Raw genomic sequence first — 50,065 nt, 5'->3', positions numbered from 1 at the left:
GCCCAAGATATCCATATTATTCAGTTAGATAATGGAGCTTTTCATTTTAGCCAGCATCTTCAAATACCAGAAAATATCATTTTATTATTTCAACCTCCACACACACCCCAAGTTAATCCAATTGAGCGATTATGGGAGGAAATTAAAAGGCATTTAGCTTGGGAAAGCTTTGGAACTTTAGATGAGTTAAGACAATTTATCTGGAGGCGTTTGGAAAAATTAAACACATCAATCGTTGCTTCTATTACAGGTTGGGATTTTATTCTTGATGCTTTATTTGAATCAAATTTTTCGTGAATTGGTATAAGAAAGAGATAAAAAAGTTATTCTTTCCAATGACGGCAGTTGCTACACTTGGGAAGCCAGAGCCGCGCTGCCTCCCCCATGCCCAATAACCTTTACTTTTGTAATTAGTAATTAATATCAAAAAGCTTACAGGAAAGCTCTTGAATGAGGATGAGTGTTTTGAATGCTAGACGGAATTTTTTGAACGCTAGACGGAATTTTTGAATTTCTAACTTGTGAAATCAGGTTATTATTACATTGTCATTTTTAAATTTTTATATAAGATCTCGATACAACAAATTAAGCTGTTTAGTTTTTCTATCCTTATCCTATCAATTCATTAATTTCCATCGATAAACGCGAATTAGCTATCAAAAACTCTTTGGGGTTGATGCCAAATTTTTTTCTAAAAGCGGTGGCAAAATAACTGCGACTAGAAAAACCAACTCTACGAGATGCTTGAGAAATACTTATTTCTCCTGTTACCAATAATTTTCGTGCTTGTTCTAATCTATGATGATGTAAATAGCCGAATACTGTTGTATCAAATACCAGACGAAAGCCACGTTTAAGAGTACAGTCATTTAAGCCGACTTGTCTGGATAACTCTATCAAAGAAGGAGGATTTTCTAAATCGCGTAGCAAAATTTCTTTGGCGTGGTGAATACGTTCCACATCATCAGGCTTTAGTGAAAAGGTGTCATTTTGGCCTTTAAGTATAGACACATCTTCTTCAACCAACAACACCATTAGTTCCAAAACCTTACTTTCTAAGTACATCCGTTTCATCATTCCCTGGTAAGGGCAATTTAACATTTGTTGTAATGCCACTTGCATTGCTGGAGTCGTAGTACCAAAACGAGAATAGTACTCTTGATGAGGTTTTCTGACTAAATGAGTTAATTCTTGCGGAAGCTGCTTTTCTTCTTTACCCATAAAAAAGCAAAATAGCTCCGGTTCAATGTGAACATTAATCTCAATGATTTTTTCTGATTTAAATGATTTATATCTTTCCTTTGGTGCTAGTCCACTACCCCATAATCTATTTTGTCCGCGACTAGTAGAAAAATGGTTATCTTGGTGATATCCTGCAAGATAAAAGCTGTATTCTAAAGGATGTTGTCGCTCAGGCAGCTTTACAATCAAATCGTCATGTAATTGATGTTCTGAAATGGCTAAATATAAACCATCTCGTAATTCTATTTCACCATAAAATCCCTGACCTAATTCTTTCGGAAAATAGCAAATGGTGTCAAATATATCCCAGTGAGCGCCTACTATGGGCAGAATGCGATCGCAGGTTTTTTCTAATTTTGGTATCTCTACAAATAAATCCCAAAAAGTTTGTTGTGAAATTGTAACTGTCATGACTAGTAGCAATAAGTTCTTATGTTTGTTGCTAATTATTAGCAATATATTTTGATGAATGTTCAATACAAAGGCAGTTTGGTCGACATTTGTAATTGAATACAGCAAGTAGCCACTTATTGAGATAAATTGGCACTAACATGATTAGAATAATCTATTTTTATACAATTAATTTGTTATTAAGCATACAAAATATTTGCAATATTTTCTCAATTAATGGAAACTACTTGGCAACCTGAAGAATATTACTGGCTGATAGCTAAAGCTTTATGAAAATCGGACTAAAGCAATACTGGAATTTACTTGTAGATTATCTCAAGCCACAAAAAGGAAGGGTTGTCAAGTTTGCGATCGCCCTCCTTGTCAGCATCGGCTTACAAATCCTCAACCCCCAAATTCTGCGTTATTTCATCGATACGGCTGTTGCTGGGGGCGATCGTCAAAAATTATTCTTAACAGCATTTTTGTTTATTGTTGTAGCCTTAATCACCCAAGCAATGTCAATTACCGCGGCATTCTACGGTGAAAATGTGGCTTGGACGGCTACTAATGCTTTGCGTGCAGATTTAGTAAAGCATTGCTTGAGACTAGATTTATCTTTTCACAAATACCGTACACCCGGCGAATTAGTTGAACGCATAGACGGTGATGTGCAAAATTTGTCAGAATTTTTCTCTAAATTTACTATTCACATCTTGGGCAATTTGCTCATGATGTTGGGTGTGATTGTGGTGCTTTTTTACGAAGATTGGCGAGCTGGTTTAGCTATTTTATTGTTTGCGCTGACAGCTTTATCTACCCTCATTAAGTTGCGTACCATTGCAGTTTTCCATTGGGGAGGCTATCGCCAAGTTAGTGCAGAGTTTTTTGGCTTCTTGGGTGAACAGTTAACAGGGATAGAAGATATACGCGCCAATGGAGCTAAAAACTATGTTATGCATCGCTTCTACAAATTTATCCACAGTTGGCTGCCCATTTTTCACAAAGCACGCTTTGCCGATACAATTCTCTGGGTTACAACCAACGGTATATTTACTGTGGGAAGCGTAATTTCTTTAACAGTCGGTGCTTATCTATGGAGTCAACAGGCAATTACTATTGGCACAGTTTACCTTTTATATTATTACACCACTATTCTGAGCGAACCGATTGAGCAAATTCGTAATCAATTTGAAGATCTCCAGCAAGCAGATGCAAGTATTTACCGCATTACAGACTTATTGCAAGTTCAATCTCAATTGAGTGCAGGCGGTGATAAATTAATTCCCCCAGGCGCACTTTCTATAGCTTTTGAAAATGTCTCATTTGGCTACAATGACCGAGAAATTGGTACTGGGGATTTAGTATTGCAAGATATATCTTTTCATTTACCAGCAGGTCAGGTATTGGGGTTACTGGGACGTACTGGAAGCGGTAAGTCTTCATTAGCGCGATTACTGTTGAGATTATATGACCCACAATCAGGTGTAATTCGTTTGGGAGATGTGCCTATTGATCAAACTCAGTTGACAGAATTACCTGGAAAAATCGGGTTAGTAACTCAAGATGTTCAACTTTTTCAAACTACAGTTCGTAATAACTTAACTTTTTTCAACCAACATATTAACGACGATCGCATCTATGAAACATTAGAAATGCTGGGATTGTCAGAATGGTTGCGCTCTTTACCTTATGGTTTAGATACAAATCTGGGGCCAGATAGTAGCGGCTTGTCGGCGGGACAGGCGCAATTATTAGCCTTTACTCGTGTATTTCTCAAAGACCCTGGTTTAGTAATTTTAGACGAAGCATCTTCACGCCTTGACCCGATTACAGAAAAATTCATTGAAATGGCTATAAATAAATTATTGATGGGGCGTACTGGCATTATTATTGCCCATCGTTTAGCGACCGTAGAGAGAGCAAATAAAATTTTGATTTTAGAAAAAGGTAGGGTAAATGAGTACGGTGAACGAGAAGAGTTAGTAAAAAACCCTCAATCACGTTTTGCCCAATTATTACAGGCTGGCTTAACAGATTTATTAGTTTAATTTTGATTAAACAAATTGATTTAATTTTCTTACTTTAATTACATACAAATTATTATGTTTTCATCAACAAAAAAGCTTAAAAGTTGGCAATTATTATGGCGATTAATTTGCTATAGTCCAAAACTTTATTTAATTGACACTTGCTTTTGGATTTTTATTATGGGCTTGCCTGCCCTACCAGGGCTAATTATTCGAGAATTTTTTAATAGTCTCACAGGTAAGGCTCAATTTGGTTTGTCGCCTTGGGCATTTATTGCTGGCTTACTGGCTTTAAATTTAGGACATATTGCGGTAATATTTGCGGGGCGAATTACCAAAACTCAGCACCGTTTTACTATGAGGTCGTTACTCAGAAGGAATTTATTAGAAAGACTTCTCAATAATCCTCATGCTCAAATCATGATTGCTAACGGGAATACTGATGAAACTGTATCGCAGGGTGAAGTAATCAGCTTTTTTCGAGATGATACTGAACACATTGAAGATAATGTGGCCTGGGTATCAGAAATCTTTGGAGAAGGAATATTTGCTGTCCTTTCTTTAGTCATTTTATTAAGTGTCAATGTACCCATGACACTATTTGTTTTCCTCCCTTTAATAGGGATGGTAGTAATTATCCAAAAAACAGAAACCCGCATCAAACAGTATCGCAAAGCTAGCCGTCAAGCGACTCAACAAGTAACGGGTATTTTAGGAGAAATATTTAGTTCCGTGCAAGCGATTAAAGTAGCTGGTGCGGAAGAAGATGTACTCAGTTATTTTCGCACTTTGAATGACAAGCGTCGTCAGATGATGGTTAAAGACAGCCTATTAAACGCTATTCTCAATTCACTGTTTCAAAATATGGTGAGTTTTGGAACAGGTTTGATTTTGGTGATGGCTTCTTTTTTGATGCAAAGTAGTGTTAGTCAGCTAACAGTGGGTGACTTTGCTTTGTTTGTCTATAACCTTTCATTTGTTACAGGCTTTTTTAGCTCTGTCGGTGGATTCATGGCATTGTATAAACAAACAGAAGTTGCTTTTGAACGCATGACTGCTTTAATTTCTGGTGCATCGACAGAGACTTTAGTAGCCCCGAATCAACTTTATCTGCAAGACTTGGGTAAAAGTAAAAAAGCCTTACCTCGATTAGAACAATCTTTAGAGAATGAAAGCGATCGCTTACAATCATTAAAAATATCAAATTTAACTTATATTTATCCTGGTACTAATCAAGGAATCGCAGATATCAATTTACAAATACAGCGCGGTAGTTTGACTGTCATCACTGGACGCATCGGTTCTGGAAAAACTACATTACTACGGGTGTTGCTAGGATTATTACCCAAGCAAGCAGGGGAAATTTATTGGAATGGATGTATAGTTGCAGACCCCGCTAATTTTTTTGTTCCGCCTCGCAGTGCTTATACTCCTCAAATTCCCCAACTTTTTAGCTATTCCTTGCGGGAAAATATATTGCTGGGATTGTCCAAAGATAATTCAGACATCGAAACAGCATTAAAAATGGCTGTGTTTGAGCAAGATTTAGCAACCATGAATGAGAAGCTAGAAACTTTAGTGGGAACAAAAGGTGTGCGCCTTTCTGGTGGACAGATGCAACGGGTAGCGGCGGCGCGGATGTTTGTACGTCAACCAGAATTACTGATATTTGATGACCTTTCTAGTGCGTTGGATGTGGAAACAGAATTAACTTTATGGTCGCGGATATTTGCTAATACAACTGAACAGGGTGAAAATTCTTGGACACTAGCCTGTCTTGTAGTGTCTCATCGCCGTTCTGTTTTACGTCGCGCTGACCAGATTATTGTGATGAAAGCAGGTAGAGTTGTAGCGCAAGGTAATTTTGATGAAATTTTAGCTGATGAGCAAGCTGATTGGATTTTTTAGATTGAGATATACAGAAAATACTTTCAACTGGCTGTATACGCCCATATCTCAAACTTTGCTTCTGATGATAGCTCTGTTTCCAACGAACCGTAATGTTCAACACAAAATTTTTCAAACTCGCCCATTGCATGATGAAATATCTCATCCGACTCCTGCCAACATAAACCGTATGCTCGCATTTGGGTAGAAATAATTGCGATCGCATTTGTGCAGTTGGGGCATCGACTGCTGGGTTATACCAATTCGCAATTAAAGAACTTAGATGCAGCAAAGTTTTCAGGGTTTACATCTGTATCAGATTTTTCGTGAAATGGTATTAGGTGATTAATGTCAGACTGGCTATGCTAGCAATCGCTGTTTGAGCCTAGAATCCCCCGAATTTAGGGTTCGCGCAGCGTTTCGTAGAGAATCGGATTCGGGGGAGTATGTCAATATATACAACCTTGAGAAATAAATTCCTCGCCATTGCTTGACATTTGAGGCGGCAAATGCAATCTAGCTGACAATCTCCTCTGGTTTTTGCAACCCAACCCGCCAGCGCAAAAGTGCCGCAGCAGTAGCCATAAAACTACCCCAAGCTAAAGGCAACCAGATAATCGCCCAATTACCTAATGGCCACTCCACATTCAGTCCTTCGCCTAGCCAGTAGATGCCAAATCCCATTAGTAGCATTGCTGCGACAAATTTCATGGGCTTGACAGGCACGCGATTAAGTGGAGTTCTAAACAAGAATGCAATCACGGCCAAAGCTACTGCTGCAAATGAAGCACCACTAATAGCATCTATCCATTGGCCGCCAGCAGCACCTAAAGTAACAACTGCGATCGCAACTTCTACACTATCTAACAGCGCACCTTTAAATGTAGTGACTACAGCAAACCAATTCCAGCCAGATTGGTTGTCTTCTTTTGCTAGTTCTGCTTCTAGCCTGTCTTCTTTGTCACCTTTTTGCTTGGGAATGCCGCCGTAGTACTTAATAATTGAGCGTGTCCACTTCTGTCCAAACAACAGTAGTAAACTGCCTGCAACAATCCTCAGAATGTCTACGGGGATGAGCGTCAAACTTTTCCCTAAGAAGAGCGAGACAATTATTGTTAAAGCAATACCACTACCTGAACCAACTAGGGCATTACGCCAACCAGCTAGCCTACCGACAACAAGCACTATGCCCAAAATTTCGACTAATTCAATTAAAGAACCTGCAAAACTGGCAAGAAAAATTTCCCAATTCATAAAATGAATACCTTATAGTCGTGGTTGATAAGTGAGGCAGTATAAAACTTTTTAGTTGTGTACAATCCCGCGATCGCCTAGCGTCATTACGAATTACGTAGCTTGCTTAACCGTGGGGAAAAAATCTCAACGGCCCGATTACAGAAAGCTTTACTCGTGTGCCAACAGAAAGAGATATGGTAGATGGTGTCCTTGCATAAAGCTTTTTTCCTGAAGAAGTTCGTAAGCAGTACCGATATTCACTACCTAAAAAGCGCCGTGTCTTAATCATTGCTGCACCATCCTTTGCTGGTTGCAAAATTATGTCCTCTTCTGGGATCATCACATCCCCATTGTCTGCGTCAACATGAAGGCTGTAAACGCTGAGTGTAGACTTGTAGCCATTGTTGGAAAATAGGCTATGAATACCGTTTTTTGAATTTTGTTCTTTGATTGCAAAACATCCGATTTCTGTTTCCCACAGGTTTCCTTTGCGTTTAGCTGGCAGAAAGTTAGCTTGGGTGACAAACTCGGCAACGAACCGAGAGGCTGGCTGATGATAAATTGCTTCTGGTGTTCCTAGTTGCTCTAATTTACCTTGTTGCATGACAGCAACAAGGTCTGCGATCGCTAGGGCTTCTTGTTGATCATGGGTAACAAAAATTGCCGAAATCTGCTTGGTTTTGAGAATTTCTAAGACTTCTTCTCGCAAACTCAGCCGCACTTGTGCATCTAAATTGCTCAGCGGTTCATCTAAAAGTAAGAGTTGAGGTTGGGGAGCTAAGGCACGAGCTAAGGCTACGCGCTGTTGCTGACCCCCAGATAATTCATGGGGATAGCGTTTTTCCAATCCTGATAGTCTGACCAAATCTAATAACTCTGCCACTCGTTGCTGGCGATCGCTAGCTTTGGTAGATTGCAAACCAAAAGCAATATTCTCCGTCACTGATAAATGAGGAAATAAAGCATAATCTTGAAACAACATCCCAATATTTCGCTGTTCTGGTGGTATCCAATGATTGATACTAGCAACTACCCTTCCAGCGATTTCCACAGTTCCCGTTTGCGGTGATTCAAATCCGGCAATAATTCGCAGGAGTGTAGTTTTACCACATCCAGAAGGGCCTAGTAACCCCAGCACTTCTCCCGATGCTAGTGTCAAAGTTACCCCGTTAACGACTGGGGTAGCCGTTGAGGAAAACTTGAGGGTGATATTCTCCAAGCGTAAAATTGCCGATGTTGTCATTGCTATAACTCCTGTGTTTCCCTCGAAGTCTGCTTTAAGGGAACTCCAAAAAATAAATTATCGAATTTATTCAGATTTTATTTTTCTTACTCCCCCTGCTCCCTGCTCCCTGCCCCCTGCTTCTATAACGATGGGATATTTTTTAGTTGGAGTCCCTAATCAACCTCTCTTTGCAGGCTACGTTGTGCCTCTATAGTCAGCCTTGGATAGCGACTTTGAGACAACACAAATAACGTGGCGCTAATCGAAACCACCAGCAGAACTAGGGCTGCCGCCGCCGCATCACTATAAGAAACACTCTCAGTTGCTTTCCAAATATGGGTAGCTAGGGTATTGAAACCAATGGGAGCTAATAGTAATGTCACTGGCAACTCCTTGATTGCTGTTAAAAACACTAATGCGCCTCCGCCTAATATCCCTGGACTGACCAACGGTAAGGTAATTTTGATTAAAGTTTGCCAAGGAGTTTTGCCTAAACTCTGGGCAGATTCTTCTAAGTTGGGATTCACCTGAAGCAGTGAGCTTCTGACAGTGCCTACAGACTGAGAAACAAATAACACCAAATAAGCAAATATCAGCATGGGTAAAGTCTGATATAGCCAAGGTAGGTAATTTGCTCCCCAAAATACGAGAGAAAAGGCAACTACAATTCCCGGTAAACCAAAGCCAATGTAACTACAGCGTTCAATAGCAGTAGTAATGCGACTAGGAAATCTTACTGCCAAGATGGCGATCGGCAAGGCAAAGAAAGTGGCTGCGATCGCCGCTAATCCGGCTGCTACCATTGAGTTCCAGGCTAATTGCATCAATTGCGATAAAGAGATAGTTTCGTTTGTGCCTGTGACAATTAATCCTTGTAGTAGCCAGAAAGAAGTTACACCGATGGGTAACAATAAACCCAAACTAACCACGCTCAGGCAAAACAAAATTGCAGGCACTTGCCAAATACCGAGATCAATCAATGCTGGTGGACGGTAAGACTTTGTGGCACGAGTGTAGTAAGCAGCCCGTGAACGCGCTTTATATTCTAACCACAATAGCAGCAATACTAAACTCACTAACATTAAAGCTAGTGCCGCCGCTTGATGACGATCAAATGTATATCTGTATTGCAAAAAAATCGCCCGCGTAAAGGTATCAAACCGCATAACTGAAGTTGTGCCAAAATCTTGCAAGGCGTTCAGCGCTACGAGTAACCCTCCGGCAATGATTGAGGGACGTAAAGCAGGTAAAGTGACGCGAAAAAAAGTTTGGCGCTGGGTATAACCTAAACTTCTGGCAACTTCCTCAATTGCTGGATCAATACCTTGCCATCCAGCTTGGATACTCAGCAGTAAATAAGGATAGGAAAACAAAGTCAATCCCAAAATTGCACCAGTCCAGCCGTAGATTTCTGGTAATTCCTGCACTCCCAGAGGTTCTAGCCAAAGTTGTAACAAGCTGCCTTTAGGGCCAAAAGCAGCAATCAAGGCAAAACCACCTACATAGTCAGGTACTGCTAAAGGTAAGGTGGTAGCGATTAACCAAAATCGCCGCCAGGGTAAATTTGTTCGCATGGTCAGAAATGCTATCGGTAAAGCGATCGCAGTTGCTAGTAAAGTACTAACTAAGGCTATGCCTACGCTATTGAGTAATACTGTAAGGTTACGGGGACGCAGTACCAGAGCTAATAACCGTTCTCCACCCACACCAGCTACCCGTATAACTAAGTAAGTCAAAGGCAGTGCGATCGCTATAGCTGTCAATCCAGCTGTAACAATAAGAAATAAAGGTGGATGATGAGCTTTTGTGCCTGTAACTTGCATCGCTAACTACGAACTTAGTCAAATTAGCTTGACGGATTTTCTGTAGAGACGGCGATTTATCGCGTCTCCTTAACTAGGAGTTAAACCAAACCAGCTTCTTGGAGTAATGAAAGTGTGCCTTTAAGATCTGATAATTGGCTTAAATCAAGCTGAGGAGACTTTAGCTGATTAAGCGGAACTTGCTTTTGAGATACTGGGATGCCTTTCACCAAAGGATATTCGTAAAACTGCTGGGTGAGGTACTTTTGCACATCTGGACTGAGCATATAGTCCACTAACTTTTCGGCATCACTTTTTTGGTCAGTGGTATTCAGAACTGCTAAACCAGCTACGTTAATCAAAGATCCGGCATCACCGCGTGTATGATGGATAGCTACGGGAAAATTAGGATCTTTGGTAAGAAACCGATACAGGTAATAGTTATTTACTAACCCCAAAGCAACTTCTCCCCGACCCAAAGCCTCAACGATCGCACTATTGCCGCTGTAAGCCTTCGCTTGATTGGCTTTCATTCCCTTCAACCACTCTAGGGTTTTTTGTTCGCCCTCTATGAGTCGCATTGCGGTCACAAATGAGAGAAAAGAACCGTTCGTGGGGGCCCAACCGACTTTACCTCGCCACTTGGGATCACTCAGTTGCATAACACTTGTGGGAAGTTCGCTAGCTTTAACAAGTTTGGTGTTGTAGTCAATTACCCGTGCGCGTCCAGAAACACCAACCCATTGTCCTGTAGGAGATCTAAATTGCCGATCAACTTTGTTCAGTAGTTGGTCAGGGATAGTCAAGGTTCGCTTTTCTTGAGCTACAGCTCCTAAAGAACCAGCATCCTGAGCATAAAACATATCAGCACGGCTATTTTTACCTTCTTCAATTAAGGCGATCGCTAATTCTGTAGAGTCACCATAGCGCACTTCAATATTTATCCCCAAATCTTTCTGAGCTTTTTCAATCAGGGGTTTCATGATTTTCTCTTCTCGCCCTGAATAAATTGTCAGGGTTTTCGGGCTAGCTGCGACAGAAATTCCTATTCCTGTACTTAACAACATACCAGCCATTACAAATGAGATTTGCCGCACTCCAATTGACACCATTAATTAACCTCCGATCCCAGATCAGCGCTTATAGTAAATATTCTGAAAGCTTTGGAAAGATTAACGGATATTTTAAATAAGGAGAGGTTACATCAAGGCATGGATTAGTTTAAGTTTAGGCAATCAACAGGTTAAGAGTTACCTCATTTCTGAAAATAAAACTTGCGGTTTCTGCCTAGATCTTTATCAGCTATCTTTACGAAGATTTTATAAATACCCCGTATTTTCTCTTAATCTGCAAAGTTTTCGTCAATATCTCTGATGACCTATCCGCAATTCTACGAATTTAGTTTAGTAGTTGGATATATGACTATAAAATTTAGCAGTATCCAACTCGATGAAGCGATCGCATCTTGTCAAAGCCGCCATGATAGTCCTATTGTCTTGCGGTAGTCTCGGTATTATCAGCGGCAGTTTTTTTCTAAAAAAAGCTTTTAGCAGCACTAATGAGCCAGAATTAATCACTGATACGGCAAGATATAGTGAAATTCGGCATCAACTGTGGTCTAATAACAACCAAATTAAATATTTTCCTGATCAAATTCCTAGTGATGCCAAAAATGTTCGTATTGCTTACTCTCCAGGATTTTTACAAGGAGGTAGTTATTTTCAAATTAGACTGAAACAGTCACCAGAAAAGATCCAAAAATTACTCTCGCAATACAGAAATATTGCTCAACGCAAATATATTGGTGGTAGTACAAACGACCACGCTAATCTCCCTAATGGTGTGCCCACAACTTTCTTTTACACTAGCGACTCCCCTGCGGAATCATTTCCCGTTAGTTATGAAATCTTAGTATTAGATGCACAGGATCGAGGAACTCCTGGTTTCAAATGGAATCATGGCAATAGCCACGGCGTAGCTATTAATAATTCAACTTCAGAAATTGTTTATTGGACTGAACAATGGTAGGTAAAATTCAACATTAAGCAAATCTTCAAACCTAGCTTAGCAGAGTGTTAATTGCAAATCTTTAAGTGACATCTTGCAAAGTTACTGCCAATTCGTGTTGCAACAAATTCTTTCCTTTCTTTTTGGCAAAATACATGAGATGATCTGCCTTTTCTATCATTTCAGTCACAGACTCTGGAGGATCGCTAAAAGTAATAGCACCAATACTAAAAGTTACTGAAAAACCTTGTTGTTTCATCGAAGCTACTAGAACTTTTTGAACTCTATAAAGCACTACTTCTGCCGATTCATAGCTAGTCCGTGGTAGTAAAATAGCGAATTCATCGCCACCAATTCTAGCCACTATGTCGATTTTGCGGAGAGTATTCTGAGCAACATCAGCAACTAAACATAAAAGGCGATCGCCTACACCATGTCCAAACTGATCGTTTACTTTTTTAAAGTCATCAATATCTATATATGCGAGTGTTAAACTTTCTTGATGTCTTAAAGCTTGGTTAATTTCACGTTTGGCTAGCTCTAGGAAAAACATTCTGTTTATTAGTCCCGTTAAAGCATCAGTTCTAGCTAATTTTTCTAGATTTTTTAATGTATATTTAAGTTCTGATAATAAATAGTTAGTGAATAAGAAAAAGGCTAAATTAACGACTGTATTCCAGTAAGGTACAAAAAAGGCTGAAGAACAACTTAATGGTTTGGGATTGACTATTAACCATATAATCGAACTTATAATAGATATTAATAAGCCCGTATAATTACCACCAATCCATGTAGCAATACCAACAGGAAATAAATATAAAATTGATACAGACATGTCTGATGGTATGTAGTGGTCAATTAAGCCCATGATGCCCGTCAGACAAATACTTAGTAATATTGAGAATGATTTAGGTTTTGCGTCTAATTTTTTTATTAAATACATATATATTCCCTCAGTTTAACTGCACCATTACGCGCAATCCCTTATGGGTAATCACTACAGTCTGTTGGGGCTGTTTTACCTTAAATTATACATTTTATACTTGATCAAAGTTAAACTAAACAGAAAACATTTTTTGAGTATGGTTTATGTACTTGTGAAATTACTGAATCGATATATGAATTTTCCACAAGTATAAATATCGCCTCAAAGTTACCAAGAGGGGATAAAGGGTAAGGGGTAATGCCAATTCGCAATTCGCAATTCACAATTAAAGAACTTAGATGCAGCAAAGTTTTCAATGGTTAAATCTGTATCAGATTTTTCGTGAAATGGGGTAAGGGGTAAAGGAATTAAAGTTAAAACTTTTCCCCAGATGGTATAAAGCTCCTATTTTTAAATATGGAGAATATTAAAAGAAGATTTAGGAGGAAACGTAGTGCGACTCTAAATCAGCGTCTATGCTTGACTGTTTTTAAATATGAGGTTCCCTTTCCCCTTTCCCCCTTCCCCTTTTCCCTTCTTCATAGATGCGTAATACCTGTATGGGACAGAAGTCTTCATAAGTATTCTTAAACAGTTGCTTTTAAAATATGGAAAATATTCTTGAAGTTTATAAGAATCAATCAAGTGACATTTACATGAAATATATATAATTTTATTTCCCACCTTGCCAGTTGTTATGGAACAAGCAAGTTGATGCATATATTCCATATTTTGCAGGTGCGATCACTCTCATTAATATTTCTATTTTGTAACACCTAGATGCTAGTAATTTAAGTTGCAGATATCAAGTTCTGCATCAAAAGCAACTATTAATTTATCACGGGCGATCGCGGAGCCTTAAATTAAGAGGAGATGCCAACCTCTGCGCGGCACTTCCTCCCCCTAAACTTTTATCTACTAGAGCGCTACTCTTTTATGTTAGTAAGGGCTGGCGGTAGGTCTGACGATCATTTCACTGACATCAACATCGTCGGGTTGACTGATCGCAAACAGAATGGCGCGGGCGATCGCCTCAGCCGGAATGGATAATCTGCGAAATTCTTGCATTCCAATTCTGGCAGTTTCATCACTAATGCTGTCAGCTAACTCAGACTCTGTGACTCCCGGCGAAATCACCGTCACCCGAATGTCGCCGCCAACTTCTTGTCTCAATCCTTCTGAGATCGCGCCAACCGCGAACTTCGTAGCGCAGTAAACAGCCGCAGTGGAAAACACCGTGTGTCCGCCAATCGAGGAAAGATTAATAATCTGACCAGCCTTTTGGGCTTTCATGACGGGAAGTGCTGCTGCAATGCCATACAATACCCCTTTGATGTTGACATCAATCATGCGATCCCATTCTTCAACTTTGAGTTGATCAAGTGTCGATAGCGGCATGATACCCGCATTGTTAATCAAGACATCGACGCGATCAAACTTACTCTGAGCAAATTGGACGATCGCCTCCAATTGACTATGTTGCGTCACGTCTAGCGCCTGATATTCGGCTATGCCACCCTCCGCGTGAATGTCCTTGGCAATAGCTTCTAGGCGATCAATGCGACGTGCGCCCAGAATCACTCTTGCCCCATTTTTTGCCAGCAATTTAGCAGTGGCTGCACCGATGCCGCTACTCGATCCGGTGATGATCACAACTTTGTTTTCTACGTTAAGCATAGTTATTTTCCTGGCTATTGCCTAATCCTTTGATTGTTTCCTTCGACTGTATTCATCGTATTAGCAAGAGCAAGAACTCTAAATACACAGACCTCGTGTTTTATTGCCTAATCCTCCAAATTACGATTTCCTGAATCGATCAGGATGGTCTACAATGCTCAACAGAACGGGATTCAATGAGCCAAAAAACAGTATGGCGATCGCAAATCAATGCAAAAAATTGGCAGCTTTAATTACTCGGCACACCGACGGCAAAGGTGACGGTTTTCATCAAACAACGATCGAGGAACTGGAATTTCAGCGAGAATCCTCTGTATTGACTACACTACAAGGTGTCTATGAACCGATCCTCGCCATTCTCATTCAGGGCAAAAAGAAAGCATTGCTGGGTGAGGAAACCTATTGTTATGGCGCATCTCAATATCTGGTCGTCTCTGTTGATTTGCCGTTGAGCGCATTTATTGTCGAAGCAACCCCAGAACAGCCGTATTTAGGATTCAAGCTAAATCTAGATCCCCGTGAACTCTGCGATATCATTACGGCCCAAACCAGTGCGTTGGCAAAGCCTCTGAGAATGAGAATCGAAAGCCAGAAAAAGAACTCTATCAGAGGCTTATTCGTCAGCACTGCTGATGCTCCCTTGCTCGATTGTGCGATCAGACTGGCACGGCTTTTGGATACGCCCCAAGACATCCCCATTCTGGCACCGCTTATTATCCGCGAAATCTACTATCGCCTTTTGATAGGGGAACAAGGCGAAGCGGTTCGCCAGATTGCAACATCTGGTAGCAATATGCAACGGATTGCTGAAGTGATCCAGCTAATCAAGGCTGATTTTGTCCAGCCAATGCGAGTTGAGGAACTGGCAGAGCAAGCTAGGATGTCACCTTCATCGTTTCATCACCATTTCAAAGCAGTGACATCCATGAGTCCACTGCAATATCAAAAGCAATTAAGGCTCTTGGAAGCACGTCGCCTGATGCTTGCAGAAAACTCCGATGCGGCTAATGCTGCCTATCGGGTGGGCTATGAGAGCCAATCACAGTTCAGCCGCGAATATTCTCGCCTATTTGGTGCGCCCCCGATTCGGGATATTGCGCGTTTGCGTACTGCTTGAGTGCAACTTGTTGAGAATGTCAAGTTTAGGCGATCGCTCCTAACGATCTCAATGTCGCTTTTTGAGCGTTTGTCAATCCCCTCGCCCCTTGAATATTCATACCTTCATACAGGCGATCGCTCTCAAAATCTCAACTTTCAACCTCTGAACTCGGAAGTTCCACCTTTTTACTCGAACATTGAACCTCTGAACTCGGAAGTTCCACCTTTTTACTCAAACGTTGAACCTCTGAACTCGGAACTCCGACCTTTTTGCTCGAACGTTGAGCCTCTGAACTCAAACAATAAAGCTCAGAACTCGGAATGTCGTGCTTTTAACTCCTACATTCAAATTCTGAGCTTCAACGTTGCACCTCAAAAGTGCAAGTACCGAGCTATTTTCTACAACGCTGCTTTTTGAGTACATGATTGAAATTAAGTGTGTCGCCAAAGTGTAGAACCCTTTTTGCATTGTGCAAATGGGCAACGGTTTGAACGCCAAGCAATCTCTCGGTTCAGTCCAATATCCATAGTAATATGAGTATAATCACAACCAAAGATAGCACGCAGATTTACTACAAGGACTGGGGCAGCGGACAGCCCATTGTTTTCAGTCATGGCTGGCCCATAGTTGCTGCCGATGTCAGCGAATCTGAACAGGTGAAAGCGATCGCAGATCGAGTGGTTGCAGTTGACGACTAATCATGCCTTGAAGAATCTGGCATAATCGTTTCCTCAAGATTCACATCAGTGAGGTTAGCTCCCTTAAGATTAGCTCCCCTCAGATTAGCTCCTCTGAGATCAGCTCCTGCCAAGTTCGCTTTGCTGAGATTAGTCCAACTCAAATTAGCCCCTCTCAAGTCGGCTTGACTCAGGTTTGCCCGTAATAGGTATGCACCACTGAGGTGAGCTTTACTGAGATTAGTTTTGTAAAGATCAGTTTTATAAAGGTAAGCCCCCATCAATTCTGCTTCGTGTAGATTTGCGTCGCTGAGGTCAGCTGCAATCAAGTTAGCTTCAATGAGGTTGGCAAAACACAAGTTAGTCCGAATTAGCTTTGCTGTACCTAAATCAGCGCCTCTCAAGTCGGCTTGACTCAAGTCAGCTCCAATCAAATTAGCATCAGCAACAGCAGCACCAATGAGATTCGCCTGACTCAAATCAGCCCCAATCAAATTGCTATGACTTAGATCTGCTTGTGTCAATACTGCACCACTCAAGTTTGCAACACTCAAGTTAGCAGCGCTGAGATTTGCTTCAAGGAGTTTGGCTTTATAAAGGTTTGCGCCACCACAGTCAGCATTACTGAGGTTGGCTCGCATCAGTAATGCATGACTTAAGTCTACTCTGCTCAAGTTTACCTCTTGGAGGCTTGCACCTTTGAGGTTATTTCCTTGCAGGTTGGCCGCGCTGAGGTCTGGTTCAATCTGAGGATTTTTCTTTCTCCACTCAATCCATCTAACTGCACCTGCTTTTAATAAAGCCAGATGCTCTCGATTTGCCATTTTCTCTCCTTTACTCCTGACGACCAATCTGGGGATTCACCCGACCAGCTACACTTTCAATTGCCGCTAACGCTCCCGCCGCACCAGCAAGAATATCTCGTTCTTGTCCACCTAAGTACAGTCGTCCGAAGCTACCTACAGCTTGAACTTCAAGGATGTTAATTAGCGCCGCTTTTTCAGCTTCGTTGGCAGCCAATGCAGCATAAGCAGCAGGCTCAACTTCTAATACATATAGGGTTTGTCCTGCTAGTAGTAGCTGTCCCCGACGCGTGCGATTGATCAATTGTGTTTGATAAGCATCAATGTTGCGGATAATTTGGCTAGAAACGACACGGGGTTTAAGACATTCGTCTTTGCGGACTCCTAGTGACGCTAATATAGCTTGACCCGCAGATCGCGTTTCACCTTGAGAGCTAGAATGCACTTCTAATAGTCCATACAGCCGTTCTACTACCTGTACTCCTGGACGAACAGAAGCAGCTTTGAGCGCTACATCAGTAATTCGATTAATTTCAATACCAGGAGAGATTTCAATCCACAGTGATGTATCTCCTGGTAATGGTAAAAAACCTTGGGCTACTGTTCCCATATATGCTGCGTGTTGAGGTTGCAGATTGTCGAGAAATACAAAACTGCGTAATTCTATGCCCAAGATTTTGCTCTCCAGTCATCAGGGTAAAAGTATCTGTTGCAATAATATGAGTGAGTGTACCCTTAAACTACCATAAGCCTAAACACTGGAATGGGCATAGGTCATGAACTTCTAATGGAGTGAAGAATAGACTTGCTGTAGAGACGGCGATTTATCGCGTCTCTCTAACCGTCAAAATGATTTTGACATCAAATATTGACAGATTATGGCAAAAGCTTACTTATAGGTAAACTTATGTAAAGTTGTAATTTTCATTTATACCATGATTTTCCGCCGCAATTTTTTGAGCATATTATTTATCACCTGTTTTGCTGTCATCGGTTGGTTGAATTTTATCCCTGCTGCTGATGCTCTTGGTAGCAAACTACCTGCAATTAATCAACCTGCACCAGAGTTTACTTTGCCAACTAACACAGGTGATGGTAAAATTTCCTTAACTGATTTGCAAGGTAAATGGGTAGTCCTCTACTTTTATCCCAAAGACTTTACCTCTGGTTGCACCATCGAAGCTCGTCGCTTTCAACAAGATTTACCCAAATATATCGAGAAAAACGCTCAAATAATCGGCGTTAGTGCAGATGACATTGACTCCCACGCTGAATTTTGCGATTCCGAAGGTCTGAAATTTCCTCTGTTGGCTGATACGAATGGCGCTGTGAGTAAAGCTTATGGTTCTTGGATAGGGTATGTCTCCATGCGTCACAGTTTTATCATCGACCCCAAGGGAATCTTGCGCGAGGCTTTTGTTAAGGTCAACCCATCTGTTCACAGCACAGAGGTTTTGGCACAACTCGAAAAATTGCAATCCTCCAACTTTTAAATAAAAAAAGATCAGGTTTCAAGGAGACTACAATTCCTTGAAACCTGATCTTTTTTCCAAGATTGAAAATTTAAACAGCTTTGACTAACGACACCCCAAACTATCTCGCGTAGAAACACCTGTAATCGAATTGATCCCGTCTGCTCTTTCACAAAGTAACGACACTTGATAGCGGTCAATTAAGGCATCACTAAAGTCTGCACCCGTAATCACAGCATCATAAAAACGACTGCGGGTCAAAGTTGCTTCTGTAAAAATGGCATTTTTCAAATTTGCACCATCCAGAGTTACACGATCAACCAAAGCGCCAGTGAGGTTCGCATCTTCCAAGTTTGCTTTTAATAAAACTCCCTTAGTAAGAATTGCATTGGTTAAATTTGCTCTTTGAAAATTTGCACCCCGCATTTCCGCCGCGACAAAAGTCCCACCGGCTAGGTCGGCGCTTTCAAAGTCACGATTTTCTAAATTTGTGTTGTTGTAGTTAATTGTGTTTAGTTGAGCAAAAGCCGGCTTGGGATTGATGATTATCCATAAACAAGCCAAAATCAAAATTACAATCAAACTAAACAATCGAATTAAAATCTTTTTCATAACTTTAAACTTTTGTCAGTAGTCAATTGTCAGTTGTCAGCTATGTGAGAGTTTATAACTACCAACTACTGACCACTGACTAATGACTATTTCCAATCTTTACCAATACGAATTGTCAGGTCAGACTCCAAATCGCCAGTTGCCGATACGTCGATTTGACCTAAGCCGATAATTTTTTGTAAGTCAACCCCTGGTCTACGATTCCCTTTTTGGACAAGAATTTGAGTTTGGCGTTGGGTATCTGGCCAATCCGGCACTGTGTAAACATTTTTAAAGCCTTTCTGTTTTAGATAGGCCATAACTTTTTCAGTTAATTGAGGTTGGTTAGAAGCATTTTGAATAGCAATTTTGAGGTTAGGAACAGGACGCAAATCTGGCTTGAGGCCAGGTACATCTACCCCAACATAATTATTCAGTAAGCTCTGTTGTCCAGTCATATTCAGCCAATAACTATCGGGGTCTTTGCTGAATTTGCTGAACGTACCAGGCAACATGGTCATTTGGAAATTATCCCGTTCCAAGTTGGCGGAAAAATTCACCAAAGCCATCATTTCTTCTATCTTCAAATTTGTATCAAAATATTTCCGCATAATGCGGGTTAATTGGGGCAACCTCGGTAAAACAGTAGGACTATTAAGCCGCTTAAGTAATGCCGCCACGAGTGCTTGTTGTCGCTGTACTCTTGGTAAATCTCCCAAACCGGGTTCACGGAAGCGTACAAATAGTTCTGCTTGTTCACCGTTAATGGTTTGCCAGCCACTAACTAAATTTACCGACGACCGACTGCTGGAGTCTTGATATTCCATTGCTTTAGGAACGAAGACCTCTACCCCGCCGAGTTGATCGACTAACTCCCTTAAGCCACTAGTGGATATACGGATGTAACGATCAATGGGCGCATTATTAAGGGTACGGCTGACTACCCGCGCCGCCAAGACGGGGCCGCCTTGGGCATTAGCATCGGATACCTTCGTCAATCCCTTTTCTTCTGGAATTGCAATCATTGTATCTCTGGGAATCGACAGCACCCGCATTGATTTATCATTAGGGTTGAGTCTTGCGAGCAGCATACTATCACTTTTGCCTGCAAAACTTTCTGGGGAACCATCAACTGTACCTCTGACTGGTTCGATCCCCATAATGAGAATATTCATTGGACGTGATAGCTTGTACTGGGAAATTTTGCTCCATAATTCCCCAGGCAACGGCATTTTCTGCTCATCTTTGCCAGCAAATCCTAATTCTTCATCTGTTCGATCTAAATTGCTCCATAAAGGAGTCCACAGCGCCAAAGTTGATACTAGCAACCCAGATAAAACAATGCCGACAACAACTGTCAAGATCCACAGCAGCCATCGAGGCATGGTCAAACCCAACCTCTCATAGAGTTCGTTGGGGATCGCACCTACAGACTCGACGACACTACGGGCAGTACTTACTGGTTCCTGTGGTGCTTCTAAATCTGAAGCTGTTACTGGTTCAAGTATTCCTTGAGTTTCTGCTAGTTGTATTGTTCCCTGAGTTTCTGCTAATTGTATTTGTTGAGGCCTGACCTCCAGATCTAATTCTGGTATTTGTTGAGGCGTAAACTGATTTTCCGACCATTGAACTTGTTTAATCACAATTATCTCCCCACTCAACCACTCCCTAAAAGTATGTTAATGCAAGCTACAAATCTCGCCAGAATAAAAGCTCACTGTACACTATGTATTGGTCTTCAGTATGTGTGTATGACAACATGAATAGTTCTTTGTTCCCAGTAATCCTTGCCGGAGGCAAAGGTGAGCGTTTTTGGCCCCTAAGTCGCCAAGACAGACCCAAGCAATTTTTAAGTCTCGATGGTAGCTCTAGAAGTCTATTGCAAGCAACCGCCGATCGACTACTAGAAATCGTAGGCAGTTGGAATTCCTTGTGGGTCATCACCTCTAGTCAGATAGCTGAAGGAATACAACAACAGTTACCCGAACTGCCATCTCAAAATTTGCTGATTGAGTCACAGGGTAGGGATACTGCTGCTGCCGTTGCTTGGACAAGTTTGGAAATTAAGAAGCGTTACGGAGAAGACGCTATTATCGGCTTTTTTCCCTCTGACCACTGGATAGCTGACCAAAAGGCGTTTGTACACACCCTCAACGCTGCTGCCCAGCTGGCGGCAAGCACAGAAGCGATTGTCACTCTGGGGATCAAGCCTACTTTCCCATCAACTGGTTACGGCTACATTGAGCAAGGCGAAAAAATTGGTAGCTTTGATGAGTTGCCAGCTTATCACGTCAACCGCTTTACTGAAAAGCCCAACCGTGAAACGGCTGAAACTTTTTTATCTACGGGGCGTTTTAGCTGGAATAGTGGCATGTTCGTGTTTCGAGCTGGGGTTGTTCTCAAGGAACTACATACCCATGCACCAGAAATCATTGAACCTTTAGAACAACACGGCCCTGATATTTATCCTCAGTTGCCTAAGAAAAGTATAGACTATGCGCTCATGGAAAAGACAACCTTAGCACATGTCTTGCCAGTGGAATTTGGTTGGGATGATTTAGGAGATTGGAATGCGATCGAGCGCTTACTAAAACAAGAAGATAATCCTAATGTAGAACTTGCTACCCATGTGGGGCTAGACACGCGGGGGGCTATTGTTTATGCTACTAATCCAGAAGATGTAATTGTTACTATTGGTTTAGAGGATGTAGTGATTGTGCGCGATCGCAACGTCACCCTCATTGTTAATAAAGACCGCACCCAAGAAATCAAGCTGGTTCTCAAGACCCTCCAAAATGATCCCCGATTTACCGACTTGCTATAACTTGCAACTGTAAAAGTTAAAACCCTTGGCAGAGGCTCGAAGAGAGCTTTTTCTATTATAACTTGACTGTCTGTTGTTATTTGTGGCAGTTATGTCAAATCTCAGCTTTGAGCCTCTAGCTAAGACGATGACCATTAACTCTATTAACGTTTATCAAAAATATATTTCTCCTGCTAAAGGATTTTCTTGCCCCCATCGCCTATTACACGGTGGAGATTCCTGCTCTAATTTTGTTAAAAAAATATTAAGTGAGCAGAGCCTTATAGAAACCGTCAAATTATCTAGACAAAGATTTCAAGAATGCGCTCAAGCCAGCAAAACTTTAGCTAGCTCTAACTGCGGTTTTATTGTCATTCCCTGTTGCCTACCTCTTTAATCACCCTGCGTCTTTGCAGTTCGTTACAACAATGTTCCTGACCCAAACTGTTCCCCGTCAACGAGAAATTATCGAAGTAGTCCTCCGCAATGGCTGGGATTACATGCGAAGGTTACTAACTGGCGGTAAAGCTGATGAACCCCAGTTACCCACACCTGCGGTTTTAAAAAACATCCTAGTGGATTTGGGGCCAGTTTATGTCAAACTCGGTCAACTACTTTCCACACGTCCAGATTTACTCAGTGCTGCCTACATTGAAGAACTGTCAACGCTGCAAGATGAAGTCCCGCCTGTTGCTTGGACAGATGTCGAGGTAGTCATTCGCAAACAACTAAAAAAACCTTTAGAAGAGACATTCAGTACAATTAATCCCGTAGCAGTAGCAGCGGGATCGATTGCCCAGACGCATCGAGCTACATTAATAGACGGACGAGAAGTTGCTCTGAAGGTGCAGCGTCCTGGCATTGATGTGACTGTGGCTCAAGATATTGCCTTAATTCAAGGTATTGCTGATTTAGTAGCACGTACCGATTTTGGGCAAACCTATGAAATCAAATCCATTGCGGCAGAATTTACCAAAGCACTGGAAGACGAGTTAGATTTTACACGGGAAGCTGGTTTTACAGATCAGCTGCGACGGAATCTATCCCAAGGTCGCTGGTTTGATCCGACACAAATAGTAGTTGCTGAAATTTACTGGGAATTGACTACAGAAAAATTACTGGTGATGGAGTGGTTGGATGGAGTGCCATTTCTTTCAGCAGATTTGAGCAGCAACACCAACGGTAAAGATCCAGTTGCTGAGCGTCAAGCTATAACTACTTTATTATTTCGGGCATTTTTTCAGCAACTATATATAGATGGATTCTTTCACGCCGATCCCCATCCAGGAAACTTATTTTATCTGAGTGATGGGCGGGTTGCACTCCTAGACTGTGGCATGGTGGGAAGACTTGATCCCCGTACTCAACAGATATTGACAGAAATGCTGTTAGCGATCGTTGATTTAGATGCGGGGAGATGCGCTCAGTTAACTTTGCAGTTAGCTGATTCTCCTCAGCCGGTGATTTTATCACGGTTAGAAAATGATTACGATCGCATGTTGCGAAAGTATCACAATGTCAGTTTGACAGAAGTCAACTTCAGTCAGATAATTTATGAAATTTTACAAGTCGCCCGCAACAATAAAATTAGATTACCTAGCAACATGGGTTTGTATGCCAAAACCCTAGCTAACTTAGAAGGGGTGGCGCGTACCTTTAACCCAGAGGTGAATCTTTTTGATGAAGTCAAGCCATTAATGACAGACTTGTTTCGTAAGCAATTAATAGGCGATAATCCAGTGCGATCGCTGCTACGAACAGCCTTAGATCTTAAAAGTCTTTCGTTACAATCTCCCCGCCAAATTGAACTGTTGTTAGATCGAGTTACCTCAGAAACCTTACAGTGGAATCTGTCGCTCCGTGGTTTAGATGGAATGCGGCGGACTATGGATGATGCTGCTAATCGCTTATCTTTCAGTATTTTAGTCGGTTCATTGATTATGGGAGCAGCAATTATTTCTAATAAAGCGCAGACATCTCAAGTATCTTTTTTAAGCAGTGTGCTATTTGCCGCTGCGAGTTTATTGGGATTGTGGTTAATTGTAAGTATATTGCGATCGGGACGGTTACGATAAATTTATTTACGCTACGCCAGTCAGTTGTCAGTTGTCAGTTGTTTTTGATCTATCTAGTTTAATACCCCAACCCACAAGTGGCATGGACTTAAAATATCTTCTTGAAAAGTTGCTCCTCTTGGGTAAAATACCCAAGACCGCACTTTTTGCATTACTACTGACGACTAACTCTTCGGGTTGGCAGTCGCCTGCGGAGGGAAACCCTCCCCGAAGTTGCCACAACGCGGGGAACCCGCGCAAGGCACTTCTCTCCGCAGCGCTGCCTCACCACTGACTACTGACAAAACTCTATCCCCTTGTGGGTAGAGTTTTTATCTGTATTTATCTTGTGGTAGTCATCTAAAAATTTATGTCAATCATCGTTGTTGAAAATTTAAGTAAATTCTATCCAGTGGCAGTCAAAGAACCGGGGATTAAAGGCACAATCACCCACTTTTTTCGCCGCACCTACCGTTCAATTAAAGCAGTTCAAGATGTTTCTTTTGAAATCGACCCAGGCGAAGTGGTGGGTTTTTTGGGGCCCAATGGTGCTGGTAAAACCACCACTCTTAAAATGCTCACAGGGTTGATTCATCCTTCTAGCGGTACAGTTAGAGTCGCTGGGCATATTCCGTTTCTTCGCCAAGAGGCATTTTTGCAAAAAGTCACCTTAGTGATGGGGCAAAAACAGCAACTCCTGTGGGACTTACCAGCGCTGGATTCTTTGAAAATTAACGCCGCTGTATATGATATCTCTGATAAAGAGTTTCAGCGGCGAGTGGGGGAATTAACCGAAATGCTGTCTTTAGAGGGTAAACTTACCCAACCTGTACGGAAGTTATCTTTGGGTGAGCGAATGAAAGCAGAATTATTGGCAGCACTTTTACATCGTCCTCACGTACTGTTTTTGGATGAACCGACTTTAGGACTCGACGTAAATGCTCAGGTAGCAGTGCGCGATTTTTTGCGCGAGTACAATCAGCGTTATCAGGCGACAGTTTTGTTGACTAGCCACTATATGGCCGACATCACAGCTTTGTGTCAACGGGTACTATTAATTCACCAAGGCAAGCTCATGTACGATGGTAGCTTAGATGGATTACTAGAAAGCTTTGCCCCTTATCGTGAAGTACATGTAGAGTTAGCCCAACCTCTGCCAATAGAAAAATTAAAATCTTATGGAGATGTACAACTTTTAGAAGGGCGAGCAGTGAGTTTTATAGTACAGCAAGAAGCCTTGACTTTGACAGTATCTCGAATTCTGGCAGATTTAGAAGTGATTGATTTAACTGTAACTCAGCCACCTGTAGAAGAAGTAATTGGACGAGTTTTTCAGGCGGGGATGGCGTAGGAAGTATGAAAAAGATTATTAGAAAAGCCCTGACTTTGCTGTTGGTCTACTATGCCTACATGGTTGAGTATCGAGCAGAATTAATTTTATGGGTTTTATCTGGGTCTTTGCCGATTATTCTGATGGGTGTCTGGATAAAGGCGGCTCAAGGTGGGCAATTTGGTTTGACATCAGTAGACTTTGCTCGTTATTTTTTGACAGTTTTCATTGTTAGACAAATAACCGTTGCCTGGGTAATTTACGAATTTGAAAGGGAAGTAGTGGAAGGCAAGTTATCACCTAAATTGTTACAACCCCTAGACCCCGTATGGCATCATGTTGCCTCCCATCTTTCTGAGCGAGTTGCTCGTATACCGTTTGCTTTGTTATTAATTTTGTTGTTCTTTGCACTTTATCCCCAGGCTTTTTGGTTGCCGAGTTTGGGGCAGATTTTACTGTTTACAATGGCGGTAATTTTAGCTTTTATTTTAAGATTTATAATTCAGTACACCTTTGCCATGTTTGCTTTTTGGACAGAAAGGGCTACATCTTTGGAAAATTTATGGTTGTTATTTTATTTATTTTTATCTGGCTTAATTGCACCTTTAGATGTGTTTCCTGAACCTATCCGCACAGTAGTACTATTTACGCCATTTCCCTATTTGATTGATTTTCCTGCCAGCCTTTTAGTGGGGCTTCCTGTAGATATTGGGCGAGGATTTTTATCAATAATCGGTTGGATATTAGTGTTTTTGGGTGTAAACCGCTTACTATGGCGTGCGGGATTGAAACGGTATTCTGGGATGGGAGCGTGAAAACTTTAATGACCACTGTAGTAATTTATGGTATAGCTACTTTTCCTATAAATTACTGATAATTGTTCTAAATTTATCTACTGAACCCAAAGAATAATCCTCTAATTTAAAATCAGCAAAAGGTTTTTTCTCTAACCTATCTCTTAGTGCTTCATCTAGAATTACATTTGCTGATTGTTTTTTAACACCAATCAAGATAACACTTCTTTGATATGCGGTTGTTTCCCGATTTGTTTGACAATTACTGCGCTGAAATCGTCCAAGATTTAATAAGCGATAACCTTTAACACTGGGTGTATTATTAAATAGCTTTTTCGCTAAAATTTGAATTTGTTTGGAGCGCTCCAAGGCTCTGCGTTGTTCAACTTCTACATTTCCTTCACAAGAAGCTGTGCCTACAGAAATAATCTCACTAGGATTTTTCATAATTTTCTGTATCCCTTCTTGTTCTAAATTTAATTTTAAAACTTCAAGGCTAATAACTTGATCGTTATATTTTATTTGAAAATTGCTGCCTAAAAGCCATTTATATTCTACTGATAAAACAGCTATGTTAAATTTAGCAATTCTACCTTGACTATCTCTACCTTCTTCATAAGGGAAATAATCAATTTTGCCTTTTCTTTGAGGAAATTGTCCGTGATTGGGTAATGCCACAAATTTAGGATATCCCGTTACTAATGCGATCGCATTCAGGAATGCCAATGATACCAACATTGCTGCAAACAAGGCTTGTAGAGGTACTTTTTTTGACTGCTTTGCTAGTGGTGGCAAAGATGTATGAAATTTTACCTGGGGTATCTGTTTAGTTTGAGAAACTCTCGCTGCTTTGATTCGGGATTGTTGCTGTTCACTTTTTTGAGCAGTGAAGTGATTATGCTGTTTTTGTAGCCACTGTTCTGAATCAAAGCCATCGACTTTTTCCATTGCAATGCAATGCAATACCAAACCGTTTCTAGTTTGATATTGGAAATAACTATCGATTTTAGGAATACCAGGATGCTGCATCTGTTTTAATACAGATGCTTCTTGTTGAAACAATTCAACTGCTTTTGCATTGTTTGATAAATCCTCATGAAGTACTTTGAGGATTTTTGGTATGTTTTGTTCGTATATCTCATAAACTTTGCCAAATCCAGTTTTTTCACTCAATAAACGTATCACCCGATAGCGACTGAGCAATTCCATTTGAGAACCACAACTTTTACAAAAGCGGTCTTTGTGATTATCAGGATAATAGGGTTGAGGACAAGCTGGATTTATACAAAGGCTCATAACTGACTGATCTGTGGTAAAACTTAGTTTTTTGTCCGAATATTTGATACAATTTAATAGATAGGTGTAATCCAAATTAAATGCTGAAAAACAGCCTATTAAAATAAGAACTAATTGTTTGGCTCAACCAAAGAACCGTGGGGCGCACGGTCTTAAAGCTCAGTCAATGTCTTCAAAGAAGAATCGCTGAGAAGCCCACACTCCCAATGAGAGGGAGTGTGTGGAGTATGTTACCAAAGGCTCATCTCATTCTTGTGTTTGTGTCGAATGAGAATGAGACTGATCTCACCTATACTCTTCTGCTAAGAAAGCTGCCACAGTCCGGTTAAATGCTTCAGGATTGCTCAAAAAAGGCCAATGATTGCCGGGAACTTGACACAAACGTAAGTTTTTTAGATAGGTTTTGTAAGGTTTGAGTTGCCAATCTTGACGATTAACACCTTTTTCGGGCTGAATGAACATAGCAGGAGTATCAAGAGGAATTGTAAAACCCGGTACTTGCATCACTTCCTCAAAAATCTCATCACGAGCTGCCAAAGTAAACTTGCTACCCCAACTACCATCAGCTTTTTGTTCAATTCCTGCTTGAAAGACTTGCTTTTGTAAAGTAGTCCATTCTTGATATTGGCTTAACTGGCGCACTTGTTGTTCCGCTTCTTGGTAACTAGCAAATGGCCCCATACCTTTAAGAAAAGGCAAGACACGATACAAAATTGGAAATGTTAACTTGAGGAAACTGGGCATTTTCCAAATAAAAATCGGATCTACCAGAACCATACTCCGCAAACGTTCTGGATTTTGCCTAGCCCAAATAGCAGCTAATTTACCTGTCCAAGAGTGACTTACAACATGAGCAGAAGCCCATCCCAGATGATCCATGAGTGCTTCTAAATCTGCGATCGCACTATCAAAACTATAATCTTTTTCTGGCTTGCTGCTTTCACCATGACCCCGCATATCTGGTGCAATGATGTGATAATCTGCTGCTAAATAATCTCCCAAGCTAGACCAAACAAGGGCGTTGTCGGCTAAACCATGTAACAGCAGCAAGGGTACTTGACCTTGCTGCCACTCTAAATAAGAAAGTTGGATATCAGGCTTTGACAAGGTTTGACGTAAAGGCATCTGAGTACATCCATCCGTGGATAGATAGCTTTGCGCTTACATGGTACTGTGAAAGTCTTTGTCCACCAAGGGTGAAGATAGAACGATGAAGGTAAAGTCAATTTTCAGTACCTTTAATACCGCTAATTTTCAACACATCACTCATGGTTGCACAGTAATTTGATAAGCCAAAACTAGCAGGATTGATGAAACTTTTATAAGTAAAATGACGATAGTTCATGCAAAATCTATCCCAAGCTGCCATCTGAATGCGGAATACAGCAATGATTAAATTAGCCAATCCTAAAGATAAAGGAATGCGGAAGTAAATCTTTTTGCCGAGATAGGAACAAACTTGATTTACTGCTTGGTTGACAGTTAAAGGTTCTTGACCCAAAACATACTGACGTGGTTGATTGTCATGGGGAGGATGATCGATCAAATACTGCACCGTAGTAGCAATATCTCGCCCGTGAATAAAGTGGAAACTGCCATCTACCTGCAAACAGCGAATTAAATTAATATATTTTGTAACTTCTGAAATACCCGATGTGAGGTGAGAATAGGGTTTTTTGGCATCACCGCCCAAAACTAAAGTCGGAAAAACAGTAGTGATTTTGGGTGCGATCGCTAATTTTGATTTTAGCTGTAAGCATTCATATTTAGAACGAATGTAATCTGTGCCTATTTCCCCTGCGGTTGGGAGTGGTTGATTATCACGACCTAAAACACTAGCGGTAGAAAAATAGATTACCTGTTCACAACGATCTGGATCTAACAGATTGAGTAATTCTAAAGTCTTATTAACATTAATATCAAACGTTTCTTCACCACCCCAAGCTGTTGCTGTCAAAACTGCAATATCAATTGTGGGCAGCAAGTCAGCAAAAAGGTGGATTTTTTGCATGTCGCCTTGCAAAACGTTGATACCTGGACGTGCTTGAGTATCAACTTGTAGTTTATTGGGGTTTCTTACCAACAGAAACAGTTCGTGGTTTGTTTGTTGAATTAAGACTTCTGAAATGTAATGACCAACACAGCCACTTGCACCGGTGACTAAAATACGCTTCTGGTTCATGATGAGTTTTAAATAAATTTAGTAATTACAAATGAGGAGTTAAAAATAAACTTAAATGTTCCAAGTAATTACTAGGTGATTCTTTGTGTCTTTGTGACTTTGTGGTAAGCAATTAACCACTAAGAAACGAAGACACAAAGGGCAAAACCACTAAACCAGTGCATTGAGTTGTTTAGCAGTTTCAAAGAAAAACGCAACGTTTTCTTCTGGTGTTTCTGGTAGCACACCATGACCAAGATTGAGAATATGACCCCAATTTCCAGCTTTGCGAACGGTATCAAGAATGCGATCGCGGATAAACTGTTTGGAACCAAATAACACTCCTGGGTCAAGATTACCTTGCACTTTGACGTGTTTGCCTAATCTCGCCCGTGCTTCTGCCATATCTACAGCCCAATCTACGGTGACAATATCTGCGCCAGATTGTGCCATTCTCTCTAATACACCTGCACTGCCGCTAACCAGCAGAATTAATGGTGTCTCAGGGTGGGTTTGCTTGACTTGCTGGAAAACCCTTTTTTGATAAGGCAAAGCAAAAGTATCATAATCTTGGGGACTGAGCTGTCCTGCCCAAGAATCAAACATTTGCACAACTTGAGCGCCGCAATCAATTTGGTAGCGTGTATACACTGCGATCGCATCTGCTAATTTATTTAACAGCTGATGCAGTGCCGTGGGGTCAGAAAACGCCATGTTTTTGATGATGGAGTAGGTTTTAGAACCTTTACCTTCCACCGCATAAGCAGCTAATGTCCACGGCGCACCCACGAAACCTAACACCGTTGATTGATTGCCGACTTCTTGACGCAACGCCTGCAAAATTGTCTTGATGAATGGTAAATCTGCTTCTGGTTCTAAGGGACGCAGGCGATCAATTTGTTCTTGAGTGCGAAGGGGCGAGTGAATAATTGGGCCTTTACCTTCCGCAATATCCATGTCAATGCCTAAACCAGGCAATGGGGTTACAATGTCGGAAAATAAAATCACTCCATCTGGTTGGAATGCTCTCCAAGGTTGCAGGGAGACTTCGATCGCTACTTCAGGAATTTCGGAGCGATCGCGGAACGAGGGGTATTTCTCCCTTAAGTCTCGATATGCTTTCATATATCGTCCTGCTTGTCGCATCATCCATACAGGGGGACGATCTACTACTTCACCACGAGCAGCTCGTAGGAGATGAGGAGCCGTTGACGAAACACCCATTTAACACTTCTTCCTAAGTCACTTTTTTATGCCATTGTTTAGCTTATCATTCTGGGATTACGCTTTTTGCGAAGGCTGGCCTCAAAAGCACTTAAAGAGGGAGCAGGGAATAGGGAACAGGGAAGAAGGGATATGAGATGTACTGAATTTTTTCAAAAATCAAATACGAGTCCTAATAGTCGATACTTTACTTAACTTAACTTTTTATGCAATCTGACTCTAATAGTCCTAGTCCTTCTTATGTTGCATCTTCTACTAATAGCAATCTCAACTCTAGATTGTTGATTCCGCGATCGCAGCGACGGAGATTTTTCTTTCAGTTTACCTTAATGACCATCTTAGGATGGGTTGTGGGTGGCATTGTGAGCATCGCTTTAGAAAGAATTATTCTGGCTAGCTTGGCATCTGCGGTTGCTAGTCAGCCGCAAATATGGAGCATTTGGATCAGATTGCTCAGTACTATGGTGTTTGCTATAGTTTTCGGCGCAGATCAAGCTTTGATTGTGCGCCGTTATCTTTCCGGTTGGCGATGGATGCTTGCTACCAGTGCAGGCTGGCTGATTGCCAGCAGCGTTGCTACAGCCTGGATTACTTATATTGCATCCATTGCCGCCTCGTTAAATGAAGCTTTGACTCCTGAAGTCAGTGCAATTTTGGGATTTTTGTCAACAATTTCATACATTATTTCTGGAATTTGGTTAGGGCTGTGCCAATGGTTAGTATTGCGGCGTTACACAGCAGGCGCTTGGTGGTGGAATTTTTTGCCATCCATTTCCTTTTTTTGTATCAGTCTGTTGATTTGGTTATTGTCTTTTGGGCAAAATTTGATTCCAGAAGTGAATCGGACTGCGATATTGTATTGGAGCGAACAAGGATTTACGGCCGTTATTCTCGGAGTGATACCAGCAATTGGCTTGTGTACTTTGAAAAGAAACTAAGAGCGCCAATCTAAAATTTCTAGTTGACCTTAAATTCCTAGGTAGCTAGTTGTTAGGTATTTGTTATAGATTAGAAATTATGAATAAAGACAATGTTTTACAAAAAATCGTAGCGCCACCTATTGCTGAACAACAGCCTCAGACTCTAGAATTGCATGGCGATCGCCGAGTAGACAACTACTTTTGGATGCGCGATAGCAGCAACCCGAAAGTCATTAGCCATCTGGAAGCAGAAAACGCCTACACCGAGGCGATCATGGAGCATACCGAAGCACTACAATTCCGGCTTTACAATGAAATGTTGGCTCGGATTAAAGAAACAGACCTGTCAGTGCCATACCGAAAAGATGAATATTATTATTATTCACGCACGGAAGAAGGAAAAGCTTATCAAATTTACTGTCGCAAACAGGGTAGTTTAGATGCTCCTGAAGAAATACTTCTAGATGAAAATGAATTAGCAGCAGGTTGTGACTTCTTTGAATTAGGCGTATTTGCAGTTAGCCCTAATCACCAAATCTTAGCTTATTCAGTAGATACGAGTGGCTCTGAGCAGTATACACTTTATTTTCTGGATCTCACTACACATCAGTTATATCCAGAAACTATTCCTGATACTTATTTTTCCTTTGCTTGGGCAAATGATAACAAAACAGGATTTTACACCAAAATTAATGCTGCTAACCGTCCTTATCAACTATTAAGGCACACTTTAGGAACACCTCCTGCGGAAGATGTGCTGATTTATGAAGAACAGGATGACATTTATCATTTGTATGTTGGCAAAACCCGCAGCCATGCATATATTTTGATGGTTTTACAAAGTAGTATTACTACAGAAGTTCATTATTTAGATGCTAATAATCCCCAAAGTAATTTTCAGTTGATTCATCCCCGAAAAACAGGGATAGAGTACAACGTTAACCATCACAGTGATTATTTTTATATCGTTACCAATGATGAAGCGACTAACTTTAAATTGGTGAAAACACCCGTGGCCTCGCCAGGAAAAGAGAACTGGCAAACTGTAATTGCCCATCAAGAAGATGTGATGCTGTCAGGGGTGAGCTTATTTGTTAATCACTTAGTCATTTACGAAAGAAAGGGTGGATTAGAAACTGCCAGGGTGCAAAATCTACCGACTGGTAAAGAGCATAATATTACTTTTCCTGAACCAACATACTCATTTTTTGAAGGTAATAATCCCGAATTTAACACTAAAACTCTCCGTTTTCATTACACATCCTTGATTACTCCCCAGTCTGTTTTCGATTACGACATGGAAACAAGTCAAATGGAGTTGAAAAAACAGACAGAAGTTCTTGGTGGCTATGACAAAACCCAGTATCAAAGTGAGTGGTTGATGGCTACTGCTCCAGATGGGACACAAATTCCCATATCGATTGTGTACAAACAGGGACTTAAAAAAGATGGCAAAAATCCCTTATTGCTCACAGGATATGGTGCTTATGGTTATTCTTATCCGGCTTCGTTTTCATCAACTCAACTTTCACTGTTAGATAGGGGAGTAATATTTGCCATTGCCCATATTCGTGGTGGCGAAGAAATGGGACGTAAGTGGTATGAACAAGGCAAATTTTTGCAGAAAAAGAACACCTTTACAGATTTTATTGCCTGTGCAGAATATTTAGTTACCGAAAAGTGGACAGCAAGCGATCGCCTCGCAATTATGGGTGGTAGTGCAGGCGGTTTATTGATGGGAGCAGTGATAAATCTGCGTCCTGACTTGTTCAAGGTCGTAGTTGCCCATGTGCCCTTTGTGGATGTAGTGACTACAATCCTCGATACTTCTCTACCTCTTTCAGCTCAAGAATGGGAAGAATGGGGCAACCCCAACGACAAAGTTTATTACGAATACATGAAATCTTACTCGCCCTACGATAACGTTGAGGCGAAAGATTATCCAGATTTGTTGATTACTGCTGGGTTAAATGATTCTCGCGTCAAATATTGGGAACCCGCTAAGTGGACAGCCAAACTTCGCCAGATGAAGACAGATAATAATATTCTGCTGCTGAAAACCAACATGGATGCCGGACATAGTGGTGCATCTGGGCGTTACGAAAGTTTACGAGAACTCGCTTTTGAGTATGCTTTTATTTTGGATCGCCTGGGTTTAGGACAGATGTAATTCGGCATGGGGGAGCCAAGGCGTTGTGGAGCCAGTGCTGTAGTGTTAGCGTAGTGGTGAGTTCGCTCCTCTCCAAAGTGGCGTGAGAAGCTAGCGCTTCGCTGCGTTAACAACCAAAAGTACCAAGACGGCAACTCCCTCACGAATTACATTAGTGTTACCTGAAAGGAATCGCCGTTATGAAAAAAATCAATCGAGTTGCGATTGTTGGCGGAACTCACGGGAATGAATTTACTGGAGCATACCTGATTAAAAAATTTGAAAAATTCCCCAATCTCATTAAACAACCTAGCTTTGAAACTCTGACATTATTGGGCAATCCCAAAGCTTTTGCAGCAAGCAGGCGTTATATTGATAAGGACTTAAATCGCTGTTTTTTAAATAAAAATTTACAAGATATCACACTCTCCAGCTATGAAGATATCCAGGCAAAAGCCATATATAAAATGCTGGTGCAGAAAGGTCAATCACAAGTCGATGTAATTATTGATTTACACAGTACGACTGCAAATATGGGGCTGAGTCTCATGTTAGGCAGTCATCATCCTCTGCTGTTGCAATTGGCAGCTTACCTAAGTTCGATCAATCCTTGGGTTAAAGTTTGCTGGACACAACCCGAAAAAGGTAGTAATTTTCTCCGTTCCCTGTGTGAATTGGGTTTTGTGATTGAAGTGGGGCCTGTAGCTCAAGGTGTTCTAAATGCCGAATGGTTTCAAAAAACAGAGGAACTAATTTATGCCATTTTGGAATATCTAGAAAGAAACAACCAAGGTTTAATTCCAGATTCCCACAGTACACTAACACTCTATCAATATGTAGAGGCGATTGATTATCCCAGAAATGAACAGGGAGAAATTCAGGCAATGGTTCACCCCCAACTTCAGTTTAGAGATTATGAACCGCTTAACCCTGGTGATCCCATGTTTTTAACCTTAGACGGTCAGGCGATCGCCTATCAAGGAAAATCAACTGTCTATCCAATTTTCATCAACGAAGCCGCCTACTATGAAAAAGGCGTTGCTATGTATTTAACCCAAAAGCAACAATTGCCTTTAGTCGGGAATTTGTAGTTAAGCGCTCTAAATTTACTCCATTAACCAGCTAAACAGACCTTCTACCGTTAATTTGAAGTCTTTAGCCAATTGCGGTACTGGCAATTGTGTCCCCGGTTTGTCATAAACACTAGTTGGTTGATCTGCGAGATAAATAAACACAGATTGTTCAGCTGGATCAATCAGCCATCCCATCTGAGTTCCATACTTGAGGCAATGCAAAATATTTTTGGTAACTTTAGTTTGGTTTTGATCAGGTGAAAGAATTTCGATTGTCCAATCTGGAGCAATTGAAAAAACGTTAGCGACTCCGCCATTTTCTTTGCGGGGAATTTTATCCCACAAAAACACAGCGATATCAGGTACAGTTGAGCGTCCACCAAAAGTACAGCGTAATTCCGTGAAAGCCCGTGCGATCTGTTTGGGTTTGACGACCAAATTAATTGCAGGCGCTAATTCAGTCTGAATTACACTATGTTCTCCTTGTGGCATTGGTTTTTGGATGATCAGCCCATCAATGTACTCGCTGGCGGGTTCTGTCTCCGGCAATTGTAGAAATTCTTCTAATGTCAGGGGTTTAGCGGGAGTTTGTACCATTTTGATTTTTTAACAGAGTACGCGATCGTTGCTCTACTTTGTATTGACGGATAAATACCGTCTTCACTTCGCTATAAAGTTGACTGACTTGACTACTACTCTTGCACAAACTCTAACAGCTTTTCCATGCCCCATTTCAAATTAACGAATCGCTTTTTTTAGCAATTCTGCAATTTGCGAAGGGCGTTCAGCGACGGGTACATCTGCTGCTTGGAAAGCAGCTAATTTGCTTTGGGCAGTGCCAAAGTTAGGAGCGCGTCCGATAACTGTTGCTAAAGTCCCTGTTTGTCGCCAGTTTTTTATTGGTGGTGCTTGTCTACCTGCAATGTAAGCAACTACTGGTTTATCAATTGCTTCAGTAATGTAACGCGCTGCCGCCTCTTCACTATCACCGCCTGGTTGACCAACTAAAACGATCACCTCTGTAGTTTCATCTTCATCGAGAATTTGCATCCATTGGAGAAAAGATGAACCAACGATCGCATCACTGCCAATGCTGACACTAATTGATTGTCCCAAGCCAGCTTTTGTTAATTCCCAAGCAACTTCGTATGTCAAGGTACTGCTACGGCTGACAATGCCTACTGGGCCTGGTGTATAAAATTCACTTGGCTGAGTACCTAAAAGAATTTTCCCTGGTACGATAATTCCGGGACTGTTAGGCCCTACTATTAGGGTTTCGCCTGCTTCGGCTTTGCGAAGTAATTGCACCATATCTAGAGGCGGTACACCAGCAGAGATGATAATAATTTGACGAATATGAGAGGCGATCGCTTCTAGAGCTGCATCCAGCACTTGGTAAGGGTGTACACAAATAATTGTGGTGTCAATAGCGCCAAATTGCTCTACTACCTCTTCTACCAAGTCGAACACCGGGAGATCGTATAGTTGCTCTCCCCCAGATCCGGGATTGACACCAGCAACTAAATTTGTACCATAAGCTTTCATTTGAGCAATATGAGTTGCTGAAATAAATTCACTAAAGCCTTGGATTAATACTTTGCTGTCTGGCGTTAAGTTCATAAAATATTCTGGTAGATTTGGGAACCCAGTGGTTTTAAAGGGACTAGAGACTAGGGACTAGGGGTTAAGGAATACACTGTGAGGATTACTCTCTCTGCCTCCTAACTTTTGGCATTAGTTACAATTGACACTACAACCTAACCTTACTAGCAGGTATGGGTGTGACTAATCGTATATTTCTAGTTTCGCAGGTATCTGCTCTCAATAAACGGAGTGAAATTAGGGGTTGCATAAATGCGGGATGAATTGCCTCACGCAGAGGAGCCAGTGCGTTGGGCGGCTTTGCCGACTTGAAGCAACTGGCGTAGTGCAGAGGCGCAGAGAGAATAAGGAGTTTTAGATTTCAATACATAAATTTCATCCCTTGATTCAGCAACGCCTGAAATTATCACCTCTTTTTGGCAGCAAGTGGCTTGGTAAAACGGACTGCTTCTGCCACTGCCTCATCTAAATTTTCCACTATTACCAATGCATTACTCTGAGTTTTTAATGTAGCTAAAAAATTCTTAGCCATATTAAACTCAGAACCAGCAAGACGGATAACTAAATGCGGAAGATGATACTGCTGACGGCTTTTGTTGCCATTACCGTTAGTGCTTACAACCTGTGATGTGAGTTCGCTTTTTTCTTGTTGTACAAATTTAGTAATGACTTCAGCCACTTCCTCTGCTTGAGGAATGCTACCTAGGAGATTAATTAGTATCACTTGAACGCTGTTGTCAGCAGCCAGAATATTTAGCCCTTTTGCCAGGCGATCGCAGAAGGTAGTTGGTGAAGTATCGGTGAGAAAAGCATGACGTAGATTCAGACAAATACCAGGCTTGCCACCAGCATCGACAACTAAATCAAATGTTGCCATCATCGAACCAGTACCATTACCTAAAATACCGATTTTACCGTGCATGTTTAAACCATCCCAGTCACGCAGATGCCTGTTAATTTGGCTGCTGCTATGACGAGTGGTCATCTTTGCTACCATCTCGGCTATCTTAGGATGACGGCCCAAAGCTCGCTCGTTGATGCTGACTTTACCATTGAGAGCCATGACTTGGCCAGAACTACTGATTGCCAAGGGATTAATTTCTACTAAGTCTAGGTCTTTTTGCACAAACAACTGATACATCTTCTCTAAAACACTGCTGACTGACTGCATCAATTTGCCTTGCAAACCCATTTTCAAAGCTAATTGGCGGGCGTAAAAAGGAGAAAATTCTTGTTCCACAACAATATGCTGCATTCTCTCCCCTGCCGATTCCCAATCAATATCCGCTTCTTTGCAACCTAAAAATACTGGCCGGCAAACAGCGGTATCTAAAACTACCGCTAAGTAAAATTCTTCTTGCCCATCATACTTAGATTCTGCTAGCAGCACGTCTGGTAAATCACCCCAAATCGGCAAATTAAAAATAGTTTGCGCGGCTGCGATCGCATCAATAGTTGTTTCTACAACCCTGACTCCACCAGCTTTGGCTCTTTCTCCAGCATGTACTTGAGACTTAAGTACAATCGGATAGTGAATTTTTAAACGCTTCAAATCTGTAGGATGGTCAATGCGTTGGGAAGGCAATACGGGAATGCCTATTTCTGCAAACCATTCTTTAACTTGGTATTCTAATAAATCCATTGATATGCACCTTGTAGTTAAACTTCCATAGCATTTATTGGGTACTGTTTTCTGTTTTTTACAGCACCATAGTTAGAAAATTAAGCTTTAGACAGCTATAAATATTTATTTTTCACGGTTCAATCTTATCGAATTTGGTCAAAATAGCAAATTATTTTCTAGTATCGACGTGTTATTGCTGTATTGATTATAAGTAATTAATCTTATCCGTAAATTTGCCAGCATATAACAAAATTAGCATCTATCGTAATAAGTGATTAGGCATAATTAAATTCAACTTTGTTTCCTTATACTATGCCCTACGCTCTATGTCTTATGGCCAATGACCATGAATATATTTATTTCTGTTTCAGAACTTAGTATCTTATTATTTACCTCATTTTTAAACATTTATGTAACTAACAGACTGCGGCTAACTAGTGTAACAGTGATAGCTACTGAACATTTAATTATCACGAACCAAACTGTAAAAATGCCTAAAAGGTTTATTATTCCCATTTTTTATTTGTTATTTCTATTTAAAACAAAATTGTCTAATTTAGTATCTTGCATTACAAAATCCTAGAGATAAGAATAATCACCGTTATTTTGATTTTTGGTGAAAAGTTGAAATCTGTGTTAGAAAGTTGTTCTATTTGATTTTATGGCTGTGGTTGGTTAAACTGTGCATCCGTATTCAACAAGCAAAAGTCCTTCGTTTCATTCTCTCGAAAATACAAAAAACTATATAGAAGACCAGCGGGAAAGCTCTATGAAAGTAGCAGTCCAGCAGGAAGATTTACAGCTTTTAGCCCGAACCTTGCAAGAGCAATTTCTTGCAGAAGTCCCATTTGGCGAAGTCTTCCAAATTAAGTGTGCTGTCAACCAAGATGAGTTGATGATTTTAACGCAACACCCAGTTGCTGTCACTGTTGACACTCAACAAATCTTTGCAGTTTTAGAAGAGGTGCTTCAGTCAGTACCAACTTATAGAGAACAACGAGTGCAATGTTTTCTAAGAGTTTTTGGTGACAAACTGCCTTACGCTAAACATTCCTTGACGATGAAGCAGAAGGAAGTAGGGGGAGTAAAAGAGACAGGGGAAGCAAGGGAAGAAATGTCCTTTTCATTTCCCTCACCGTCCTCATTTTCTTCATCGTCCTCGTCTTCTCTGACCTATTCTCCATTAACTGAAGATAGTCAGGAGGAGGAAGATGAACTGTTTGACCCCCTGGCAGATACGCCGGATTTATTAACTACCCCAAAAAAACGCCCAGTTAAACCTATCCTGCTGGGTGTAGGCTTGGTGGGAATTGTCGTGTTAGGCAGTGCTGCTTATTTACTAACTCGTCCTTGTGTGATGTCTGAGTGTAGAGAGATACAAGCTGCCCAAAAACTCAAAACCGAATCTAGGCAACTAATAAGTCGTGCTAAGTCAGAAAATGAATTAGTAGCAGTACAAAAGCAACTAGAGGCAACCAGCGCTGACTTGGCAGTAATTCCTAGTTGGTCATCCCGTTACCAACAAGCAGAGGAACTAAAAGTCAGCTTGTCTGGACAGTCGGCAAAAATTAATCAGGTGATCAAAGCATTGCAGACGGCAGCTGTAGCAACGCAAAAAACTCAAACACTCGCCAAGAGCCTAGAAGAATTACAAGCTACACAACACCTATGGCGACAAGCGATCGCACCACTAGAGACCATCAACCCCAATAGTGAACTCTATAAGCTGGTACAGCCGAAATTACTCAAATATCGTCTCAGCTTGCAAACTGTCAATCAAAAGTTGCAGAACCAAGAACGATGGTTGAAAAAATTAACAGCAGCAAAAGGTGTAGCTAGTGTAGCCATTAAGCGAGAAGCTAATGCCAAATCCTTAACTGATTGGCGAAAGGTGCAATCCACCTGGCAAATTGCAGTTAATGCCCTAGTAGTTATTCCTTCAAATAGCCCAGCAGATCAAGAAGCGCAAAAGCTGTTGCTAGAGTACAAACCCAAATTAGCCGCAGCCCGCGATCGCGCTACTAAAGAACAATTAGCTGCTCAAAGCTACCAACAAGCTGTTAATGCTGCTAAACAAGCCAGAGCTTACGAAAAACTCAATCAATGGCAAGCGGCGGTAGTGTATTGGGGTCAAGCATTCCAGACTGCTAAACAGATTTCCCAAGATAGCTTTTACTACAGCTCGGCTCAAAGTCTCACTGAACCCTACTCTGCTGCCCTTAAGCAAGCACAAGAAAAATTAGAACTCACTAACAGTTTACAGCAAACCCGCAATGACCTCACTAAAACTTGTTCTGATGAAATCCGAATTTGCAACTTTAACATCAACGATAAAGGAATTATTGTTAGTCTCACCCCTGAGTACGAACAAATACTGCAAAGTACATCCTCTGAAACCGAACCTCAGAATGCTAGCCCTGTAGTTGATGCTACAAATCATTTACAAATATTAGAGGAAGCCTTAGCTGTAATTAGTGATAACGCTAATATACCCGTGTTGCTTTATGATACCCAAGGTAACGGAATTTATACACGCATACCAGGAGGGTAAAAAGCAGGCAGGCTCAATTAAAAATTCAAAATTGAATTCTTAATTTTTAATTTTTAATTTTTAATTTTCAAGTCCGCCCCGTAAGATTGGCTACTACTGCTGCTAACTCGGTGGGGTTAACTGGCTTAGGAACATGAAGTTGAAAACCTGCTAATAAAGCTTGTGTGCGGTCTTCTGCCCTAGCGTAGGCTGTCAGTGCTACTGCGGGAATCCGCCCTCCTTGCTCTTGGGAAAGGGTTCGGAGTTTACGAATTAGGGCGTAGCCATCTTCTTGTGGCATTCCAATATCGCTCACGAGTATATCGGGGTGGAATTTTGGCAAAGCAAGTAATGCCTCGAAAGCAGATGCAACTGCCATAACTTTTGCGCCATACTGCTCTAGTACCGTCGTGATCAATTGACGGGCATCCGGCTCATCATCGACAACAAGCACTCGCAATCCCCTAAGTGTTGGCAAATTATTGGGATCTTCTTCACAGTGTTCATTAATAGGTGAAAGCTGCTCTGGCTTTTTGACATCTACAGCAACAGCCTTCATCGGCAAATTAACAATGAAGGTTGCTCCCTGTCCTATTCCTGGACTTTCAGCAGAAACTGTACCACCGTGTAACTCTACCAAGTGGCGAACGATCGCTAGCCCTAATCCTAATCCACCGTGCGATCGCGTAGTTGAGCTATCGGCTTGGCGAAAGCGTTCAAACACATGGGGCAAGAATTCAGGGGCAATTCCCCCCCCTGTATCGCTGACCCGAATTTGCACGCGGGAATCTATGCGCTCTAGTTGCAATGTCACTATTCCTTCTTTGGATGTGAACTTAACAGCATTAGAAAGCAGGTTCCATACTACCTGTTGTAAGCGGTTGGCATCGCCCATCACTACCCCGACAGTCTGGTCAAATTTGCACTCAATGCGAATTTCTTTAGCGTCAGCTGCTGGACGCACAGTATCAATTGCTGCTTGCAAAATTGGGATCAGTTCTACTGGATGGGTATTTAGGTGCAGTGTACCGCGAATAATCCGCGAGACATCTAGGACATCTTCAATTAATTGGGCTAAAGACTTAGTGTTGCGATCAATTGTCTCTAAAGCCCGTTCTGTGGTAGTTTCATCAAATTTGCGGCTTTTAAGTAATTGTGTCCAGCCCATCATCGCATTTAAGGGAGTGCGGAGTTCGTGAGAAAGTGTAGCTAGAAACTCATCCTTCATGCGATTGGCTGCTTCAGCTTCAGCGCGTGCTGCTTGTTCGCGGGCTAGTAATTGTTCGCGTTCTTGTTCTGAAAGCTTGCGATCAGTAATGTCAATCATGAAGCCATGCAGTAACTGCGGTTGGTTCCCACTCCTTACCACATTAACAATGTCATACAGCCACACAATTCTGCCATCAGTAGCCAACATTCTGTATTCAAATTCGTAATTATCTTTTGATAGTGAAGCTTCTAAGCAATAATCAATTACCCATTCTCGATCTTCTGGGTGCATGTGTTCAGCCCAGAAGTTGTCGGCATACCAATCTGTCAAAGGATAACCCAGAATTTCTACAGTTTGTGGGCCTACATAAGTAAAATTACCTGTAGTGGCATCTACTTCCCAAGGAATCACGCATACTTTTTCTGTTAGTGTCCGTAATCTTTCTTCACTATCTTTGAGAGCTTTTTGCGCTAGTTTGTGATTTGTTATATCTGTGACTAAAGCTACAAATCCTTTTACTTTCCCTTGTTCACTAAATTGAGGAATGTAGGTAGTACTAACATCATGCATTTTCCCATTTTTATGGGGAACTTGACCTTCAAAAATTACTTGTTCTCCTGACAAGACCATTTCTATGTAAGGAAGAATTGCCTGATAAACTGACTCACCGAGAAGTTCTTGAACCTGCTTACCATAAGTTTCTGAAGCGGAAAGCCCATACCAAGTTTCATATCCCTTATTATTAAAACGGTAGCGTTGCTGAGTATCAACATAAGAAATTAAAACGGGCACAGCGTCTGTAATGAGTCGCAACTCATCTTCTCTTTGGCGCAATGCTTCTTCTGTGCGTTTACGTTCTGTGATGTCACGCCCTGTAGCAACTCTGACACTACGACCTTGATATATACAGCTTTTACCTACCACTTCTAAGAAAATATGTGTCCCATCTTTTTTGACCCCTATTAGTTCATAGGGCTTGTCATCAAAAAAATTGAGATTTTCTATAAATATTTTTTGCGATTCTGGTGTTAATAATTCTGCTGCCGACATGCCAATGATTTTGTTGAGTTCATAACCAAACATTTTGGCTACGGCCGGGTTGGCATCCAACACTTTTCCATTTTCGTGGATGATCACACCTTCAATAGTGGCATCAGCTAAAGCACGAAATCTACTCTGGCTTTCACGCCAAGCATTCTCTATTTGTCGGTGATCGCTTAAATTTAAAACAAAACTGATAACTTGCTGTTGATTGCTTTCTAATAAAGCAGAACCTATAAGAACGGGTACTCGGCTGCCGTCTTTACGGATATATTCTTTTTCAAAAGGGGTACATACGCCTATGGTTCTGAGTTTTGCAATTGCTGCTTCACTCTCCTCTATATATTCTGGTGGTGTCATCTCATGCCATTGTATTCGCCCTGCCAGCATATCCTCCCGTGTATAATCCACCATCTCTAAAAAAGCATTGTTAGCTTCAATAATTGCCCCGGTGATTTCAGCTACGATGATGCCAATGACATTAGACTCCGCTAAACGTCTAAATCTAGCTTCACTTGCTTGTTGCTTTTGTATACTCACCTCTAAACGCTGCTTAGTAGTGCGTAATTCTGAGGTTAGTAAACTCATAATAAATGTCACCAGCACAAATAAACCCAAGCGCACCAAGCTACTTAGATCAACTACAAGCGAAAATACTGGGTCAATTAAAAAGTAGGTGACAGCTAAAGTAGATAGAATTGTGGCTAATATTCCCGCTTCCATACCCCCATACCAAGCGCTAACCGCTACGGCAGCAAAAAATAGTATAAAAATGGATGGGTTCAGCAGTGGGTGTAGTAGTAGTGTCAGTAGTAATGCGCTACTCACAGCTAACAGTGCCACAGCATAAGGTGCGAGCCGGGGGCGTATTGCTTTCAATGTGGCTTCTCTCCTTTAGTGCAGCTAGCTAAAAGAATTATTCCCAAAACTTAGCTAGACAACGCGATCGCTCCACACCTATTTTGCACTGGGAAAATCCACAACTAACAATCAATTGATATGAATCTATCTAAAGTAGTAAAAACCAGAACTAGTAGTTGCTTGATATAAAAAAATTCCCCAAATTTCTACACCATATTGTTTTTGCTTTTTCAGGCAAGTATGAAAAAAGATAATTCTTAATTTTTTATAATGAATTACTTCAGGAAATAACAACTTATTTCTTCTTTGTTTTTTCCACAAATACTGACCTTTTAAAAGTTGATAATAGCTTGATATTAGACATCGAATAAACAAATCGCAGAGACACTGAGAACACTGAGAATATAGGTAATAGAGAAAAATCATGTCCTTTTTGCGTTATTAGTAATCAAAGTACTGAAAGCAGAGGAGTTAAGGACTTTTCCCCATGCCCCATGCCCCATTTCCCATTTCCTAATTCAAAATGGCTCGCACCCCTACATTAACTTTTGACCGTGGCACATTAATTTTGCATCCACCACCACGCGGTAAAGCTTGGATGGACTATGCTACATGGGACGATAGAGTTGAAAAATTTCGGATTCCGGCGATTAGATATCGTTCTTTGGTAGAAGCGCTACAAGCGGAAGATGTTTACTTTATTGATGAAGCCAAGGAATTTTATCCAGTAGATCTGGTTCCTAGTTTAGAAATGGAACCTTATCCCCACCAGAGTGAGGCGTTAGCAGCTTGGAAGTTAGCGGGAAGACAAGGGGTGGTTGTGCTACCTACAGCTGCGGGAAAGACTTATTTGGCGCAGATGGCGATGCAAACAACGCCACGCACTACGTTAATTGTTGTCCCAACTTTGGATTTGATGCATCAATGGTATGCACATTTGGTGGCGGCGTTTCCCGATGCTGAAGTGGGATTGCTAGGTGGTGGTTCACGGGATAGAACAGCTATTTTAGTTGCAACTTACGACAGTGCAGCCATTCATGCGGAAACTTTGGGGAATTTATATGCTTTGATGATTTTTGATGAATGTCATCATTTACCAACAGATTTTGGTCGGGTGATTGCTGAATATGCGATCGCACCCTATCGTTTGGGACTCTCTGCTACCCCAGAACGCACTGATGGCAAACACGCCGATTTAAATATTCTGATTGGCCCAGAAGTATATCGCAAACGCGCTGAAGATTTAGCAGGGACAGCCTTAGCAGAACATGAAATTGTCCAAATAAAAGTGAAATTATCACAACTGGAGCGAGAAAGATATAACGAATTAATTCAAACCCGCAATGATTTTTTACGGCAATCGAAGATTTCTTTGGGGAGTATTCAAGGTTGGCAAATGTTCGTGCAAATGAGTGCGCGATCGCAAGCTGGACGTAGAGCTATGTTAGCGCACCGCGAAGCCAAAGAAATTGCTTTGGGTACTGATGGCAAGTTGCGAATTTTGGCTGATTTACTAGCAGAACATTTTCCTGCTCGAATTTTGATTTTTACGGCGGATAATGCCACAGTTTACAGCATTTCTCAACAGTTACTAATTCCGGCAATTACTCATCAAACTCCTGTGAAAGAACGCCACGAAATCTTAACCAAATTTCGAGGAGGTGAATATAACACTTTGGTTGCTTCTCATGTGTTGAATGAGGGTGTGGATGTGCCAGCAGCTTCTGTAGCTATTATTTTATCTGGGACTGGTTCTACAAGAGAATATATTCAACGTTTGGGAAGGGTTTTGCGAAAGGGAAATATCGAAAATAAGCAGGCGATTTTATATGAAGTAGTGGCGGAAGATACGAGTGAGGAAAGGACATCAGCGCGGCGACGAGGTGAGGGTAAGACAAGGGAAGAGAAGAAGAAAGGCAATTTGCAGGTTGTATATGGAAGTGGAAAGGGGAGAAATGATAAAGCTGCGGAACAATTAGAAATAAATTATTCCATTAAAAATCAAAAATCAAAAATCAAAAATTCAGATGTTACCGACAGAGTTACTGAGTCATCGCCAGAACGGAGAAGAGATCATCCCGAAGAGATTGAAGATTGATGATAAAAATCAAGCGTTGGCGACTGAATTAATTAATTGTTTTCAAGGAGCGATGGGTAAGACTCAAGGTGTGCTTGAGCGACAACTTTTAGATTTAGAAGGAGATGCAACAGATTATCGGGTAAAGCGGGGATTAGCTTATATTATTAAAAGCAATTTTTGTACTTTTGAGGTGGTAAGTCCTCTAGAACCACCAATGCTAAGAGAACGAGTGTTTACTTTAGCGGCTAAATCATTTCCTAGTCCGCAATCTACACAAATTACTCTCAGCAAAGTTGCTGATGAATTAAGTCAAGAATTAGAACGAGAAGTTTTATTAGAACAGGTTCGCGATGGACTCTATGCTGATTTAATTGAAAATAAGATTTTGACGGGTTTTGATGCACCCACACCAGTAGATGTGTTAAATCGATATAACTTATCTCAGGTGCAGGGAATTTTTTATAAAGCCAGTCAATTAATTTTAAATGCTCATCGCAATGTTCCGGGAGAATATAAGCTGTTATTTCGTTATCTCAAGTTATTTCAATTAATGGCTTATATTGAGGGTGATGCTGACCACGGATTTACAATTACAGTGGATGGCCCGACGAGTTTATTTAATCCTAGTACGCGTTATGGATTGGCGATCGCTAAACTGATTCCCGCCTTACTTCATGTCACTAAATGGAGTCTTTCGGCGACGCTGCAAACTCGTGATGTCTATACAAATACTTGGAAAACTGGACGATTTACCCTCAATTCCGAATGTGGTTTAGTGTCTCACTACTCCAAAGGCAAGCCTTACGATAGTATGCTAGAGGCATCTTTCGCCGATAAATGGGATGCTCTAAAAACTGACTGGATATTAGAGCGAGAAGTTGATTTAGTTCCTATTCCCGGTAGTGTAATGATTCCCGATTTTCGGTTAGTACATCCTGATGGTCGTAGCTTCTTATTAGAGATTGTGGGTTATTGGCGACCAGAATATTTACAAAAGAAATTTTATCAGGTACGACGTTCTGGATGTGATAATTTGATTTTGGCTATTTCTGAGCGCTTAAATCTAGAAAAAGCCGGGGTAAAATTAAATGATGTCCCAGCGAAAATCGTTTGGTTTAAAGATAAATTATTACCCAAAGCTGTGCTAACAGTAATCAATTGATAGAGCAGAGAACCCACAAATCTCATTACGAATTACAAATTACGAATTACGAATTACGAACTATGGTACTAGAGAGTTATTTTGGCATAAAAATCTTCATCGGCATAAAAGAGCCATTGATGATAAAAGGCACGTTCAGGACTATCTAGTGGTGGAGCAAACCCCATTTCTAGATGTTTGTCTGCAAGATAAGCACATATTGCCGCAGACTCAAAAATTGTGACTTCCCCATCTACCAAAACTGGTACTTTTTGATGTGGATGTAGGCCCAATACTGTTCGGTTAAGCATTTTTAACTTGAAATTGTGCTTTGGGAAAAAGTTAAAGGGTAAGGGTTAAGGGCTTTTTTTTCCTTTTACCCTTTCCCCCTTAACCGAAAGGTATTGATGTGAGTATGTTTACAAGCAATAACATCTAATAATTTGTTTTATGTTATTGTGATGAGGTACTAAGAATTATTTTCGGCTGGATGACTCGTTTTAACATAGGTCTCTCCGAATCTAAATCACTACACCCTTTTGATTCTGGAGATATTCTATGTCAATTTACGTTGGTAATCTGTCTTATGAGGTTACTGAAGAAGATTTGAAACGAGCTTTCGCAGAATATGGCACAGTAAATCGTGTCCAACTGCCTAATGATCGTGAAACAGGTCGTCCTCGTGGCTTCGCTTTTGTAGAAATGGGAACAGATACCGAAGAAGCAGCGGCAATTGAGGCTCTTGATGGCGCTGATTGGATGGGTCGTAGCTTAAAAGTTAATAAAGCTAAACCACGTGAAGACAGAGGTTCGTCTGGTGGTGATAGACGAGGTAATAGTGGAGGATATTCTCGCCGCTATTAAGCTTTGAGAATAGGAATTTAACTCTAAAGTCTTAGGGGCGGACAATGAGTCTGCCCTTTTTGCACTCAGGTCTACTGGATAACTTACACATTACCCAGTACCAATTAAGCAGGAGGTAGAATGACCCAAATATTCGTGGGTGAGAATGAAGGAATCGAGTCAGCTTTACGTCGATTCAAGCGAGAAGTTTCCAAGGCGGGAATTTTTCAAGACATGAAAAAGCATCGTCATTTTGAAACGCCAGAGCAAAAACGTAAGCGCAAAGAAGTTGCTAGACATAGACAGCGTAAGAGAAGTTCTCACCGCAGTTAAATAGGATACCCTCATCTCAAGGGAGTACCCTAATTAAAGTTATTTTGAAAGGAATAGTTGCTAGGAAATTGCGTAGGCGTAGCCCCACGCATAAATTTTTATATACTTAGCTATATGAAAAGATTATTTTTTCTGGTGAGAAATTGAAGGTAAGGAAGAATACTTGCCATATTCCAGTATTTTTAGTACAATTGTACTATCAAAAGAAACCCTAATTAAATCAACTCCACCTCACGGTGGGGTTTTTGTTTTTTTATGGGGTTATTGGGCGATCGCACTAGTATTCTCCCTCAATTAGCTAAGTAATGGATGGCTTTGTTACTTCTTTTTCAGATCACGAGCCATATTAAGGTAGTAGTCATCCATTTTCGTATTAGAACGACGGCGGTTATTGGCGGTCGTTTCAAGAGTTTTATTTTGATCCGTTTGAATCGACTCTTTGGCCGAAGTTTGTTTTATACCTTGCGCCTCATTAGATTCTAAAAAGTAATCAGACTTAGTAAATCCAAAGAGCCTGGCAAAAAAGCCAAAGAAACTTTTTACAAAACCCAAAAAACTCTTGAAAACAACAGATAAAAAGCCTTCAACCCGCAAAAACAAGTTGCGAATAATTTGAGTTAGACGAAGCATAGTAGCACCTTCTATGATTGCCTACTATTATTGTGACTTAATTTCAAGATCAGCGTCTAAGAGGATGTTTGAAAAGTTTTAGACGAATATAATTCGCTACTACACAAGCAAAGTCCGCCTGCGCGGACTAACACAAAATCAGGGTTTTCAACCCGCGGAGGTGGGTTTTGTCTGTGTAGGCGCGACTTTCAGTCGTTGGGCTGGTATTAAATCAGACTTTTCAAACACGCTCTAAGCAAGATTTGACCGGATTGCTAAAAATTGCAAAGAAAAGCAGTTGTTAAAATCTACTTCAGAACGTGCGTAATGTACCATTCCAATGGTACAAATGGGAAAAGCAATTCCCACTATCAGCATCATAAAGATAAACTAGTTTAGCAAAACACTTCTGTAGCCTAAAACGATGAAAGCATCTGCTAAGTTCGACTTTGAGGACGATAAATTTAACGCACCCCCTTCTCAAGTCATCCCCTGGTGTCAGATGATTAATCCTCGGTATGGCACAGATGGCATTCAGCCCCACGGTTTAGCAATTAAGGTGGATAATGCTAATGCTGTTGGCTTTCAGCCAGATGAAAATTGGCAGCAAGTAGAGCATGAGTTTAGTTCTGGGGTCGAAACGGTTTTTATCAACGCCACTCCACAGATAGTTATTGTGCGTCGGGGGCCTTTGTCTGTAAAAGACCGAGAGACTGGGATGAAATTAGGTACGCTGAAAGAAAACTATGATGCTTTTTTAGCAGACAAACTTAAATTTAAAACTTTTACTCGCTACCTCATTTTCTTAGTAGGAGAAAATAAAAAATTTTTACATGAATCGCCACTACAATTAACTCTCAATGGTGCAGCAGGGGCGAGTTTCAGCAAAACTTACTGTGAATTTCAACAAGGCAGAGTTGTTAGTGGGTTCGTTGCTGAACTAGAAAAGGCTTACGCTATATATCGCAAGCAACCCGTCACACCAAAAGGCCCATTGTTCCACGCTCACGGGATTTTTTGCCCAATAATCGAGTGTGAAGAAAGAGGCATTGAACCAAATATTGCTTTGGTCGCTTCGACTGTAGACTTTAAGCATCCAACAGTTGGTACGTTAACACAATACCTCATTGCTTCAGATTCAACTGAATCTGCAATGATCTGCAAGACTTTTGAAGAATATAAGGAATTTGGGAAGGAACCCATCAAAGTGGAAGCACCAAAACTGGAAATGGCTGGTGTTTCCAGTTCTTACATCTATGCGGATGAAGATGATTTTGGTTATCCACCTTATTAAAGCCTAGGGGCATGGGGCATGGGGAAGAAG

44 protein-coding genes are annotated in these 50,065 nt (G+C 41.1%); 22 read left to right on the top strand and 22 right to left on the bottom strand.

Going from position 1 to position 50,065, the window contains the following annotated elements:
- A partial coding sequence (locus I8751_RS12840; protein WP_214439548.1) for a transposase occupies positions 1-297 on the top strand: 297 nt, incomplete at its 5' end.
- Between the two features lie 312 nt (positions 298-609).
- Here the strand turns inward: I8751_RS12840 and I8751_RS12835 are convergent.
- Positions 610-1,653, bottom strand: coding sequence for a helix-turn-helix transcriptional regulator (locus I8751_RS12835; RefSeq protein ID WP_214439547.1), 1,044 nt, complete (start codon positions 1,651-1,653; stop codon positions 610-612).
- Positions 1,654-1,922: 269 nt separating this feature from the next.
- Here I8751_RS12835 and I8751_RS12830 point away from each other — a divergent pair, with 269 nt between their 5' ends.
- Together I8751_RS12830 and I8751_RS12825 are read left to right on the top strand one after the other, a co-directional pair.
- Positions 1,923-3,683 (top strand): ABC transporter ATP-binding protein, encoded by a 1,761-nt coding sequence (locus tag I8751_RS12830; RefSeq protein ID WP_214439546.1) that lies wholly within the window; start codon positions 1,923-1,925, stop codon positions 3,681-3,683.
- A 159-nt stretch (positions 3,684-3,842) separates the two neighbouring features.
- On the top strand, positions 3,843-5,570 hold the full coding sequence (locus I8751_RS12825; protein ID WP_404800430.1) for an ATP-binding cassette domain-containing protein: 1,728 nt from the start codon (positions 3,843-3,845) through the stop codon (positions 5,568-5,570).
- Positions 5,571-6,065: 495 nt separating this feature from the next.
- On the opposite strand, the gene I8751_RS12820 is transcribed toward I8751_RS12825, so the two are convergent.
- The 4 genes from I8751_RS12820 to I8751_RS12805 all read right to left on the bottom strand — a co-directional run bounded on the left by I8751_RS12820 (position 6,066) and on the right by I8751_RS12805 (position 10,924).
- A complete protein-coding gene (locus I8751_RS12820) occupies positions 6,066-6,803 on the bottom strand; it encodes a COG4280 domain-containing protein (RefSeq protein ID WP_214439544.1) in 738 nt (245 codons plus the stop codon).
- 106 nt (positions 6,804-6,909) lie between these two features.
- Positions 6,910-8,028 (bottom strand): ABC transporter ATP-binding protein, encoded by a 1,119-nt coding sequence (locus I8751_RS12815; RefSeq protein WP_214439543.1) that lies wholly within the window; start codon positions 8,026-8,028, stop codon positions 6,910-6,912.
- A 155-nt stretch (positions 8,029-8,183) separates the two neighbouring features.
- Positions 8,184-9,833, bottom strand: a complete 1,650-nt coding sequence (locus I8751_RS12810; RefSeq protein WP_214439542.1) for an ABC transporter permease — start codon at positions 9,831-9,833, stop codon at positions 8,184-8,186.
- An 80-nt stretch (positions 9,834-9,913) separates the two neighbouring features.
- Complete coding sequence (locus I8751_RS12805; RefSeq protein WP_214439541.1) at positions 9,914-10,924, bottom strand: iron ABC transporter substrate-binding protein; 1,011 nt, start codon at positions 10,922-10,924, stop codon at positions 9,914-9,916.
- 261 nt (positions 10,925-11,185) lie between these two features.
- Here I8751_RS12805 and I8751_RS30055 point away from each other — a divergent pair, with 261 nt between their 5' ends.
- Positions 11,186-11,317, top strand: coding sequence for a hypothetical protein (locus tag I8751_RS30055; protein WP_263973502.1), 132 nt, complete (start codon positions 11,186-11,188; stop codon positions 11,315-11,317).
- The gene (locus tag I8751_RS12800) at positions 11,292-11,840 is read left to right on the top strand and encodes a hypothetical protein (RefSeq protein WP_225894131.1); all 549 of its coding nucleotides are present in this window, start codon (positions 11,292-11,294) and stop codon (positions 11,838-11,840) included. The genes I8751_RS30055 and I8751_RS12800 overlap by 26 nt, the downstream gene beginning before the upstream one ends.
- 61 nt (positions 11,841-11,901) lie before the next feature.
- Here I8751_RS12800 and I8751_RS12795 read toward each other — a convergent pair whose 3' ends face one another.
- Both I8751_RS12795 and I8751_RS12790 read right to left on the bottom strand, forming a co-directional pair.
- A complete protein-coding gene (locus tag I8751_RS12795) occupies positions 11,902-12,762 on the bottom strand; it encodes a GGDEF domain-containing protein (RefSeq protein ID WP_214439539.1) in 861 nt (286 codons plus the stop codon).
- Positions 12,763-13,683: 921 nt separating this feature from the next.
- Complete coding sequence (locus I8751_RS12790; RefSeq protein ID WP_214439538.1) at positions 13,684-14,421, bottom strand: SDR family oxidoreductase; 738 nt, start codon at positions 14,419-14,421, stop codon at positions 13,684-13,686.
- A 193-nt stretch (positions 14,422-14,614) separates the two neighbouring features.
- On the opposite strand from I8751_RS12790, the gene I8751_RS12785 reads away from it, so the two are divergent.
- The gene (locus I8751_RS12785; RefSeq protein ID WP_225894130.1) at positions 14,615-15,538 is read left to right on the top strand and encodes an AraC family transcriptional regulator; all 924 of its coding nucleotides are present in this window, start codon (positions 14,615-14,617) and stop codon (positions 15,536-15,538) included.
- A gap of 515 nt (positions 15,539-16,053) precedes the next feature.
- On the top strand, positions 16,054-16,218 hold the full coding sequence (locus tag I8751_RS12780; protein WP_225894129.1) for an alpha/beta fold hydrolase: 165 nt from the start codon (positions 16,054-16,056) through the stop codon (positions 16,216-16,218).
- On the opposite strand, the gene I8751_RS12775 is transcribed toward I8751_RS12780, so the two are convergent.
- Entirely contained in the window at positions 16,215-17,021 is an 807-nt protein-coding gene (locus tag I8751_RS12775; protein ID WP_214439536.1) for a pentapeptide repeat-containing protein, read from the bottom strand. The two genes, I8751_RS12780 and I8751_RS12775, sit on opposite strands and share 4 nt — an antisense overlap.
- A gap of 10 nt (positions 17,022-17,031) precedes the next feature.
- A complete protein-coding gene (locus I8751_RS12770; protein WP_214439535.1) occupies positions 17,032-17,673 on the bottom strand; it encodes a hypothetical protein in 642 nt (213 codons plus the stop codon).
- 262 nt (positions 17,674-17,935) lie between these two features.
- Between I8751_RS12770 and I8751_RS12765 the strand changes: the two genes are divergently transcribed.
- The gene (locus tag I8751_RS12765) at positions 17,936-18,493 is read left to right on the top strand and encodes a peroxiredoxin (RefSeq protein WP_214439534.1); all 558 of its coding nucleotides are present in this window, start codon (positions 17,936-17,938) and stop codon (positions 18,491-18,493) included.
- An 84-nt stretch (positions 18,494-18,577) separates the two neighbouring features.
- Here I8751_RS12765 and I8751_RS12760 read toward each other — a convergent pair whose 3' ends face one another.
- Positions 18,578-19,084 carry a pentapeptide repeat-containing protein gene (locus I8751_RS12760; protein ID WP_214439533.1) on the bottom strand — a complete coding sequence of 169 codons (507 nt, stop codon included), beginning with the start codon at positions 19,082-19,084 and terminating at the stop codon, positions 18,578-18,580.
- Between the two features lie 86 nt (positions 19,085-19,170).
- On the bottom strand, positions 19,171-20,706 hold the full coding sequence (locus I8751_RS12755) for an LCP family protein (protein ID WP_214439532.1): 1,536 nt from the start codon (positions 20,704-20,706) through the stop codon (positions 19,171-19,173).
- 116 nt (positions 20,707-20,822) lie between these two features.
- Here I8751_RS12755 and I8751_RS12750 point away from each other — a divergent pair, with 116 nt between their 5' ends.
- The 5 genes from I8751_RS12750 to I8751_RS12730 all read left to right on the top strand — a co-directional run bounded on the left by I8751_RS12750 (position 20,823) and on the right by I8751_RS12730 (position 26,065).
- Positions 20,823-21,887: a mannose-1-phosphate guanylyltransferase gene (locus I8751_RS12750; protein ID WP_214439531.1), complete on the top strand. Its 1,065-nt coding sequence runs from the start codon at positions 20,823-20,825 to the stop codon at positions 21,885-21,887.
- Positions 21,888-21,978: 91 nt separating this feature from the next.
- On the top strand, positions 21,979-22,263 hold the full coding sequence (gene yidD / locus I8751_RS12745) for a membrane protein insertion efficiency factor YidD (RefSeq protein ID WP_214439530.1): 285 nt from the start codon (positions 21,979-21,981) through the stop codon (positions 22,261-22,263).
- A 31-nt stretch (positions 22,264-22,294) separates the two neighbouring features.
- Positions 22,295-23,941: an ABC1 kinase family protein gene (locus I8751_RS12740; protein WP_214439529.1), complete on the top strand. Its 1,647-nt coding sequence runs from the start codon at positions 22,295-22,297 to the stop codon at positions 23,939-23,941.
- Between the two features lie 349 nt (positions 23,942-24,290).
- Complete coding sequence (locus I8751_RS12735) at positions 24,291-25,271, top strand: ABC transporter ATP-binding protein (protein ID WP_214439528.1); 981 nt, start codon at positions 24,291-24,293, stop codon at positions 25,269-25,271.
- Positions 25,272-25,276: 5 nt separating this feature from the next.
- A complete protein-coding gene (locus I8751_RS12730; RefSeq protein ID WP_214439527.1) occupies positions 25,277-26,065 on the top strand; it encodes an ABC transporter permease in 789 nt (262 codons plus the stop codon).
- 45 nt (positions 26,066-26,110) lie between these two features.
- On the opposite strand, the gene I8751_RS12725 is transcribed toward I8751_RS12730, so the two are convergent.
- From I8751_RS12725 to hemE, 4 genes are all read right to left on the bottom strand, one after another.
- Positions 26,111-27,340, bottom strand: coding sequence for a 4-Cys prefix domain-containing protein (locus I8751_RS12725; protein ID WP_214439526.1), 1,230 nt, complete (start codon positions 27,338-27,340; stop codon positions 26,111-26,113).
- A 285-nt stretch (positions 27,341-27,625) separates the two neighbouring features.
- On the bottom strand, positions 27,626-28,465 hold the full coding sequence (locus I8751_RS12720; RefSeq protein ID WP_214439525.1) for an alpha/beta fold hydrolase: 840 nt from the start codon (positions 28,463-28,465) through the stop codon (positions 27,626-27,628).
- 97 nt (positions 28,466-28,562) lie between these two features.
- On the bottom strand, positions 28,563-29,522 hold the full coding sequence (locus I8751_RS12715; protein ID WP_214439524.1) for an NAD-dependent epimerase/dehydratase family protein: 960 nt from the start codon (positions 29,520-29,522) through the stop codon (positions 28,563-28,565).
- A 150-nt stretch (positions 29,523-29,672) separates the two neighbouring features.
- Positions 29,673-30,725: a uroporphyrinogen decarboxylase gene (gene hemE / locus I8751_RS12710; RefSeq protein WP_214439523.1), complete on the bottom strand. Its 1,053-nt coding sequence runs from the start codon at positions 30,723-30,725 to the stop codon at positions 29,673-29,675.
- 206 nt (positions 30,726-30,931) lie between these two features.
- On the opposite strand from hemE, the gene I8751_RS12705 reads away from it, so the two are divergent.
- The 3 genes from I8751_RS12705 to I8751_RS12695 all read left to right on the top strand — a co-directional run bounded on the left by I8751_RS12705 (position 30,932) and on the right by I8751_RS12695 (position 34,885).
- On the top strand, positions 30,932-31,663 hold the full coding sequence (locus I8751_RS12705; protein WP_214439522.1) for a hypothetical protein: 732 nt from the start codon (positions 30,932-30,934) through the stop codon (positions 31,661-31,663).
- A 79-nt stretch (positions 31,664-31,742) separates the two neighbouring features.
- On the top strand, positions 31,743-33,815 hold the full coding sequence (locus I8751_RS12700) for a S9 family peptidase (protein WP_214439521.1): 2,073 nt from the start codon (positions 31,743-31,745) through the stop codon (positions 33,813-33,815).
- 179 nt (positions 33,816-33,994) lie between these two features.
- Positions 33,995-34,885 carry an aspartoacylase gene (locus I8751_RS12695; RefSeq protein ID WP_214439520.1) on the top strand — a complete coding sequence of 297 codons (891 nt, stop codon included), beginning with the start codon at positions 33,995-33,997 and terminating at the stop codon, positions 34,883-34,885.
- Positions 34,886-34,900: 15 nt separating this feature from the next.
- Here the strand turns inward: I8751_RS12695 and I8751_RS12690 are convergent, their stop codons facing one another.
- From I8751_RS12690 to I8751_RS12675, 4 genes are all read right to left on the bottom strand, one after another.
- Entirely contained in the window at positions 34,901-35,464 is a 564-nt protein-coding gene (locus I8751_RS12690) for a Uma2 family endonuclease (protein WP_214439519.1), read from the bottom strand.
- Positions 35,465-35,605: 141 nt separating this feature from the next.
- Positions 35,606-36,487: a succinate--CoA ligase subunit alpha gene (locus tag I8751_RS12685; RefSeq protein ID WP_214439518.1), complete on the bottom strand. Its 882-nt coding sequence runs from the start codon at positions 36,485-36,487 to the stop codon at positions 35,606-35,608.
- Between the two features lie 251 nt (positions 36,488-36,738).
- A complete protein-coding gene (locus I8751_RS12680) occupies positions 36,739-36,879 on the bottom strand; it encodes a hypothetical protein (protein ID WP_214439517.1) in 141 nt (46 codons plus the stop codon).
- Positions 36,876-38,111: a succinate--CoA ligase subunit beta gene (locus I8751_RS12675; protein ID WP_214439516.1), complete on the bottom strand. Its 1,236-nt coding sequence runs from the start codon at positions 38,109-38,111 to the stop codon at positions 36,876-36,878. The genes I8751_RS12680 and I8751_RS12675 overlap by 4 nt, the downstream gene beginning before the upstream one ends.
- 751 nt (positions 38,112-38,862) lie before the next feature.
- On the opposite strand from I8751_RS12675, the gene I8751_RS12670 reads away from it, so the two are divergent.
- Positions 38,863-40,644 carry an AAA family ATPase gene (locus tag I8751_RS12670; protein WP_214439515.1) on the top strand — a complete coding sequence of 594 codons (1,782 nt, stop codon included), beginning with the start codon at positions 38,863-38,865 and terminating at the stop codon, positions 40,642-40,644.
- Between the two features lie 67 nt (positions 40,645-40,711).
- Here the strand turns inward: I8751_RS12670 and I8751_RS12665 are convergent, their stop codons facing one another.
- On the bottom strand, positions 40,712-43,753 hold the full coding sequence (locus tag I8751_RS12665) for a hybrid sensor histidine kinase/response regulator (protein ID WP_214439514.1): 3,042 nt from the start codon (positions 43,751-43,753) through the stop codon (positions 40,712-40,714).
- 505 nt (positions 43,754-44,258) lie between these two features.
- Between I8751_RS12665 and I8751_RS12660 the strand changes: the two genes are divergently transcribed.
- Both I8751_RS12660 and I8751_RS12655 read left to right on the top strand, forming a co-directional pair.
- Positions 44,259-45,833, top strand: a complete 1,575-nt coding sequence (locus I8751_RS12660; RefSeq protein WP_214439513.1) for a DEAD/DEAH box helicase — start codon at positions 44,259-44,261, stop codon at positions 45,831-45,833.
- The gene (locus tag I8751_RS12655) at positions 45,763-46,977 is read left to right on the top strand and encodes a DUF790 family protein (RefSeq protein WP_214439512.1); all 1,215 of its coding nucleotides are present in this window, start codon (positions 45,763-45,765) and stop codon (positions 46,975-46,977) included. Before I8751_RS12660 ends, I8751_RS12655 begins: the two co-directional genes overlap by 71 nt.
- Before the next feature lie 68 nt (positions 46,978-47,045).
- On the opposite strand, the gene I8751_RS12650 is transcribed toward I8751_RS12655, so the two are convergent.
- On the bottom strand, positions 47,046-47,267 hold the full coding sequence (locus I8751_RS12650; RefSeq protein ID WP_214439511.1) for a glutathione S-transferase family protein: 222 nt from the start codon (positions 47,265-47,267) through the stop codon (positions 47,046-47,048).
- Positions 47,268-47,514: 247 nt separating this feature from the next.
- On the opposite strand from I8751_RS12650, the gene I8751_RS12645 reads away from it, so the two are divergent.
- Both I8751_RS12645 and rpsU read left to right on the top strand, forming a co-directional pair.
- Positions 47,515-47,820 (top strand): RNA recognition motif domain-containing protein, encoded by a 306-nt coding sequence (locus tag I8751_RS12645; protein ID WP_214439510.1) that lies wholly within the window; start codon positions 47,515-47,517, stop codon positions 47,818-47,820.
- 120 nt (positions 47,821-47,940) lie between these two features.
- Positions 47,941-48,132, top strand: coding sequence for a 30S ribosomal protein S21 (rpsU, locus tag I8751_RS12640; protein ID WP_214439509.1), 192 nt, complete (start codon positions 47,941-47,943; stop codon positions 48,130-48,132).
- A 318-nt stretch (positions 48,133-48,450) separates the two neighbouring features.
- Here the strand turns inward: rpsU and I8751_RS12635 are convergent, their stop codons facing one another.
- On the bottom strand, positions 48,451-48,762 hold the full coding sequence (locus tag I8751_RS12635) for a threonine dehydratase (protein ID WP_214439508.1): 312 nt from the start codon (positions 48,760-48,762) through the stop codon (positions 48,451-48,453).
- Positions 48,763-49,165: 403 nt separating this feature from the next.
- Here I8751_RS12635 and I8751_RS12630 point away from each other — a divergent pair, with 403 nt between their 5' ends.
- Positions 49,166-50,035, top strand: a complete 870-nt coding sequence (locus I8751_RS12630) for a DUF5895 domain-containing protein (RefSeq protein ID WP_214439507.1) — start codon at positions 49,166-49,168, stop codon at positions 50,033-50,035.
- Positions 50,036-50,065 lie beyond the last annotated feature (30 nt).

This window comes from Atlanticothrix silvestris CENA357 (assembly GCF_016056295.1).
Taxonomy (GTDB): domain Bacteria; phylum Cyanobacteriota; class Cyanobacteriia; order Cyanobacteriales; family Nostocaceae; genus Atlanticothrix; species Atlanticothrix silvestris.
This window is presented reverse-complemented; position numbering and strand designations above follow the sequence as displayed.

What these genes read in the sequence shown, in the direction of transcription:
- I8751_RS12835 (WP_214439547.1), bottom strand. Translation starts at nt 1,653, where the DNA reads ATGACAGTTACAATTTCACAACAAACTTTTTGGGATTTATTTGTAGAG.
- I8751_RS12830 (WP_214439546.1), top strand. Translation starts at nt 1,923, where the DNA reads ATGAAAATCGGACTAAAGCAATACTGGAATTTACTTGTAGATTATCTC.
- I8751_RS12825 (WP_404800430.1), top strand. Translation starts at nt 3,843, where the DNA reads ATGGGCTTGCCTGCCCTACCAGGGCTAATTATTCGAGAATTTTTTAAT.
- I8751_RS12820 (WP_214439544.1), bottom strand. Translation starts at nt 6,803, where the DNA reads ATGAATTGGGAAATTTTTCTTGCCAGTTTTGCAGGTTCTTTAATTGAA.
- I8751_RS12815 (WP_214439543.1), bottom strand. Translation starts at nt 8,028, where the DNA reads ATGACAACATCGGCAATTTTACGCTTGGAGAATATCACCCTCAAGTTT.
- I8751_RS12810 (WP_214439542.1), bottom strand. Translation starts at nt 9,833, where the DNA reads ATGCAAGTTACAGGCACAAAAGCTCATCATCCACCTTTATTTCTTATT.
- I8751_RS12805 (WP_214439541.1), bottom strand. Translation starts at nt 10,924, where the DNA reads ATGGTGTCAATTGGAGTGCGGCAAATCTCATTTGTAATGGCTGGTATG.
- I8751_RS30055 (WP_263973502.1), top strand. Translation starts at nt 11,186, where the DNA reads ATGACCTATCCGCAATTCTACGAATTTAGTTTAGTAGTTGGATATATG.
- I8751_RS12800 (WP_225894131.1), top strand. Translation starts at nt 11,292, where the DNA reads ATGATAGTCCTATTGTCTTGCGGTAGTCTCGGTATTATCAGCGGCAGT.
- I8751_RS12795 (WP_214439539.1), bottom strand. Translation starts at nt 12,762, where the DNA reads ATGTATTTAATAAAAAAATTAGACGCAAAACCTAAATCATTCTCAATA.
- I8751_RS12790 (WP_214439538.1), bottom strand. Translation starts at nt 14,421, where the DNA reads ATGCTTAACGTAGAAAACAAAGTTGTGATCATCACCGGATCGAGTAGC.
- I8751_RS12785 (WP_225894130.1), top strand. Translation starts at nt 14,615, where the DNA reads ATGGCGATCGCAAATCAATGCAAAAAATTGGCAGCTTTAATTACTCGG.
- I8751_RS12780 (WP_225894129.1), top strand. Translation starts at nt 16,054, where the DNA reads ATGAGTATAATCACAACCAAAGATAGCACGCAGATTTACTACAAGGAC.
- I8751_RS12775 (WP_214439536.1), bottom strand. Translation starts at nt 17,021, where the DNA reads ATGGCAAATCGAGAGCATCTGGCTTTATTAAAAGCAGGTGCAGTTAGA.
- I8751_RS12765 (WP_214439534.1), top strand. Translation starts at nt 17,936, where the DNA reads ATGATTTTCCGCCGCAATTTTTTGAGCATATTATTTATCACCTGTTTT.
- I8751_RS12760 (WP_214439533.1), bottom strand. Translation starts at nt 19,084, where the DNA reads ATGAAAAAGATTTTAATTCGATTGTTTAGTTTGATTGTAATTTTGATT.
- I8751_RS12750 (WP_214439531.1), top strand. Translation starts at nt 20,823, where the DNA reads ATGAATAGTTCTTTGTTCCCAGTAATCCTTGCCGGAGGCAAAGGTGAG.
- yidD (WP_214439530.1), top strand. Translation starts at nt 21,979, where the DNA reads ATGTCAAATCTCAGCTTTGAGCCTCTAGCTAAGACGATGACCATTAAC.
- I8751_RS12740 (WP_214439529.1), top strand. Translation starts at nt 22,295, where the DNA reads ATGTTCCTGACCCAAACTGTTCCCCGTCAACGAGAAATTATCGAAGTA.
- I8751_RS12735 (WP_214439528.1), top strand. Translation starts at nt 24,291, where the DNA reads ATGTCAATCATCGTTGTTGAAAATTTAAGTAAATTCTATCCAGTGGCA.
- I8751_RS12730 (WP_214439527.1), top strand. Translation starts at nt 25,277, where the DNA reads ATGAAAAAGATTATTAGAAAAGCCCTGACTTTGCTGTTGGTCTACTAT.
- I8751_RS12725 (WP_214439526.1), bottom strand. Translation starts at nt 27,340, where the DNA reads ATGAGCCTTTGTATAAATCCAGCTTGTCCTCAACCCTATTATCCTGAT.
- I8751_RS12720 (WP_214439525.1), bottom strand. Translation starts at nt 28,465, where the DNA reads ATGCCTTTACGTCAAACCTTGTCAAAGCCTGATATCCAACTTTCTTAT.
- I8751_RS12715 (WP_214439524.1), bottom strand. Translation starts at nt 29,522, where the DNA reads ATGAACCAGAAGCGTATTTTAGTCACCGGTGCAAGTGGCTGTGTTGGT.
- hemE (WP_214439523.1), bottom strand. Translation starts at nt 30,725, where the DNA reads ATGGGTGTTTCGTCAACGGCTCCTCATCTCCTACGAGCTGCTCGTGGT.
- I8751_RS12705 (WP_214439522.1), top strand. Translation starts at nt 30,932, where the DNA reads ATGCAATCTGACTCTAATAGTCCTAGTCCTTCTTATGTTGCATCTTCT.
- I8751_RS12700 (WP_214439521.1), top strand. Translation starts at nt 31,743, where the DNA reads ATGAATAAAGACAATGTTTTACAAAAAATCGTAGCGCCACCTATTGCT.
- I8751_RS12695 (WP_214439520.1), top strand. Translation starts at nt 33,995, where the DNA reads ATGAAAAAAATCAATCGAGTTGCGATTGTTGGCGGAACTCACGGGAAT.
- I8751_RS12690 (WP_214439519.1), bottom strand. Translation starts at nt 35,464, where the DNA reads ATGGTACAAACTCCCGCTAAACCCCTGACATTAGAAGAATTTCTACAA.
- I8751_RS12685 (WP_214439518.1), bottom strand. Translation starts at nt 36,487, where the DNA reads ATGAACTTAACGCCAGACAGCAAAGTATTAATCCAAGGCTTTAGTGAA.
- I8751_RS12675 (WP_214439516.1), bottom strand. Translation starts at nt 38,111, where the DNA reads ATGGATTTATTAGAATACCAAGTTAAAGAATGGTTTGCAGAAATAGGC.
- I8751_RS12670 (WP_214439515.1), top strand. Translation starts at nt 38,863, where the DNA reads ATGAAAGTAGCAGTCCAGCAGGAAGATTTACAGCTTTTAGCCCGAACC.
- I8751_RS12660 (WP_214439513.1), top strand. Translation starts at nt 44,259, where the DNA reads ATGGCTCGCACCCCTACATTAACTTTTGACCGTGGCACATTAATTTTG.
- I8751_RS12655 (WP_214439512.1), top strand. Translation starts at nt 45,763, where the DNA reads ATGTTACCGACAGAGTTACTGAGTCATCGCCAGAACGGAGAAGAGATC.
- I8751_RS12650 (WP_214439511.1), bottom strand. Translation starts at nt 47,267, where the DNA reads ATGCTTAACCGAACAGTATTGGGCCTACATCCACATCAAAAAGTACCA.
- I8751_RS12645 (WP_214439510.1), top strand. Translation starts at nt 47,515, where the DNA reads ATGTCAATTTACGTTGGTAATCTGTCTTATGAGGTTACTGAAGAAGAT.
- rpsU (WP_214439509.1), top strand. Translation starts at nt 47,941, where the DNA reads ATGACCCAAATATTCGTGGGTGAGAATGAAGGAATCGAGTCAGCTTTA.
- I8751_RS12635 (WP_214439508.1), bottom strand. Translation starts at nt 48,762, where the DNA reads ATGCTTCGTCTAACTCAAATTATTCGCAACTTGTTTTTGCGGGTTGAA.
- I8751_RS12630 (WP_214439507.1), top strand. Translation starts at nt 49,166, where the DNA reads ATGAAAGCATCTGCTAAGTTCGACTTTGAGGACGATAAATTTAACGCA.